This is a genomic window from Streptomyces sp. NPDC005799, from assembly GCF_040630525.1.
Taxonomy (GTDB): Bacteria; Actinomycetota; Actinomycetes; order Streptomycetales; family Streptomycetaceae; genus Streptomyces; species Streptomyces griseorubiginosus_B.
The window spans coordinates 1-56,032 of sequence record NZ_JBEXXQ010000039.1 but is presented as its reverse complement, the minus strand read 5'-3'; the positions used below and the strand labels follow the sequence as shown (position 1 = coordinate 56,032).

Sequence of the window (56,032 nt, the reverse complement as noted above, 5' to 3'; positions counted from 1 at the left end):
TCTCCGGCATGCGCCTGCGCAGCGCGATCGCCAGGCACAGCAGCAGCGCGATCGGAACGATCAGGGCCGGTGACACGGTGCCCCGGGTGTCCTGATGGCCGGCTCCACTCGCCAGGGAGACGCCGAACAGGAAGACGGCCCAGAAGGAGTCGACCCCGGTCGGGTGTCTGCGAAGGAAGTCATAGAGGCGCTGCACGTAACCCAGCGTAGGGAAGCGGGATGCGTGCAGGGGTCAACCGGAGGGGCGATCCGCATCCGTCGCGCGTACTCCGCAAGGTGGAGGTCGCGTTCCTCAGTGCGCTTAGCCTGGCCCGGTGACGGAAGAGACGACGGACCAGTGGCGCGGCTGGCGGGCGGCGACACGGGCGGCCCTGTACGGGCCCGGCGGCTTCTATCGCCGCCCCGAGGGCCCGGCCGGGCACTTCCGTACGTCCGTGCACGCGTCGCCGCTCTTCGCCGAAGCCGTGGCCCGGCTGCTGTGCCGCGTCGACGATGCCCTCGGCCGGCCCGGCCGTCTCGACTTCGTCGACATGGCGGCGGGGCGCGGCGAGCTGGTCACCGGCGTCCTGGCCGCGCTGCCCGCGGACGTGCTCCCACGCGTGCGTGCCTGCGCCGTCGAGCTCGCCGAACGTCCCTTGGGCCTCGACGACCAGGTCGAATGGCTCCCCGAGCCGCCTGGGGGCCTCACCGGGCTGCTCTTCGCCAACGAGTGGCTCGACAACGTTCCGCTGGACGTCGCCGAGGTGGACGAGGACGGCGTACCGCGCACGGTTCTGGTGCGGCGGGACGGCGCGGAGCGTCTCGGCGACCCGGTCGGCGGCGACGAGGCGGACTGGCTCGCGCGCTGGTGGCCGCTGCCTCCCGAGGAAGGCCTGCGGGCCGAGATCGGCCTGCCGCGCGACGAGGCGTGGGCGGGTGCGGTCGCGGCGCTCGACCGGGGGCTCGCGGTCGCCGTGGACTACGCGCACAGCCGGGAGACGCGCCCCCTGTTCGGCACCCTCACGGGCTTCCGCGCGGGACGGGAAACGGCACCCGTACCCGACGGGAAGCGCGACATCACGGCTCACGTGGCGTTGGACGCGTGCGCGGCGCGCTCCGCGGCGCTCGCCGAGCGGCAGGGGCGCGTTCTGCGGCAGCGCGACGCTCTGCGCGCCTTGGGCATCGTCGGCGCACGCCCCCCGCTCGCGCTCGCGTCCGCACAACCCGCCGCCTACGTCCGCGCCCTCGCGAGCGCCGGTGAAGCCGCGGAACTCACCGCGCCCGGCGGCCTCGGCGACTTCGGATGGCTGCTCCAGCCGGTCGGAACGGCGAACCCGCTGGACATCACGGACGCACCCGACGCGCGGGCGTGACCTACTTGTCGATGTCCCCGACCACGAAGAACAGCGACCCGAGGATCGCCACCATGTCCGCCACCAGCGTCCCCGGCAGCAGCTCCACGAGTGCCTGGATGTTGTTGTAGGACGCCGAGCGCAGCTTCAGCCGGTACGGCGTCTTCTCGCCCTTGCTGACGAGGTAGTAGCCGTTGATGCCGAGCGGGTTCTCGGTCCAGGCGTAGGTGTGGCCCTCAGGTGCCTTGAGGACCTTGGGGAGCCGCTGGTTGATCGGGCCGGGCGGCAACTCGGCCAGACGGTCGAGGCAGGCGTCGGCGAGGTCGAGGGCGTTGTGGGTCTGCTCCAGGAGCACCTCGAAGCGGGCGAGACAGTCGCCCTCCTGCCGGGTGACGACCTTCAGGACGTCCTGCAGCTCCGCGTAGGCGAGATAGGGCTCGTCGCGCCGCAGGTCGAAGTCGACGCCCGAGGCACGCGCGATCGGCCCGCTGACGCCGTACGCGTGCACGGTCCCGGGGGCCAGCGCGCCCACGTCCCGCGTGCGCCCCCGGAAGATCTCGTTGCCGAGGACCAGGTCGTCGAACCGGTCCATGCGCGAGCGCACCCCCGCGACGGCGGCACGCGCGCGTGCGGCCCAGCCGGCCGGCAGGTCCTCCTTGAGGCCGCCGACGCGGTTGAACATGTAGTGCATACGGCCGCCGGAGATCTCCTCCATGACGTTCTGGAGGACCTCCCGCTCCCGGAACGCGTAGAAGACCGGGGTGATGCCGCCGAGTTCCAGCGGATAGGAGCCGAGGAACATCAGGTGGTTGAGCACCCGGTTGAGCTCCGCGAGCAGCGTCCGCGTCCACACCGCGCGCGGGGGGACCTCCATGCCGAGCATGCGCTCGACGGCGAGGACGACTCCCAGCTCGTTCGAGAAGGCCGACAGCCAGTCGTGGCGGTTGGCGAGCATGATGATCTGGCGGTAGTCGCGCGCCTCGAAGAGCTTCTCCGCGCCGCGGTGCATGTACCCGATCACCGGCTCGGCGCGCATGATGCGCTCGCCGTCCAGCACCAGCTTCAGCCGCAGCACACCGTGCGTGGACGGGTGCTGCGGTCCGATGTTGAGCACCATGTCGGTGCTCTCCGCGGCGCCGCCGATACCGACCATGGTCTCCGTCGTAGGAGTCATGAACACAGTCTCTCCTACGTACGCTGGCCGTATGGAGACGGGGAGCCCGCGGGGCGCGGGCACAAGGGCGGACGAGGCGGGGGAGCCGGAGTGGACCGGGCTGCCGCCAGGGTTGCTGCGGATGCGGCGTCTGCTGCTGGTGGTGTGGCTGGGGCTGCTCGCCCTGGCGGTCGGTCTGCTGCTCGGCCTGCTCGCCGGGCCCGCCTGGGCTGCCTTCGCGCTGCTGCCGCTCGCGCTGATCGCCTGGGGCTGGGTGCTGCTGGGCCGCAACTGGCGCTCCTGGCGGTACGCCGAGCGCGCCGACGACCTGCTGATCAGCCGGGGCGTGCTGTGGCGCGAGGAGACCGTCGTGCCGTACGGCCGCATGCAGCTGGTGGAGGTGACCTCCGGGCCCGTCGAGCGGCACTTCGGGCTGGCCAGCGTGCAGTTGCACACCGCGGCCGCGGCGACCGACGCCACCATCCCGGGTCTCGACCCGGCCGAGGCGGAACGGCTGCGCGACCGGCTCACCGAGCTCGGCGAGGCCCGATCGGCGGGTCTGTGACGGCGCCGGGCGTCGATGACGCCATACCCGCGCGGGAACCCGTCACCGAGCGGCGGCTGCATCCCGTTACACCCCTCAGGCGAGCGTGGGCGCCGGTGGCGGTGCTCATCGGGTGGGCCGTGCACGACCCGGACCAGGCGCAGCGCCAGCTGACCCGCCTGACCACCACGACCCTGCTGATCGCGCTCGCCGTCCTCGTCCCGGCCGCCGCCCTGTACGGCTTCCTCAGCTGGTGGTTCACGCACTTCGCGGTGACGGACAGCGAACTGCGCGTCCGTACCGGCCTGTTGTTCCGGCGCAGCGCGCACATCCGGCTCGAGCGGATCCAGGCCGTCGACGTAACCCAGCCCCTCCTCGCGCGCGTGGCGGGCGTCGCCAAGCTGAAACTCGACGTCATAGGCACGGCCAAGAAGGACGAACTCGCCTTCCTCGGGGAGCGCGAGGCGCGTGCGCTGCGCGCGGAACTGCTCGCGCGCGCCGCCGGGTTCGCCCCCGAGACGGCGCACGAAGTCGGAGAGGCGCCGGCACGCGAGATCCTGCGCACGCCCCCGCTCCACCTCGCGCTCTCCCTCGTGCTGACGGGCGCCACCTGGGGCGCCCTCGGCGCCGCCCTCGTCGTACCGCCCCTGCTGTGGCTGGCCACTCACAGCGTGTGGACGGTCCTCGCCACCGCGCTCCCCCTGCTGGGCGCGGCCGGAGCGAGCAGTGTGGGCCGGTTCGTCAGCGAGTACGACTGGACGGTGGGCGAGTCTCCGGACGGACTGCGCATCGACCACGGCCTGCTCGACCGCACGCACGAGACGGTGCCGCCCGGGCGCGTGCAGACCGTGCGGATCGTCGAACCGCTGCTGTGGCGGCGGCTGGGCTGGGTGCGGGTGGAGCTGGACGTGGCCGGATCGTCCAACTCCGTTCTGGTGCCGGTCGCTCCGCGCGAGGTCGCCGAGTCCGTCGTCGCGCGCGTGCTGCCCGGGGTGACGGTGCCGGCGTCCGGCGTGCTGTCCCGCCCGCCTCGGCGGGCCGGCCGGTGCCTGCCGCTGTGGTGGCGCGGATACGGACTCGCCGTCACCGACGGGGTGTTCGCCGCCCGGCACGGGCTGCTGCGCCGCCGCCTGGCGCTCGTTCCGCACGCGAAGGTGCAGAGCGTCCGGCTGGTCCAGGGGCCCTGGAAGCGGCTGTGGGGGCTCGCCGACGTGCACGTGGACACGGGAGCCAACAAGACCGTCACGGCCCGGCTGAGGAACGCCCGGGAGGCGGCGGAGCTGCTCCGCGCTCAGGCGGAGCGGTCACGCACGGGCCGCCGGGACGCGCCGCCGGACCGCTGGATGGCACCGTAGGCGGTCCGGACGGCGTCGTGGGACGGTGCCCGGCCTCAGGAGACCGCGCTGCGCAGGCCCTGCAGGTTGATCCGCTCCGTCTCGTCGTGGGCGGTCAGGTCGATCACCTGACCGACACCCCGCGCGCCCTCGTCGGCCGGCTTGAACTGCGCCTCGGCCTCGGCCTTGTGCACGGCGAGCGCCTCCTCGCCGACCACGTCGGCCAGGTCCTCGTTCTGCACCGCGTCCAGGGCGGCGGGCGCCGACTCCTGCTTCGTACCGAAGAAGTCGAACCCGCCCTCGACCGCCGGGCGCCGCGCGGGCGTCGCCGGTACGACGGCCACCGCGGTCGGGGCCACGAAGTGTCCGGAGGGCTGCTGTACGGGCTGGGCGGAGCGGGCGGGCTCCGCCGGCGTGGTGGCGGCCGCGTGCTCATGCTCGTCGACCGCCTCGGGCTGCCCCTGCGCCTCGTCCTCCTGGGCCGCGGCCTCGGTGCCGTCGGCGGGGGCGGCGCCGGTCTCGGCGGATGCGGCAGGGGCGGAAGCCTCGGCCGCCGCGGTCCTCACCTTCGCGGGCTCGCCCTTCGGGGGGCCATCGCCCTTCGACGGGCCGTCGCCTTTGGGAGACCCGCCGCCCTTCGGGGACCCGTCGTCCTCGGGGGAGGCTTCATCCTGCGTGTCGGCCGCGTCCTGCGCGACAACCTCGTCCTGCGAGGCGACCTCGGCATCGGCATTGGCATCGGTCTCGACGTCGGTGTCGGTCTCGTCCACCGGATCGGCTTCGGCGTCGTCGGCGACGTCGTCCTGCTCGGGAGCGTCACCGTCGTCGAACTTCTTCAGCGCCTCCTTGGCCCGCAGGAACAGCTGGGAGCCCTCCGGCGAGAAGACCCCGGCGGTCCGCGCCTTCTCGTCCGTGCCGTCCTCGCCCTGAGCCGAGGCAGCCACAACCTCGGTGTCCTGAGCCGCCACGGGCGACAACGCGTCCGTATCGGGAGCCGCGGCCTCTATCTCGAGCAGACGGCGGCCCTCCAGGGCGCTCGCCCGCTCGGTCTCCGCGGTCGCGTACCGCCGCAGCAGCGCCGCGTGCTCGTTGCGCAGGCCCGCCAGCTCCGCGCGCTTGGCCCGCAGCCGCTGCTCCAGCTTGGCGCGCAGCTCGCGCGACTCCTCGAGGTCCGTCTCCAGCTCGGCGACCCGCTCCTCGTGCCGCCACTCGTCGCTCGCACGCGCGCGCGTGAGGTCGGCGACCTGCTTGCCGGCCTGTGCGTCCCAGCGGCGCATGACGGCCGCCCCTATCACGGCCGTGGCCGCGGCGAACGCGGCTATGACGCGGAGCACGGCGGGCTCCGAGAACACCCAGGGACCGAAGGCGCAGACAAGGGAGACGCCTGCGATAGCCGACGGAGGCAGCAGCCTGTGCAAAGGCGGGGAATGGCGGTGACGTCCACGTGGCATGGCCAGAAACTTACCGCGCGTAGGCGAGCGTTGGCGCCCCGCCCCGTAAAAACACAGCCATAACGAAACGTTCACAGCGCATCAGTAATTGCGGTTCCTCGAATTCGCAAGATCGTTTTCTGTGGGAACCCTGGTCACCGCTCGCTCAGCCGCCCGCTGATCCACTGCAGCGTCGCCGGAATCTCCCGCCGCCAGGTGTTGAAGTTGTGCCCCCCGCTGTCGAGGATGATCGAGGAGATCCGAGTCAGCTTCGTGGCCTGAACTCGATCTATGAACTTCAGCGTCGACTTGTAGTTGGATTCCCCGACCCGGCTGCTGGTGACGAGCAGTGAGGTGTCCGGGGCGGGCAGGTGCCTGAGGCACCACCACAGGTCGGCACGGTTGCGCAGGCCTTTGTCGCCGTGGAAGAGATCGCCCGTGGTCGGGTCGACCGGCGCCTTGTAGTACGGCGAAAGGCCCGCGCCCGCCGCATAGGAGCCGGGGTGGTGCATGGCGAGTTTCAGTGCGCAGTAGCCGCCCGTGGAGTCGCCGATGATGCCCCAGCTCGCGGGCTTCCTGCCCACCCTGTAGTGCGCGAGCAGGGCGTCCGGCAGGTCCTTGGCGAAGAACGTCTCCGTCTGCGGGCCGCCCGGGACGTCCACGCACTCGGTGTCCCGCGGCGGTGCGACGGTGGGCCGCAGCATCACCAGGATCATCGGCTGCATACGGCCGTCCTTGGCGAGCTCCTGTGCCGTGCGCGGGTAGTGCAGCTTGTCCACGAGCGCCTGGGCGGTGCCCGGATATCCGGTCAGGACGACGGCCGCGGGGAACGTACGCGCGCGATAACGGGGCTGGAAGTACTCCGGCGGCAGATAGACGTACGCGGGCGTGGCGATGTGCGTCCTGCGGCCCACGATGTCGACCTTCTGGATCTGTCCGCCGGTCTGCGGCCGGGCGCCGCCCGCGCCACGCACGCGTGCCGTGTCGAGCACCTCCAGGGGGCCGCCGGAGCCGCCGGGCGCGGTGTGGTTGACGACCACGCCCTGTTCCTTCTCCTGGCCGAACAGGTCCGCCCAGCTCGCGTAGAACCCGAAGGCCTGGTTGGCGGCGAGGCCCACCGACGCGAAGAGGACCAGCTGGGTACCGAACAGCAGGCCCACGCGGCCGCTGACGGCCCGCCAGTTCCGCCGCGCCAGCCGCGGCCACAGCCACACCGTGCCGACGAACAGCAGTACGGCGAACACGACCGCGAGCGCCAGCACCTTGTTGCTCGTAAGACCCATGACCTATCTTCCTGCCTGCGGGTTTCCCCCGGAGAACCGCCCCTTCGCGAGGGCTTGTCCGGGACTTTCCCCGTCCTTTGGACCGGCTTTGAGGGGAGGAAGGAACCTCTCCCCCCGAGACACCGTCATAGAGGGCGCAATGTCGCCGGATGCCCAGAACGGCACCGGGTCCAAGGTCTCTCGCAGAACTACGGGATGCGATGTCTGTCAGGACAGATGAGGAAATGTCGGGTGGGGTTCCCTCCGGCGCACGCAACACGCGGCGCGTACTGCGAGGTCCGCGCCCCGAGGCCGTACCGGTGCTCGTCGCCAGGGCGTGCGCTCTGGTGGGCGTTCTGGACATCGCGGCGGGCGTCTTCCCGCGCTTCCGGCACAGCCGTATGCACAGCATCGCCGAGGTGCTGCCCGGGTCGTTCGGTCCCTTCGCGGCGGCCCTCTCCCTGAGCGCGGGCATCCTCCTGCTGCTGCTCGCGCACGGACTCCGGCGCGGCAAGCGGCGTGCGTGGCGCGCGGCGGTGGCGCTGCTGCCGGCGGGCGCCGTGGCGCAGTTCACGTACCGCCACTCCCTGATCGGGGTGGTCATCTCGGCGGCGCTGCTCGCGCCGCTGCTGCGCCACCGCGACCAGTTCGCCGCGCTGCCCGACCCGCGCAGCAGGTGGCGCGCGCTCGCCAACTTCGTCCTCATGAGCGCCGGTTCCCTCGCCCTCGGCCTGGTCATCGTCAGCGTCCACCCCAACCGCATGGTCGGCGACCCGAGCCTGGCCGACCGCATCACCCACGTGCTGTACGGCCTGTTCGGCTTCGAGGGCCCGGTCGACTACCAGGGCAACACCTCCTGGACGGTGGGCTTCTCCCTCGGCGCCCTCGGACTGCTCACCGCGGTCACGACCATTTACCTGGCTTTCCGGCCGGAGCACCCGGCGGCGCGCCTGACGGAGGAGGACGAGGTACGCCTGCGGGCGCTGCTGGACAAGCACGGCCGCCGCGACTCCCTCGGCCACTTCGCGCTGCGGCGCGACAAGGCCGTGGTCTTCTCACCCAGCGGCAAGGCGGCGGTGACCTACCGCGTCGTGTCCGGCGTGATGCTCGCCAGCGGCGACCCCATCGGCGACGTCGAGGCCTGGCCGGGCGCCATCGAGCGCTTCATGGACGAGGCGCGCGCGCACTCCTGGACCCCGGCCGTCATGGGCTGCTCGGAGACGGGAGGCGAGGTGTGGACCCGCGAGACCGGACTGGACGCCCTGGAACTGGGCGACGAGGCGGTGGTGGACGTTGCGGATTTCTCCCTCGCCGGCCGCGCGATGCGCAACGTGCGGCAGATGGTCAAGCGCATCGAGCGCGCCGGTTACGAGACCCGGGTACGACGTGTCCGTGACCTCGGCGAGGCGGAGCTGGAGCGGATCCGGCAGGCCGCCGAGGACTGGCGCGGCACGGACACCGAGCGCGGCTTCTCCATGGCCCTGGGCCGGATAGGCGACGCCTCCGACGGCGACTGCCTGATCGCCACCGCCCACAAGGCCGACGAGCAGCCCGGCCCCTACGGCGACCTGAAGGCGATCCTGCACTTCGTGCCCTGGGGCACGGACGGCGCCTCCCTGGACCTCATGCGCCGCGACCGCTCGGCCGACCCCGGCATGAACGAACTGCTCATCGTCGCCGCCCTCCAGGCGGCCCCGAAGTTCGACATCACGCGTGTCTCGCTGAACTTCGCGATGTTCCGCTCCGCCCTCGCGCGGGGCGAGAAGATCGGCGCGGGCCCTGTGCTGCGCGCCTGGCGCGGACTGCTGGTGTTCCTCTCCCGCTGGTTCCAGATCGAGTCCCTGTACAAGTTCAACGCCAAGTTCCAGCCCCGCTGGGAGCCGCGTTTCGTCGTCTACCGGGCCTCCGCGGACCTGCCGCGCATCGGTCTCGCCGCGATGCAGGCCGAGGGCTTCGTCAACCTGGCCCTGCCGCTGCCGCGCTTCCTGCGCCGCCGTCAGAAGCCGGCACGCGTGTGTGCCCACAGCGTGTCCGAGAGGGACGCCCGCGCCCGAGTCGCGTGACGTCCCGGTTCACGTACGCGATGCGGCCCGGCCGGAGAGCCGCCCCGTCCCCCGGGGCCTCCGGCCGGGCCGCGGCGTCTTCGGGCCCGTTGTGGGGCCTACGCTGAACGTATGAGCAATGAGAGCGGACGCGGGCGCGTCGCGGGCCTTCCGCAGTGGGACCGCTGCGCGGTCATGGGAGTCGTGAACGTCACGCCCGATTCCTTCTCCGACGGCGGCCGCTTCTTCGACACCACGGCGGCCGTCAAGCACGGCCTGGAGCTGGTCGCCGAGGGCGCGGACCTGGTCGACGTCGGCGGCGAGTCCACCCGCCCCGGCGCCACCCGCGTCGACGCCGCCGAGGAACTCAGGCGCGTCGTCCCCGTCGTCCGCGGCCTCGCCTCCGAAGGCGTCACGGTCTCCGTCGACACCATGCGCGCGTCCGTCGCCGAGCAGGCCCTCGCCGCCGGCGCGGCCCTCGTCAACGACGTCAGCGGCGGCCTCGCCGACCCCGCGATGATCCCCGTCGTCGCCTCCTCGGGCGCCCCCTTCGTCGTCATGCACTGGCGCGGCTTCCTGGAGGGCGGCAACGTCAGGGGGGTGTACGACGACGTCGTCGCCGAGGTCGTCGACGAACTCCGCGCGCGCGTGGACACCGTCCTCGCCGGCGGCATCGCCCCCGACCGGATCGTCGTCGACCCCGGTCTCGGCTTCTCCAAGGACGCCGAGCACGACCTCGTCCTGCTGGCCCACCTCGACCGTCTGCTCGGTCTCGGCCGCCCCCTGCTGGTCGCCGCCTCCCGCAAGCGGTTCCTGGGGCGCGTGCTCGCCGGCCCGGAGAGCGCGCCCCCGCCCGCACGCGAGCGCGACGCCGCCACGGCCGCCGTCTCCGCGCTCGCCGCGCAGGCCGGCGCGTGGGCGGTCCGCGTGCACGAGGTCCGCGCGACAGCGGACGCGGTACGGGTCGCGCGCGCCGTGGAAGAAGCGCGCGCGGCCGGAAGCGCGCCGGGCTCCGACACCACACGCGGGGCGCGCGATCCGGAACGCGCGCACGGCTCCCACGGCTCCCACGGCTCAGAAGGAGCCCGGTGAGCGCCCCCCACACCGATGTCGAGCAGGTGGAGGCGGCCAACACCGCGTTCTACGAGGCCCTGGAGCGCGGTGACTTCGAGGAGGTGTCCTCGCTCTGGCTGACCCCCGCCGACCTGGGCGTCGACGAGGAGTACCACGACCCGGCGGACACCGGTGTGGTCTCCTGCGTGCACCCGGGCTGGCCCGTGCTGACCGGTCGCGGCGAGGTCCTGAGGTCGTACGCGCTGATCATGGCGAGCACCGACTACATCCAGTTCTTCCTGACCGACGTGCACGTCTCGGTCACCGGCGACACGGCCCTGGTCACCTGCACCGAGAACATCCTCAGCGGCGGCCCGGCCCCCAAGGGCGACGAGGAGCTGGGACCTCTGGTGGGCCAGCTGGTGGTCGCGACCAATGTGTTCCGCCGCACTCCCGACGGCTGGAAGCTGTGGTCCCACCACGCCTCCCCCGTTCTGGCCGAAAACGACGAGGCCGAGGACGAGGACACCCCGTCCTGACGGGGTAGTCGCCCGGTTAGGACATCCACGGGCCGAGACCGTCCGCCGACACCCGCAACACCCACCGGGAGCAAGAAGTGGTTGGAATCACGACGGCCTGGGTAGGGGCGGCTACCAACCCGTGAGCCACCGGGTTCCCCAGGGGAAACAGCCGATGAAACCTCCTGGCCCCGGCTCGGGCCCGCGGCCCCGTGGCCCGGCCCTGTCAGTGCCCGCAGGTAGATTCGTTCGAGGCCGGTGTGCCGCCCGCACACGGCACCGACCGGCCGTCACCGACGATTGCAGGAGTGATTCGCGTGGATCGTGTCGCGCTGCGCGGCCTGAAGGCCCGCGGGCACCACGGTGTGTTCCCCAAGGAACGCGAGGAGGGCCAGACCTTCCTGGTGGACCTCGTCCTGGGCCTGGACACCCGGCCGGCCGCGGCGGACGACGACCTGGCGAAGACCGTGCACTACGGCATCGTGGCGGAGGAGGTCGTGGCCGTCGTCGAGGGCGAACCCGTCAACCTCATCGAGACGCTCGCCGAGCGCATCGCCCAGGCATGTCTGAAGCACGACGGGGTCCAGGAGGTCGAGGTCTGCGTCCACAAGCCGGACGCGCCGATCACCGTCCCCTTCGACGACGTGACCGTCACCATCACCCGGAGCCGAGTATGACCGCGTTCTTCACCGAGGGGCACAGCGACCCGACCGTACAGCCGGTGCCCGCCTCCGTCGTGCAGCAGGTGGACGCCGCCGACACGACGCTGCACAACCCCCAACGCGCAGTGATCTCCCTCGGCTCCAACCTCGGCAACCGCCTGGAGACCCTCCAGGGCGCCATCGACGCCCTGGAGGACACCCCGGGCGTCCGGATCAAGGCCGTGTCGCCGGTGTACGAGACGGAGCCGTGGGGCGTCGAGCCCGGCAGCCAGCCCTCGTACTTCAACGCCGTGGTCGTGCTGAAGACCACCCTGCCGCCGTCCTCGCTCCTGGAGCGGGCGCACGCGGTCGAGGAGGCCTTCCACCGGGTCCGGGACGAGCGCTGGGGCGCCCGCACCCTGGACGTCGACATCGTCGCGTACGCCGACGTCGTCGACGCCGACCCGCGTCTCACCCTCCCCCACCCGCGCGCCCACGAGCGCGCCTTCGTCCTCGCTCCCTGGCACGATCTGGAGCCCGAGGCGCAGCTGCCCGGCCGCGGCGCCGTCGCCGATCTCCTCGCCGCCGTCACCCGCGATGGCGTGACGCCCCGCAAGGACCTGGAACTCCACCTGCCCGAGTAGTCGTTAAGGTCAGGGCGAGGCCGGGACGACCACAGGCCGCGGGACGATCCCGGGATCCGGGGGAGCTGAAGGGACACCGTGAGAGAGCTGCGCATCAGGGTGCTGGTCGGAGTGTTCGTCGTGGCCGCCATCCTGTCCTGGGCGGGCGCCCGCCTGTGGAACTCGATCGGGACCCTGCCGAGCGTCCCCCTGGCGGCGCCGATCGTCCTGGCCCTGATCGCGGTGGTCCTGACGGCCACGGCGCTCTCGATCCGCGCCCGTCTCAAGGCCCAGCGCGAGCGCCGCCCCGAGGCCAAGGGCGTGGACCCGCTGATGGCGGCCCGTGCGGTCGTCTTCGGCCAGGCCAGCGCCCTGGTGGCCGCCCTGGTCGCCGGGATGTACGGCGGCACTGGCGTCTTCCTGCTGGAACTCCTCGACATCCTGGCCCGCCGCGATCAGGCCATCTACGCCGGCTTCTCGGTCGTTGCGGGCATCGCGGTCATAGTGGCGGCCATCTTCCTCGAGCGGGTCTGCAAGCTCCCGGAGGACGACGAGCACAACAACGGGGCGGCCTCAGCGGCGTAGGGCCGTCAGCGCGCCATGATGAGGCTCATCGCCTCGTTGCGGGTGGCGGAGTCGCGCAGCTGGCCACGGACCGCCGACGTTATGGTCTTCGCCCCCGGCTTGCGGACACCGCGCATCGACATGCACATGTGCTCGCACTCGACGACGACGATCACGCCACGCGGCTCCAGTATCTCCATCAGGGAGTCGGCGATCTGCGTGGTGAGTCGTTCCTGTACCTGCGGACGGCGGGCGTAGACGTCCACCAGCCGGGCCAGCTTCGAAAGGCCCGTGATCTTGCCGTCGGCGGACGGGATGTAGCCGACGTGGGCGACCCCGACGAAGGGCACCAGATGGTGCTCGCACGAGCTGAGCACCTCGATGTCCTTCACCAGCACCATCTCGTCGTGGCCCAGGTCGAACGTCGTCGTCAGCACGTCCTCGGGCTTCTGCCACAGGCCCGCGAAAATCTCCTTGTACGCCCGCGCCACCCGCGCCGGCGTCTCCTTCAGGCCCTCCCGGTCAGGGTCCTCGCCGACCGCGATCAGCAGTTCGCGGATGGCGTTCTCGGCACGCTTCTCGTCGAACTCGCCGATCTCGCCCTCGCTGTCCAGCGTCACAGGGTCGGTCATCTCGTGCCTCGTTCCTCTGGTGTCACCCGCGCGCAGCCATAAACGCCGCGCCCCCCAGGCTAGAACCTGGGGGGCGCGTGCATCCATTCCGGTCTCGGTGGCCGGAAGTGACGTCAGCTCTCGGGACGGTCCTCCGAAGCCGGCTCGACCACCGGAGCGTGCTCCGCCGCTGTCGACTTGGCGGTGGAGATCGCCGGGGTCGCGCCATTGGCGCCGTTCGTCAGGGCGAGCTCCTTCGGGGAGAGCACCGGCGGACGGGTGGACGGCGTGCGGCGGGAGGAGCCGGTCCAGGCCGGACGCGGCGGGCGCTTGACGATGGGAGCGAAGATCTCGGCGATCTGCTCCTTGCCCAGCGTCTCCTTCTCCAGCAGCTGCAGGACGAGGTTGTCGAGGACGTCGCGGTTCTCGACCAGGATCTCCCAGGCCTCGTTGTGCGCGTTCTCGATGAGCTTCTTGACTTCCTCGTCCACCAGCGCGGCGACCTCTTCCGAGTAGTCGCGCTGGTGAGCCATCTCACGTCCGAGGAACGGCTCGGTGTTGTCGCCGCCGAACTTGATGGCGCCCAGACGCTCGGTCATGCCGTACTGGGTGACCATCGCGCGGGCCGTGGCGGTGGCCTTCTCGATGTCGTTCGCCGCGCCCGTGGTCGGGTCGTGGAAGACCAGTTCCTCGGCCGCGCGACCGCCCAGCATGTAGGCGAGCTGGTCGAGCATCTCGTTGCGGGTGGTCGAGTACTTGTCCTCGTCCGGCAGGACCATCGTGTAGCCCAGAGCACGTCCTCGGGAGAGGATCGTGATCTTGTGGACCGGGTCGGAGTTCGGGGAGGCCGCCGCGACAAGGGCGTGTCCGCCCTCGTGGTACGCGGTGATCTTCTTCTCCTTGTCCGACATGATCCGGGTCCGCTTCTGCGGGCCCGCCACCACGCGGTCGATCGCCTCGTCCAGCATGGAGTTGTCGATCAGCTTCCGGTCGCTGCGGGCCGTGAGCAGGGCGGCCTCGTTGAGGACGTTGCTCAGGTCGGCGCCGGTGAAGCCCGGCGTCCGGCGGGCGACGGCCGCGAGGTCGACGTCCGGGGCGACCGGCTTGCCCTTCTGGTGGACCTTGAGGATCTCCAGGCGGCCCTGCAGGTCCGGCGGGTCGACCGCGATCTGGCGGTCGAAGCGGCCGGGCCGCAGAAGAGCCGGGTCGAGGATGTCCGGACGGTTGGTGGCTGCGATGAGAATCACACCACCCTTGACGTCGAAACCGTCCATCTCGACGAGCAGCTGGTTCAGCGTCTGCTCGCGCTCGTCGTGACCACCGCCGAGGCCGGCGCCGCGGTGACGGCCGACCGCGTCGATCTCGTCGACGAAGACGATCGCCGGGGCGTTCGCCTTGGCCTGCTCGAACAGGTCACGGACCCGGGAGGCACCGACACCGACGAACATCTCGACGAAGTCGGAACCGGAGATCGAGTAGAAGGGAACCCCCGCCTCACCGGCGACCGCTCGCGCGAGCAGCGTCTTGCCGGTACCGGGGCGGCCGTAGAGCAGCACACCCTTGGGGATCTTGGCGCCGACGGCCTGGAACTTTGCCGGTTCCTGCAGGAACTCCTTGATCTCGTGGAGTTCCTCGACGGCCTCGTCGCAGCCCGCGACGTCGGAGAACGTCGTCTTCGGGGTGTCCTTGGTGATCAGCTTGGCCTTGGACTTCCCGAAGTTCATCACTCGGGAGCCGCCGCCCTGCATCTGGTTCATCAGGAACAGGAAGACGACCACGATCAGGACGAAGGGGAGCAGGGAGAGCAGAATGCCGAGGAACGGGTTCTGCTTGGACGGCGACACGGTGTAGCCGTCCGGGATCTGCTTGTCCTGGTACTTGGTCTGCAGCTTGTCGGCGAGGGCCACACCCTGGTCGCCGATGTAGCTGGCCTGGATCTTCGAGCTGCCCTCGACCTTGAAACCGTCCTTGAGCTGGGCCTTGACGGTCTGCTCGTCACCGGTGGTGAGCTTGACGCTCTCCACCTTGTTGTCGTTGATCGCCGCCACGACCTGGCCGGTGTCCACCGTCTTGTAGCCGCCGGACGAGCCGACGACTTGCATCAACACGACCACGGCAAGGACGGCCAGCACGATCCACATGACCGGCCCACGGAAGTATCGCTTCACGTCCATCCATACGGAGCGGTGTCGCCCCGTCCCTCCTGCCATAGTGAGTTTGATAAGACAGTTCTTCTGACGGTACCCCAGCATTGTTGCCCGAAGCCGCACTCAGCGGCTCGGACGGCTGGCATTCCCGCCTCTGCATGCTCCAACGGCGCGAAACCCGCCGGGGTTCCCGATCGTCCTACAAAGACGGCTCGCTTGGCCCCAAGGCCGGCTCAGCCGCCGTAGACGTGGGGGGCGAGCGTACCGACGAACGGAAGATTCCGGTACTTCTCCGCGTAGTCCAGACCGTAACCGACGACGAACTCGTTCGGGATGTCGAAGCCGACCCACTCGACGTCGATGGCGACCTTCGCGGCGTCCGGCTTGCGCAGCAGGGTGCAGATCTTCAGCGACTCCGGCTCACGCGAGCCGAGGTTGTTGATCAGCCACGACAGGGTCAGTCCGGAGTCGATGATGTCCTCGACGATCAGGACGTGCCGGCCCTTGATGTCGGTGTCGAGGTCCTTCAGGATCCGCACCACGCCGGAGGACTGGGTGCCCGCGCCGTACGAGGACACGGCCATCCAGTCCATGGTGACGGGGGTGGACAGCGCCCGGGCCAGGTCGGCCATGACCATCACCGCGCCCTTGAGGACGCCGACGATGAGCAGGTCCTTGCCCGCGTACTCCGCGTCGATCTTCGCGGCCAGCTCGACGAGCTTCGCGTCGATCTCTTCCTTGGTGATGAGCACCTGCTTGAGGTCGGCACCCATGTCTTTCGCGTCCACCCGCATCACTTTCGGTCGTCCCACCGGCTGCCCGGCCCCGGAAGCGGGGCCGGATCCCGCACACATCGGGATGAGGTTCAGCCTTGCCGAATCACCAGTCTGCCACCCTGGCGCTGGGCGACGACCTTGCCCGGGAGATTGATGGCTCCCTGGCCGCGCCAGCCGGTGATCAGCCGGTCGACTTCCTCGATGTGGCGGGCGAACAGCGAGCCGGCCGGGGCGCCGGCCTCGATGGCCGCCTGGCGCAGGATGCGGCGGCGCACGGCGGGCGGCAGGGCGTAGAGCTTGGCGCACTCCAGCAGGCCCGCGCTGTCCCGCACGGCGGCCTCGGCCTGGCGGGCCCAGGCGTCGAGGGCGTCGGCGTCGTCGCGGGAGAGCTGCGCGGTACGGGCGAGGGCCTCGACGACGCCTTTGCCGAGCGCCTTCTCCAGGGCGGGCAGGCCCTCGTGGCGCAGCCGCGAGCGGGTGTAGGCGGGGTCGGCGTTGTGCGGGTCGTCCCAGACGGGCAGCGACTGGACCATGCAGGCCTTGCGGGCGGTCTGCCGGTCGAGTTCGAGGAAGGGGCGGCGGTAACGGCCGTCGGCCCCCGAGACCGCGGCCATTCCGGACAGGGAGCGGATGCCGGAGCCGCGGGCGAGGCCGAGCAGAACGGTCTCGGCCTGGTCGTCGCGGGTGTGGCCGAGCAGGATCGCGGTGGCGCCGTGGCGGGCGGCGGCCGCGTCGAGGGCGGCGTACCGGGCGTCGCGGGCGGCGGCTTCCGGGCCGCCTTCGCGGCCGACGGTCACGGCGACGGACTCGACCGGGTCCAGGCCCAACTCGCTTAGCCGCAGGGCGACTTCCTCGGCGCGCAGATCGGAGCCGGGCTGCAGTCCGTGGTCGACGGTGACGCCGCCGCAGCGGATGCCGAGCTTGGGGGCCTCGAAGGCGAGGGCGGAGGCGAGCGCCATGGAGTCGGCGCCGCCGGAGCACGCCACGAGCACGAGCGGCGCGGGCGGGGGCTCGTGTGCGGTCCGCCCGGCGGTGGGCTGGTCGTCGTTGAGGATGTCGTGAAGGACGCGGCGGACCGCCAGGCGTATCGCCGCGACCGCAGGATGGGGACCCATGTCCGGTTCCCTTCATGAAGTTTTCGGGGGGTGAGCCCGAGGTTCGGTCACTCAGAGTGTGTCGATGGTGACAGAACCGGGCCGTTCCCCGAGCATTGCACGCCTACCCATGGCTCACGGTCCCTCGGACGGGTGATTGAAGGGGCGTTCGCCTGCCGTCGGCCGGATTCGGTTCACGACGTCCCTGCGGCGTTCACGACTCGCTCTTGCGGTGCACCCGCGCGACCCAGTCCGCCGGTTTGGCGATCTCCGACTTGGTCGGCAGGGTGTTCGGGGACGTCCACACCCGGTTGAAGCCGTCCATGCCGACCTGGTCGACGACGGCCCGCACGAACCGCTCGCCGTCCCGGTACTGCCTGAGTTTGGCGTCCAGGCCGAGCAGCTTGCGCAGTGCCATGTCCAGCCGGGAGGCGCCCTTCGCGCGGCGCTGCTGGAACTTCTCGCGGATCTCGGCCACGCTCGGCACGACGTCGGGGCCCACTCCGTCCATCACGAAGTCGGCGTGACCCTCGAGGAGGGACATCACTGCGGTGAGACGGCCGAGGATCTCGCGCTGGGCCGGGGTCTGCACGATCTCCACGAAGGAGCGCCCCCCGTCGTCCTCCTCCGCCTCGGGGCGCCCGCCCGCGAGGGACTGGGCGGCCTCCCGGATGCGCTCCAGGACGGTCATCGGGTCGACGTCGGTCTCCCCCAGGAAAGACTGGATTTCGCCCTCGAGGTGGTCGCGCAGCCAGGGCACCGCGCTGAACTGCGTGCGGTGCGTCTCCTCGTGCAGACAGACCCAGAGGCGGAAGTCGTGGGGCTGGACGTCGAGTTCGCGCTCCACGTGCACGATGTTGGGCGCGACGAGGAGCAGCCGGCCGCCGCCGTTCTCGCCGGCCGGCAGCTCGCGGGTGGCGGGGGCGAAGGTCTCGTACTGACCTAGCACGCGGGAGGCCAGGAACGACAGCAGCATGCCCAGTTCGACGCCGGTGACCTTGCCGCCGACCGCGCCGAGGACCGCGCCGCCGGGGCTGCTGCCGCGCCGCTCCTGCATCTTCTCGAGCAGCGGTTTGAGGATCTCCCGGAAGCCGGCGACGTTGGCCCGGACCCAGCCGGGCCGGTCGACGACCAGGATCGGGGTGTCGTGGGTCTCCTCCGTGCCCATCCGGGTGAAGCCGCGGACGTGTTCCTCGGAGGCCTTGGCATGCCGGCGCAGTTCCGCGACGACCGCTCGGGCCTCGTCGCGGCTCACGTCGGGGCCCGGCCGCACGAGCCGGGTCGCGGTCGCGACCGCGAGATTCCAGTCGACCATCTCGGCACCACCGATGCTCGTCATGTGTCAACCGTACGTGAGCGTTCCCGCTGGGGGCAGGGCGCGGCGGCCCGCGGCACCGGGTCCGGCGCCGGAGGGGTCAGCGGCAGCCGCAGGCGGCCAGGGCCGTCGCCGTGCGGTCCAGCGCCGACTGGGCCGCATCCTTGCTTGCCGTGTCGGACGCCAGGAAGGCGAAGGCGAGCAGCCGACCGTCCTGGTCGACCACGGTGCCGGCCAGGGTGTTCACGCCGGTCAGGGTGCCGGTCTTGGCTCGTACGACTCCTGCCGCGCCGTTGGTGTAGCGGCTGGTCAGGGTGCCGGTGAAGCCCGCCACCGGAAGGCCGGTGAGGACGGGACGGAGTTCGGGGTGGTCCGGGGCTCCGGCCTTGACCAGGAGGGCCGTCAGAAGGCCGGCCGTCAGTCTGTCGGCCCGGTTCAGGCCGCTGCCGTCATGGAACTGAGCGCCTTTCACGGGAAGTTGGAGTGTCCTCAGCTGGGCGGCGATCGCCGCCGCGCCGCCGTCGAAGCTTGCCGGCTTCCCCGTCGCCACCGCCGTCTGGCGGGCCAGCGCCTCCGCGATGTCGTTGTCGGAGTTGGTCAGCATGCGCTCGACCAGGTCGGCGAGCGGGGGTGAGGAGACGGAGGCCAGTGTCCTGGCGCGGGCCGTCGCCCTGGACGGGCCCGGGGGCGTCGTCCGGATGCCGTCCGCGGCCAGGAAGCCCGCGAACTTCGCCGTCGCGTCGGCGGCCGGGTCCGCCACCCGGATCGCGGTTCCGCTGGTGGAGTCGTCCGTGCGCCCCTCGTCGGCCATCAGGGCGCTGACCGGCGCGAGGTTGTCGTTGTCGGCGCCGATGGGGTGCACCGCGGGACCGGTGTAGAGGGTGGTGTCGTAGGAGAGCGTGACGCGGTCGATGCCGCGCTTCTTCAGGGCCGTCGCCGTCCTGTCGGCCAGGTCGCGCAGGCTCGCCCAGCCGTCGGTGTCCTTGCGGGCCGTCAGCGTCGGGTCGCCGCCGCCGACGAGGACGAGTTCCTTGGTGTCCGCTTCCAGGGCGGTGCGCGTGGTGAGGCGGTGGTCTGCGCCCATCGCCGACAGCGCGGCGACAGCGGTGGCGATCTTCGTCGTGGAGGCGGGCGTGAGGGGGTCGTCCACGTCGCTGCCGTAGAGGCGCTTGCCGGTGCTGACGTCGACGACCGCGGCGGCGCGGTGGGCGCCGAGGGCCACGGCGCCGAGGAGCGGCCGGAGGACGTCGGTGAGCGCCGGTCCGACCGGCGCGGACCTCACCGTGTTCGCGGAGCCGCCGAGGCCGACGAGGACCGAGGCGGCGCTCGGCGCGGGCTCGGGTGCCCTGGCCTTGTCGGACGTATCGGATGTACGGCCGTGATCTGCGCCACCCGCGCGTTCCAGGGCAACCGCCCGGTCCGCCTCGGCCGTACGCTGACCGGTGGAGTCCCAGGGGCCGGCGGCGGTCACCACGGTGACGGCCAGCGCCACTCCGGCGGTGGCGGCACCCGCGGTGTACTGCCAGGTCCCGGTGGTCTTCGGCCTCGCCGACAGCACCCGCGCGAGCCGCGGTCGCGCGGCCGCCGCGGCTCGTTCGAGGCGGGGACGCGCGGCGTTCGCGGCTCGTTCGAGCTGCGGGCGTACGGTCCCGGCGGCCCGTGCCAGACGCGGTCGTACGGCGTTCGCGGCCCGCACCACGTGCGGTCTCGCGGCTCGCCAAGGCCTCAGTTCAGGCACGACCACCAGCCCCTTTCGCGATCACACACGTGCGTGAGGGACACTTAACCACCAGAACTATGTGTTGATCATGGAGGAGCCACCGGTGGAGTTCGACGTCACGATCGAGATCCCGAAGGGTTCGCGGAACAAGTACGAGGTGGACCACGAGACCGGTCGGATCCGCCTGGACCGTCGACTCTTCACCTCGACCGCCTACCCGACCGACTACGGCTTCGTCGAGAACACCCTCGGCGAGGACGGCGACCCGCTGGACGCGCTGGTCATCCTGGACGAGCCGACCTTCCCGGGCTGTCTGATCCGCTGCCGCGCGATCGGCATGTTCCGCATGACGGACGAGGCGGGCGGTGACGACAAGCTGCTGTGCGTCCCTTCCACGGACCCGCGCGTGGAGCACCTGCGTGACATCCACCACGTCTCCGAGTTCGACCGTCTGGAGATCCAGCACTTCTTCGAGGTCTACAAGGACCTGGAGCCCGGCAAGTCCGTCGAGGGCGCCAACTGGGTCGGCCGCACGGACGCCGAGGCCGAGATCGAGCGCTCCTACAAGCGGTTCAAGGAGCAGGGCGGCCACTGAGCCCCGGACTCCTGTGAAGGGGCCGTACGCATGCGCGTGCGGCCCCTTCGTGTGCCTGTGCGCATACTGAGGGTGGCAGGAGGTGTCGTACAGGGAGCGTTGCGCAGGTGACGGAAGCGGAGTACCGCAAACCGCAGTCGGACGAGGCGAGGGGCACGTTCGATCCCGAGATCACATCGGAGTTCGCCCTTCCGGCCGGGCTCGCAGCCCCCAGAGCGGTCGCCGAGCCGGAGACCACGTCGGAGTTCGCCGTCCCGGACGGGCTGGACGTGCCGCAGCCGTCGAACGCCGAGTCCGAGGGCTCCGCGTTCAGCGCGCCGAGCACCTACAGCAGCAAGCAGGCGCCGGCCGCGTTCACCCCGGCGACCGGCATCCCCGTGGTCAGCCTCACCAAGGACGTGCCCTGGCAGGACCGCATGCGCACCATGCTGCGGATGCCGGTGGCCGAGCGGCCCGCGCCGGAGCCCGGTCCGAAGGCGGAGGAGGGCGGTCCCGCCGTCCCGCGCGTGCTCGACCTGACGCTGCGCATCGGGGAGCTGCTGCTGGCCGGCGGTGAGGGCGCGGAGGACGTGGAGGCCGCGATGTTCGCGGTGTGCCGGTCCTACGGCCTGGACCGCTGCGAGCCGAACGTCACCTTCACGCTGCTGTCGATCTCCTATCAGCCCTCGCTGGTGGAGGACCCGGTGACGGCCTCGCGGACGGTGCGGCGGCGGGCGACGGACTACACGCGGCTGGCGGCCGTCTTCCGGCTCGTGGACGACCTCAGCGACCCGGAGACCAGCATCTCCCTGGAGGAGGCCTACCGGCGGCTCGCGGAGATACGGCGCAACCGGCACCCGTATCCGACCTGGGTGCTGACCGGGGCGAGCGGACTGCTCGCCGGGGCCGCGTCCGTGCTCGTCGGCGGTGATCTGGTCGTGTTCGTCGCGGCCATGCTGGGCGCGATGTTCGGCGACCGGCTGGCGTGGCTGTGCGCGGGGCGCGGGCTGCCGGAGTTCTACCAGTTCACGGTGGCCGCGATGCCGCCGGCGGCGATCGGGGTCGCGCTGACCGTGGCCCATGTGGACGTGAAGGCCTCCGCGGTCATCACCGGTGGGCTGTTCGCGCTGCTTCCCGGGCGGGCGCTGGTGGCGGGCGTGCAGGACGGGCTGACCGGGTTCTACATCACGGCCTCCGCGCGGCTGCTGGAGGTCATCTACCTGTTCGTCGGGATCGTCACCGGCGTGCTGGTCGTCCTGTACTTCGGGGTGAACCTGGGCGCCAAGCTGAACCCGGACGCGGCCCTGCAGATCGCCGAGCGGCCGCTGTGGCAGATCGCCGCCTCGATGCTGTTGTCGCTGACGTTCGCCGTGCTGCTGCAGCAGGAGCGCTCGACCGTGCTGTGGGTGACGCTCAACGGCGGTGTCGCGTGGTGCGTGTACGGCGCGCTGCGCTACCCCGGCGGGCTGTCGCCGGTCGCCTCCACGGCCGTCGCCGCCGGGCTCGTGGGGCTGTTCGGGCAGCTGCTGTCCCGCTACCGGTTCGCTTCCGCGCTGCCGTACACGACGGCGGCCATCGGGCCCCTGCTGCCGGGTTCGTCGACGTACTTCGGGCTGCTGTCGATCGCCCAGAACAACGTCGACAAGGGGCTGGTGTCGCTGGCCACGGCCGCCTCGCTCGCCATGGCCATCGCGATCGGGGTCAACCTGGGATCGGAGATCTCACGGCTGTTCCTGCGGATCGGGTCGGCCGAGAAGCGCCGGGCCGCCAAGCGGACGCGTGGTTTCTAGCAGCCCTGGTGGACCCGGGGCTTTCTAGTAGCCCTGGTTGTAGGGGTACTGGCCGTTCTGCCCGGCGCCGTACGGCTGCTGGGGCTGCCCGCCCCCGTACGGCTGCTGCTGCGGGTACGTCTGCTGGGGGTACTGCGGCGCGTACTGCTGCTGGTTCGGGTCGTACGGCTGCTGGTTCGGGTCGTACGGCTGCTGGTTGGGGTCGTACGGCTGCTGATACGGCTGGTCAGCCGGCGGGATACGGCGCAGCTGGGTCGTCGAGTCGTCCATGACCACCGGGAAGGGCTGGGTCTGCTCCTGGACGGGCTCGGCGGCGGCGCGCTCGGGGTTCTTCTTCGCCTTCGAACGGGCGCGCAGGTATTCGATGGCGATGGGGACCACCGAGACGAGGACGATCAGAATGAGGATCGCCTCGATGTTGTTCCTGACCAAGTCGATCTTGCCGAGCCAGGAGCCGAGCAGGGTGACGCCGGCGCCCCACAGGACACCGCCGATCACGTTGAAGATCACGAACGAGCGGTACTTCATGCCGCTGACGCCGGCGATGATCGGCGTGAAGGTGCGGACCACGGGCACGAAGCGGGCCAGGACCAGGGACTTCGGGCCGTACTTCTCGAAGAACTCGTGCGCCTTGACCACGTTCTCCTGCTTGAAGAGGCGGGAGTCGGGGCGGTTGAAGAGCGAGGGGCCGACCTTCTTGCCGAACATGTAGCCCACCTGGTCGCCGAGGACCGCGGCGACGCAGATCAGGGCGATCGCTCCCCACAGCGGGAAGTTCAGCTGGTTGGTGGTGATCAGCAGGCCCGTGGTGAACAGGAGCGAGTCGCCCGGCAGGAAGAAGCCGATGAGCAGGCCCGACTCCGCGAAGACGATCAGGAGCAGACCCCAGATGCCGAACGTGTCGAGAAGGTGGTTCGGATCGAGCCAGCTCGGGCCGAGGGCAAGCGACGTCACGGTTCCGGGCTCCCTGAGGGCTGGGGGGAAGGTACGGCGACCTTCTACGGGCGCACAAAGCTATCAACGCAAGGTGTCCGCCCCAGGTTCCACCGGTGTCTCCAGGATGCACTGTGCGACTCCTGGGGCAAAGCTGAGAGTCATGGGCATCGATGAGTACGGCGGCGGCCAGGGGCCCCAGCCGGATGTGTTGGTCGTGACGACGAACGACGTTCCCGGGTACCGGGTGCAGCAGGTCCTCGGTGAGGTGTTCGGCCTCACCGTGCGGTCCCGGCACCTCGGCAGCCAGATCGGGGCCGGGCTGAAGTCGATGATCGGCGGTGAGCTCAGGGGCCTCACCAAGACGCTGGTGCAGACCCGGAACCAGGCCATGGAGCGGCTGGTGGAGCAGGCACGCGCGCGTGGGGCGAACGGGGTGCTGATGTTCCGCTTCGACGTGACCGAGGCGGCCGACGTCGGCACCGAGGTGTGTGCCTACGGCACCGCGGTGGTCCTGGCCCGGGAGTGAGCCCCCGGGCCGGGACCGTCACGCGGCGTGCCGGGCCGCGTTGGCGTGGATGGCGTCCCTGAGGTGCTCGGCGAGGCCCGGGTGCATGGCGTCGTAGAACGCCTTGAAGCGCTCGTCGGAGACGTACATGTCGGCCAGACAGCCGTGCATCTCGTAGCCGCACCCGTAGTACCACCGGTGGATGTGCAGGCGGTGTTCCTCCGCGAGGTCCATCGCCGCCTCGGCGGTCGGCGGCTCACCGGCGGACACCAGGGCCGCGTAGCGCGTGCTCCAGTCGTCCACCTCGGCCTGCAGGCGTTTCCAGTCGGCCTTGGTGTAGCCGGCGGCCCGGCGCTGTGACTCGGCGTACGCCTCGGTACCGCCCCAGCGGCGCTCGGCCTCCTCGGCGTACTGCTCGGGGTCCTTGTCCCCGAAGACCTCGAAGCGTTCCTCCGGGGTGAGATTGATGCCCATCTTCCGTGCCTCCATGGCGTGTTCCACGGCCTCGGCCATCTTCCGCAGCTTCTCGATCCGGGCGGTCAGCAGCTCGTGCTGGCGGCGCAGATGCGCGCGCGGGTCCGCGTCCGGGTCGTCGAGCAGGGTCGCGACCTCCTCGAGCGGGAAGCCGAGCTCCCGGTAGAACAGGATCTGCTGCAGCCGGTCGAGGTCGGCCTCGCCGTAGCGCCGGTGCCCCGCGTGGCTGCGCTCGCTCGGGACGAGCAGTCCGATGGCGTCGTAGTGGTGCAGGGTGCGCACCGTGACGCCGGCGTAGCCCGCGACCTGTCCCACGGAGTAGCTCACTTCGTCCGCTCCCTTCTCGGTACGCACTCCACGGTGGGTCCTCACGTCGCGTGAGGTGCAAGTCCGATTCTCCCGGGACGGCTCGCGGACCCGCCCGGCCCGGGATGATTGGAACTCCCTTCCGTCGGCACTCGTTCATCAGCAGACGCGAGGAGACACGTTCATGCCGCTTCACCAGGGTTCCGCACAGTCCGAAGAGCGCCAGGTGTCAGTCAACCCCTTCTTCGGGGAGGCCAATCCGGTCGGCGGCATGACCGCGGCACCGCCCAGACACCGGCTGCCGGACGCTCCGCTGCCGCCGTCGACGGCGTACCAGCTGGTGCACGACGAGCTGATGCTGGACGGCAACTCTCGGCTGAACCTGGCCACGTTCGTGACGACGTGGATGGAGCCGCAGGCCGGTGTCCTGATGGCGGAGTGCCGGGACAAGAACATGATCGACAAGGACGAGTACCCGCGCACGGCCGAGCTGGAGCGGCGCTGTGTGGCGATGCTCGCCGACCTGTGGAACGCGCCGGATCCGGCGGCGGCCGTGGGCTGTTCGACGACCGGCTCCAGCGAGGCGTGCATGCTGGCCGGGATGGCCCTCAAACGGCGCTGGAGCAAGCGGAACCGGACACCGGGAGCCCGCCCCAACCTCGTGATGGGCGTCAACGTCCAGGTGTGCTGGGAGAAGTTCTGCAACTTCTGGGAGGTCGAGCCCCGCCAGGTGCCCATGGAGGGCGACCGGTTCCATCTCGACCCGCAGGCCGCCGCCGAGCTGTGCGACGAGAACACCATCGGGGTCGTCGGCATCCTCGGGTCCACCTTCGACGGCTCCTACGAGCCGATCGCGGACCTGTGCGCGGCGCTGGACGCGTTGCAGGAGCGCACGGGCCTGGACATCCCGGTGCATGTCGACGGCGCGTCCGGCGCGATGGTCGCGCCCTTCCTCGACGAGGACGTGGTGTGGGACTTCCGCCTCCCGCGCGTGGCGTCCATCAACACCTCCGGGCACAAGTACGGGCTGGTCTACCCCGGCGTCGGCTGGGCACTGTGGCGGGACAACGAGGCCCTTCCGGAGGAACTCGTCTTCCGCGTCAACTACCTGGGCGGCGACATGCCGACCTTCGCACTCAACTTCTCCCGCCCCGGCTCCCAGGTCGTCGCGCAGTACTACACGTTTCTGCGGCTGGGCCGGGAGGGCTACAGAGCCGTGCAGCAGGCAACCCGGGACGTGGCCCGGTCCATCGCCGACCGGGTCGAGCAGCTGGGCGACTTCCGGCTGCTGACCCGGGGCGACGAACTGCCGGTCTTCGCCTTCACGACGGCGCCGGGTGTGGAGTCGTACGACGTCTTCGACGTGTCCCGGCGGATGCGGGAGAGCGGCTGGCTGGTGCCCGCGTACGCCTTCCCGCCCAACCGGCAGGACCTGTCCGTGCTGCGGGTCGTGTGCCGCAACGGCTTCTCGTCCGACCTCGCCGACCTGTTCGTCGAGGACCTGACCCGCCTGCTGCCGGAGCTGCGCCGGCAGTCGCATCCGTGGACCCGCGACAAGGAGGCGGCCACCGGTTTCCATCACTAGGGGCTACGTGATCAGCGGTCGTCCTCCGGATGCCGCTCCCCGGTGGCGTACGGGTTCTCCTGGTCGGCGGCGAGGACGCCCACGAACGGCTCGCCCTCTCCCGCGAACGTGTACGCCCCGCCCTCGATCCGTCCGATCAGCCCCTGGATCCACTCGAGCTCGGCGTCGGCCGTGTGGATCCAGAGGTTCATGATCTCGCCGATGTGGCCGAGCTGTTCGGGGCCGTCCTCGGGCACGTAGTGCTCGGTGACGGACGAGCGCCACTGCTCGATGCGCCGGATCCGCTCCTTCAGGAGGGACACCGCCTCGGCCCGCGGCAGGTCCACCATGAAGCCGATCGCGCTGGACTTGACGTCCATCTTCTGGTCGTACGAGGTCAGCGCCTCGCGCAGCAGCCGGAAGTACTCCTCGGTGCCCCGGTCGGTGATCTCGTACTCCGTGCGCGGCGGGCCGCCGGCCGTGGACGGCGCGACCTCGTGCGCGTGCAGCAGCCCCTGCTTGGCCATCTGCTTGAGCGCGTGGTAGATCGAGCCGGGCTTGGCGTTGGACCACTCGTGGGCGCCCCAGTACTCCAGGTCGCTCCGCACCTGGTAGCCGTGGGCCCGCCCGTGCTGGCGGACCGCGCCGAGCACGAGGAGACGGATCGCTGACATGGGGCCAGCGTAGGACCCGGGAGGGTCAGCCCCAGCTGGTGCCCTGCTCCTTCGCCACCAGCTCGAAGGCGGTCGCGCCGTCCAGCGACTCCCTGATGATGTCGGCGTGGCCGGCGTGCCGGGCGGTCTCGCGGATCAGGTGCAGGCAGAGCCAGCGCACGGAGACCCTTCCCTCCGGCGGGAACCAGGGGTCGTTCGGCAGCGGGAAGGAGTCGTCGAGGCTCGGTACGGAGCGGACGTACGCCTCGGTCTCCGCGGCGACCTTCTCCCAGTGGCCCAGCTGGGACTCGACCGTCTCGTCGCCGACGAGCTGGAAGGTCTCGTGCCAGTTGGACTCGTCCCGCTGGATCGCCGGCGGTTCCTGCTTGGCGCGCGCGATCCAGCTCTGCTCGACCTCGGCGACGTGCTTGAGCAGACCGGAGAGCGAGAGGTCACTGGCGCTGGGCTTGCTCGCGGCCTGCTCCTCGGTCAGTCCGAGCAGCGCCCGCCGGATGCCGCCGCGCTGCTCCTCGATGAACGCGAGCAGCGCTCCGCGCTCGTCTCCCCGGGCCTCCGCGGGAACGTGGGTGACCATGACCGGCCGCCTTTCGTCGGGTCCTGTGGGGTTGCCCCCTGACACCCATGAAACTACGGGCCATCGAGGTCAGATCCTGTCCTCGATGGCCCGCGCGACCGGAGGAAATCAGAACGGGAATGCGCTGCGGCCGTGCTGCACCGAGATCCACTTCTGCGTGGTGAAGCACTCGACGGTCCCCTCGCCGTTCAGGCGGCCGATGCCGGAGTTCTTCTCGCCGCCGAAGGGGACGACGGGTTCGTCGTGGACGGTGCCGTCGTTGACGTGGAACATGCCGGTGTCGATCTGCTTGGCGAACTCGACACCCCGCTCGATGTCACCGGTGTGGACGGCGCCGCTCAGACCGTAGGGCGTGTCGTTGACGATGCGCACGGCCTCCTCCTCGCCGTCGAAGGGGATGAGGAAGGCGACCGGGCCGAAGACCTCCTGGCGCAGCAGGGCCGAGTCGGCGGGGACGCCGGTGAGGACGGACGGCTCGACCAGGTTGTCGGTGGTCGTGCCGTGCACCAGGGCCGTCGCGCCCTCGCTGATCGCCTGCTCGACGACGGAGGAGACCGCGTCCGCCTGCGAGGAGTTGATGACCGGGCCGATCACCGTCTGCGGGTCGCTCGGGTCACCGACCTTGAGGGTCCTGACCTTCGCGACGAACTTCTCGGTGAACTCGTCGGCGATCGAGCGGTCCACGAGCACGCGGTTGGCGGCCATGCAGACCTGGCCCTGGTGGACGTAGCGGCTGAAGACCGCCGCGTCGACCGCGTAGTCGATGTCGGCGTCGTCGAGGACCACGATGGCGCTGTTGCCGCCGAGTTCGAGGACCGAGCGCTTGAAGCTCGCGGCGCAGACGGTGGCGACGTGCCGGCCGACCTTGTCGGAGCCGGTGAAGGAGATGACCTTCGGGACCGGATGCTCGATGAAGGCGTCGCCGATCTCCGCGATGTCCGTGATGACCACGTTGAACAGGCCGCCCGGCAGGCCCGCGTCCTCGAAGATCTTGGCGACCAGGGAACCGCCGGTGATCGGGGTGTTCTGGTGCGGCTTCAGGACGACGCCGTTGCCCAGCGCGAGGGCAGGCGCGACGGACTTGATGGACAGCAGGAAGGGGAAGTTGAAGGGGCTGATCACACCCACCACGCCGACCGGGACGCGGTAGAGGCGGTTCTCCTTGCCGTCCACCGGCGAGGGCAGGATCCTGCCCTCGGGGCGCAGCGCCCACTGGATCGACTCGCGCAGGAACTCCTTGGCCAGGTGCAGCTCGAAGCCGGCCTTCAGCCGGGTGCCGCCGAGCTCGGCGATGATCAGATCGGCGATCTCCTGCTCGCGCTCCTCGACCAGTCTGAGTGCCTTCTCCAGGACCGCGCGCCGGGTGTAGGGGTTGGTCTTCGCCCACTGCTTCTGGACACGGGCCGCCGCCCGGTACGCCTCGTCGACCTCTTCGACCGTGGCTATGGTGATCGACGCCAACTTCTCGTTGTCGTACGGGTTGAAGTCGATGATGTCCCAGGAGCCGGTGCCCGGGCGCCACTCACCGTCGATGTACTGCTGGGCCAGGTCGGTGAAGTACGACGACATGTGATCCCCAAATCACTAGCAGACACACGATCAACGTGACGGTCTGATCACACGTCATCGTACGTGCGCGCCACATGAGTTGGGGATGCGGACCGAACTTCTGGGGAGAACCTCAGGAAAGCTGGAGGAGACCCCGCAGAAGGTCACGGCTCTCGTCCGGCCCCGGACTGTCCCGCTGAAGCTCCCCCAGCGCCTTCTCGTACTGGGCGACGTCCTCGGCCTTGTCCAGATAGAGGGCGCTGGTCAGCTGCTCCAGGTAGACGACGTCGGTGAGGTCCGACTCCGTGAAGGACAGGATGGTGAACGCCCCGCTCTCGCCGGCGTGGCCACCGAAGCTGAACGGCATGATCTGCAGCCGTACGTTCGGCTGCTCGGAGATGTCGATCAGGTGCTGGAGCTGACCGCGCATCACCTCCCGGTCGCCGTACGGGCGGCGCAGCGCGGCCTCGTCCAGGACGATGTGGAAGTCTGGGGCGTTCTCCGAGACGAGGTACTTCTGGCGCTCCAGGCGCAGCTCCACCCGCTTCTCGATGTCCGACTCGCTCGCGCCCTTCATGCCGCGCTTGACCACCGCGCGCGCGTACTCCGGCGTCTGCAGCAGTCCGTGCACGAACTGCACCTCGTAGGCGCGGATCAGCGAGGCCGCGCCCTCCAGACCGACATAGGTGGGGAACCAGCTCGGCAGGACGTCCGAGTAACTGTGCCACCAGCCCGCCACGTTGGCCTCACGCGCGAGGGACAGCAGCGAGGTGCGCTCCGTCTCGTCGGTGATGCCGTACAGCGTCAACAGGTCTTCCACGTCCCGTGTCTTGAAGCTCACCCGGCCCAGCTCCATCCGGCTGATCTTCGACTCCGAGGCACGGATCGAGTAACCCGCCGCCTCGCGCGTGATTCCGCGCGCCTCGCGCAGTCGCCTGAGTTGCGAGCCGAGCAGCATGCGCCGCACCACCGATCCGGGCTCTCCCACGCTCACGTTCGCCAGCCTCCCCAACGCCTTCAGGGGCCGAAGTCTGCCACTAAAACACTCCGAGCAGTACTCGTCCGATTACAGAGATGGAAAGAAGTCAAAGATTCTGCGCAGGCCGAAGGAAGGAGTTGGCAAGTAGCGGGAGAGAAGATGGCGGAAAAAATGACCAAGAAGCGGTACGGGAACGTCCAATTCGGTCACCTGCACGTGCATCTGCACCTTGCATCTGCACCGCGCATCCGAAACCATGGTCTCGCGCATCCGCTGCATCGCAACGACCGCGAATTCCCGGGAGTGCCTCGCATGGGGACGAATGGATCGACCATGCTCGAGCCGTTACGGCAGGGCCTTCCGCCGCTTGATCCCGCGGCCGTGTCCAACGCCGCCTCCTGCGCCCTGCCCGCCCGCTACGAAGCGGTGCGCGAGGCAAGGCTGTTCACCCGGAGAACCCTCGACCAGTGGGACGTCGGCGAGCGGTTCGACGACGTGTGCCTGGTCGTCTCGGAACTGGTGACCAACGCCCTGCGGCACGCCCTGCCCGCGGGCGCGGTGTGCTCGGCGGAGCAAGTGCCGCTCGTGCGGCTGCACTTGATGCGGTGGACCGAGCGGCTGGTGTGCGCGGTCCGCGATCCCAGCCAGGACTCTCCCGTCGAGCGGGAGACCGAGGACTTCTCCGCGGAGTCCGGGCGGGGGCTGTTCCTGGTCGACTCCTTCGCCGACAGCTGGGGCTGGCACCCGCTGGCCGGCACGCTGAGCGGCAAGGTCGTGTGGGCCCTGTTCCGGCTGCCGCAGGTACAGCAGGCGTCCGCCGAGTGAGCTTTGTCGACGCAGCGTGACACCGTTGTCTCTACGCGCGTCACTCAGCCGGGTCGCAGGTCGGCGGCCCGGTCCTCAGCCCGCGACCAGGTGGTCGAACTCCCCGTCCTTGACGCCCAGGAGCATCGCCTCTATCTCGGCGCGGGTGTAGACCAGGGCCGGACCGTCGGGAAAGCGGGAGTTGCGGACGGCGACGTCGCCGCCGGGCAGCCGGGCGAACTCCACGCAGGAACCCTGGGAGTTGCTGTGCCGGCTCTTCTGCCAGGCCACCCCGTCCAGCTCCGTGGCCGCCATGCCGTTGTACACGTCGTTGTACACGTCGTGGTCCACAGGTCGCTCCCCGGTGGTGCGGTGGCCTTGGGGCCAGTGATGCAGTGGTCAACTGACCCGGATCATAACCCTGTTCACGTGCAGATGCATGAGCAGATGCACGTGCACGGGGGGTGGTCCTGTGGTTACAGCTTTGACGACTCCTTTACCGGGTCGATCGGCGTCTTCCCCGAAGCCCGGCGGACATCCCCCGTCCACTAGGAACAGACGCACTGGGAGCCGTTCCTGTTCCACCGTTCAGGCGGTCGCGCGGAGCGTATGCGGCGCTCGCGTGGCTCAGCAGGGGGTACGCAAGTCCTGCCACGAAGTCTCACAGGCGCTCCTCATGGCATCGACGGGTGCGGCTGGTAGCTTGCTGCGGCCGGCCGGATGGCCGGCCGGCCACGGTCCGCTAGAGCTTGGGAGCTACCAGTGACTACGGCGACCTTCCCGCGTCCCTCTCGTACGGCGCCGCGTCGGCCGGTGCGGATCGCCGCGGCCGCCGCGGGGCTCGCGGGCGTGCTCGCGCTGACCGCGTGCAGCGGCGGTGGCGGCTCCAAGGACGACTCGTCGGCGAGCCCCTCGTCGGTCGCCTCGTCCTCCGGCGCGGGCACGGGCGGCTCCGGCGGTACGTCGACCACCGCGTCCGGCGGTCTGCAGGGCAGTTGGCTCGCCACCACCGACGGCAAGGCGGTGGCGATGGTGATCACCGGCAAGCAGGCCGCGCTCTTCTCCACCGGCGGCAGCGTGTGCAGCGGGACCGCGGGCAAGGAAGCGGGCATGCAGATGATCCATCTGACCTGCACGAACGGCGACAAGAAGCGGGCCACCGGGATGGTCGACTCCGTTTCGGGGAGCGCGCTGAAGATCACCTGGTCGGGGGCGCTCGGCAAGGAGACGTACACCAAGGCGGAGGGTGGCAAGCTGCCGTCCGGGCTGCCGACGGCCGGTGCGGGGCAGTAGGTTCGGCGGCGTCACGCCCCTGATCACCAGAGGAACCACATGCGCACCACCCCGCTCGCCGTCGCGGCCCTCGCCTCGGCCCTGCTCCTGACCGCCTGCGACAGCAACGGCGGCGGTGACGACGGCGACAAGAACAAGACCGAAGCCGGGTGCACGGTCGGCGTCGCGGTCGCCGCCAGCGCGGCGCCGTCGGCCGGGGACACCGGCGACGTCACCGTCACGGTCACCAACCGCGGCACGAGCTGCACGCTGAACGGCTTCCCGGGCGTCGACCTCGTCGCCGGTGACAGCTCGAAGACGGTCCCCGCCGACAAGAGCGGGAAGCCGGCGAAGCTGACGCTTGCCAAGGACGCGACGGCCTCGTTCACGATCACCTACACGCGCGGTGAGGCCGGCGGCAAGCAGAGCCTCGCGGTGAAGACCGCGAAGTTCACCCTGCCCGGTTCCACCGCCGGCCACAGCTTCGCCTGGTCCTACGGTGATGTCGCCCTCAAGGGTGATGCTCCGGAAGCGTCGGTGACGCCCCTCACGCAGGCGGGCGACTGACGGACCGCCGGCTCACGGCAGCCGCGGCCGGGCCCCCACCTGGGCCCGGTCGGCGGCCTCGGCGCCCTCGCTCCAGCCCGCCGCGTCGGTCACCCCGCGCAGCCGGCTCATGGTCGTCTTCGGGAACATACGGTCCGTCTCGGTCGTGACGGCGACCTCGCGGGAGGCCAGTACCGGCAGCAGGTCGTCGGTGACCTGCATCTCGGCGGCTTTCCCGAGACGGTTGCCTATGCGGTGGGCGTAGGCCGCGAGGAAGGACTGGCGGAAGGTCTTGGTGCGTCTGCGGCCGCCGGCACGCTGGGCCGCCTCGGCCTTCGTCATCGCGTGCGTGGCCTGCACGAGGAGCGAGGTGTAGAGCAGTTCGACCACCTCCAGGTCGGTGGCGAAACCGACGACCGTGGAGAAGCCGAAGGGTTCGTTCCACACCGCACGGCAGTGGTTGGCGGCCGCCACCGCGTCCAGCAGGACCGCCTTCGCCTGTTCGTACGGCGGCTCGACCCCGATCCGCCAGGCACCTGGGGTGTCCCCCGTGGGCGTCCCGGCCGCGAGGAGCGCCTCGTCGATGCTGTGGCGGGCGGTGAGTTCCTGCGCCTTGGCGGTGAGGGCCTCCGCCTCCTCCGGGAAACCGGTCGCCTCCGCCTTGGCCAGCAGCGCGCGGATGCGCGCCAGCATGCGGGACTCGGGGCGGGCGGCCGGCGTGCGGGCGGGCTCGTGCTCGTCGAGCGGCTCCAGGGACGGCAGGCGCAGCAGCAGTCGGTACAGCTCCAGGGCGGTGGTCGCGTGCGTGAAGCGGTCGGTGCCGGCAGGCGGTTCCCCGGTGAGCTCCTCCACCTGGGCCCTCCAGCGGGGGCCGCGGGGGCGGTCGTCCGGCGACTGCGCGCGGATCAGCGCCGACGCCAGCCGCACATGCGCGTCCTCCAGCTCGCGCCGCACGATCCGTACGACATCGGCGGGCTGCCAGCCGCGCTGCCAGGACGAGGCCACGAACTCCCGGCCCCGGCGCGCCAGTTCCTCGTCCGCGGCCGGGTCGGCGGCCAGCAGGGAGGCGCCGGTGTCGAGGGCGGTGTCCGACTCGGCGTAGAGGGCGGCCCGGAAGGCACGGTCGACGGTGCTGGCTGTACTCACCCCTCGATCGTGACACGGGGCACTGACAGCGATGGACTTCCCGGCAACTGTCAACCGACGGTTGACACCCCTCTGCTGTCAACCTAAGGTTGACACATGTCGACGAACCCGACCACGTCATCCGTACGTCTCGACGACCTCATCGCGGCGATCAAGAAGGTGCACTCCGAACCCCTGGACCAGCTCCAGGACGCCGTCATCGCCGCCGACCACCTCGGCGAGGTGGCCGACCACCTGATCGGCCACTTCGTGGACCAGGCCCGCCGCTCGGGCGCGTCCTGGACCGACATCGGCCAGAGCATGGGCGTCACCCGGCAGGCCGCGCAGAAGCGGTTCGTGCCGAAGGAGTCGGCCGACCTCGACCCGAACCAGGGCTTCGGCCGGTACACGCCGCGCGCCCGCAACGTCGTGATGACCTCGCACAACGAGGCCAAGGCCGCGCCCCACACCGAGGTCGTGCCCACCCACCTGGTGCTCGGCCTGCTCGCCGAACCGGACGGGCTGGCCGCCAAGGCGATCACCGCGCAGGGCGTCTCCCTGGACGCGGTGCGGGAGGCCGCGCGGGCCGCGCTGCCGCCCGCCGCCGAGCAGGGCCCGGAACTCGTGCCGTACTCCTCGGACGCCAAGAAGGTCCTGGAGCTCACCTTCCGCGAGGCCCTGCGCCTGGGCCACAACTACATCGGCACCGAGCACATCCTGCTGGCCCTGCTGGAGTTCGAGCACGGCACCGGGGTGCTGTCCGGCCTCGGGATCCGCAAGGAGACGGCGGAGACCGAGCTGGCGAAGCTGCTGGAGGGATACCTGCAGGCCCCGCCCACCGCGGGCTGAGGCCGTTGTCAGACCCTCCTGCCACACTCGCGACCATGACCGACCGCTGGGCGCTCGCTCCGGCCGAGGACGGTGGCGTGGAGATCGCCCCCCTCGGTCCGGACGGGCTGCTCGCCGGACCCGTGCGGCGCGAGCCGGACCTGGCGGCGGCCGTGCGGGGGCGGCCGGAGGTCGCACGATGGGTGTGGCGGTCCACGGCCGAGGTGTATCCGCGCCTGCTCGCCGCGGGGGTGCGAGTCGAGCGGTGCTACGACGTCGAGGACGCCGAGACCCTGCTGCTGGGCCACGAGGGGCGGCACGGCGAGCCACGCTCGGCAGCCGCCGCCCTGGCCCGGCTGCGCGGCGGCCCCGTACCGCCCGACCCGCCCCACCGGTCCGCCGAACCGGGCTCCCAGTCCTCGCTGTTCGAACCCCGGGCCGTCCAGGTGCCGCTCGCCGACCTGGCCGAGGTGTACGCCGAGCAGCAGCGCCGGCACGAGGCCACCGCGCACCCGGAGCGGATGCGGCTGCTCACCGCGGCCGAGTCGGCGGGCATGCTGATCGCCACCGAGATGAACCACGCCGGACTGCCCTGGAGCGCCGAGGTGCACCGGCAGGTGCTGCACGAACTGCTCGGCGAGCGCTACGCGGGCGGGGGCGAACCCCGGCGCCTGGCGGAACTGGCCGACGAGGTGTCCGCCGCCTTCGGGCGCCGCGTCCGCCCCGATCTGCCCGCCGACGTCATCAAGGCCTTCGCGCAGGCCGGGATCAAGGTGCGCTCCACCCGGCGGTGGGAGATCGAGTCCGTCGACCATCCGGCGGTGAAGCCGCTCGTCGAGTACAAGAAGCTCTACCGGATCTGGGTCGCCCACGGCTGGTCCTGGCTGCAGGACTGGGTGCGGGAGGGGCGGTTCCGGCCGGAGTTCCAGGCGGGTGGGACGGTCACCGGCCGATGGGTGACCAACGGCGGCGGGGCGCTGCAGATCCCCAAGGTGATCCGGCGGGCCGTCGTCGCCGACCCGGGCTGGCGGCTGGTCGTGGCCGACGCCGACCAGATGGAGCCGCGGGTGCTGGCGGCCATCTCGCGCGACCGCGGGTTGATGGAGGTGGCCGGGCGGGAGAGCGACCTCTACCAGTCGGTGTCCGACCGGGCCTTCTCCGGCGACCGGGCGCAGGCCAAGCTCGCCGTGCTCGGCGCGGTGTACGGGCAGACCTCCGGCGACGGACTGAAGAACCTCGCCGCGCTCAGACGCCGCTTCCCCAAGGCGGTGGCGTACGTCGACGACGCGGCGCGCGCGGGCGAGGAGGGGCGGCTGGTACGCACCTGGCTGGGGCGGACCTGTCCGCCGGCCGTCGGGGCGGGCGAGGGCGCGGAGGAGGCCGGCATCCCGCAGGACGAACCGGCCGAGTCCGGCGGCGGGTCCGAGTGGGTGCCGGGCTACGCCTCCACCAACGCGCGGGCGCGCGGCCGGTTCACCCGCAACTTCGTCGTCCAGGGCAGTGCGGCGGACTGGGCGCTGCTGTTACTGGCCGCGCTGCGCCAGTCCTGCGCGGGCATGGCGGCCGAGCTGGTCTTCTTCCAGCACGACGAGGTGATCGTGCACTGTCCGGAGGAGGAGTCGCGGGCGGTGGTCGACGCGATCCGGGAGGCGTCCGCGCTGGCGGGGCGGCTGACGTTCGGCGAGACACCGGTGCGGTTTCCGTTCACGACGGCGGTGGTGGAGTGCTATGCCGACGCGAAGTGATCAGCTCCGGTCGGACAGCAGCTCACCGAGTTCGGCCACGGTCTCCTTCTCGTCCGTTCCCTCCAGGGCGTCGAGGGCGGCCCGCCACTGGTCGCGTGCCTCGTCGTCGTGGCCCGACGCGCTGAGAAGCAGACCGTGTTGGTGGCGGGCGAGACCTGCGGTGTAGCGGTCGGCGCGGGAGTCGGCGTGGCGCAGGAGCCGCTCGCACTCCTCGGCGGCCCGCTCGGTACGGCCGAGCAGGCGCAGGGCGCGGACCAGGCCGAGACGGGCCTGGGACTCGCCGTGCCAGTCGCCGTGACCGCCGAGGATGCGCAGGCTCTCCTCGAAGTGCGGCAGGGCGGCGGCCGGTTCGCCGAGCGTGAGGTGGGCGTAGCCGATGTTGCAGTGGGCGGAGTGGCGCACGATCACGGCACCGATCTCGTCGCCGATGGCGAGGGAACGCCGGTGCTGCTCGATGGCGGCACGGGGGTCGGTGTGCTCATAGAGGTTGCCGAGGTGGCTGTGGGTGACGGCCTCGCCGTGCGGGTCGTTCAACTGCCGTGAGTACTGAAGGCTCTGGCGCAGGGCGCTGCCGGACTCCTCGTAGCGGCCGAGGCCTTCGAGGAGCAGACCGCGGTTGTTCAGGCAGCGGCGGATCCAGGAGGGCCGGTTCAGCCGGCGCCAGAGGACGAGCGCCTGGTCGGTGAGGGCCAGGGCCCACTGCTGGCGGCCCGTCAGGAAGTGCAGGCCCGCAAGGTCGCCCAGCGCGTAGGCCTCCGCCGCGGTGTCGCCGAGCCGGCGGGCCACCCGGACGGCCGCACGGCCGAGCACGTCCATCTCGGCGACGCGGCCGCTGCGGTGGACGTAGGGGAAGAGGTGGCGGACGAGGGTGGAGACATACGCGGCCCGGCGTGGGTCGGTGTCCTCGGCGTGGCGCCGTACCAGCGTCACGACGTTCTCCAGCTCCGTGTCGGCCCAGGCGAAGGCCTGTCCGGAGGACTCGAAGACGGGGAGGGTGTCGACGTAGGGGGCGTGGTCCGCGGGCTGGGTGTCCGTCGGTCGGCGGCGGTCGTCCTGGTCCGGGCCCGCGGGGACGATGGCGGTGAGGGCGCGTTCCGCCACGGCGGCGTACCAGCGGAGCGCGAAGTCGGCGGGGTTCTCTCGCGGGGCGCCGCAGGAGAGTTCGCGGGCGAAGTCGCGGACCAGGTCGTGCGGGGCGTAGCGGCCGTACGTCGTCTCCTCGAGGAAGGCCACGTCGACCAGGCGGTCCAGGGCGGCCTCGGCCCGGTGGTCGTCGATGCCGGACAGCCGGGCGAGGATCGGGGCGCCGTAGGTGGGCAGGTCCAGGACGCCGACGCCGCGCAGGAGCAGGGCGGCGTCGCGGTCCGCCTCGCGGTCTGAGGCGGCGAGGGAGTCGTGGGCCACGGAGAGGGAGCGGCGGACACTGAGGTCGTCGTACTCCAGATGGGACAACCTGCTTCCTGTGGCGTCGAGTTGGCCCGCCAGGGTGTCGGGGGTCAGGGCGCGGCGGGCGGCCAGGCGGGCGGCGACGATCCGCAGGGCCAGGGGCAGGCGGCCGGTGAGTTCCACGAGGGGGTGGGTGGCGTCGAGGGTGTCGCGGCCGGAGACGGCTCGCAGGAGGGCGGCGCTTTCCTCCGTGCTCAGGGGTGTGAGGGGGTGGCGGGTGGCGCCGTCCAGGGTGGTGAGGGGTGAGCGGCTGGTGACGATGACCGCGCAGCCCGGGCCGGCGGGGAGGAGGGGGCGTACCTGGGCCGCGGTCGCCGCGTCGTCGAGGAGCAGGAGGGTGCGGGTGGGGGCGAGCAGGGTGCGCAGGAGGGCAGAGGCGGCATCGGGGTGTTCGGGGATGTCCCGGGGAGCCGTGCCGAGGTCGCGAAGAAGGGCGGTGAGGGACTGGGTGGGGGTGAGGGGGGTCATGCCAGGGGTGGCGCCGTGCAGGTTGATGTAGAGCTGGCCGTCAGGGAAACGATTTTTCAGGGCATGGGCGACATGGAGGGCGAGGGCGGTCTTGCCTATGCCGGGCATGCCGGTGATGACGGTCAGTCGGGGGAGTTGGGCGTCGGCGAGGAGGGTTTCGGCTTCAGGGGTTCGGCCGGTGAAGTGAGCTGGGGGTGGGGGGAGTTGGGCCGGTGCGGGTGGGTTGGGGGCGGGGTCTGTGTGCCCACCCGCACCACCGGTGACGTTTTCGTCGTCGGGTGCGGGTGGCCCCTGCGGGGCGGGCTCGACGTCGGTGGGTGCGGGTGCGGGTGGGTTGTGGGTGGGCGCGGCTTCGGTGGCGGCGGGTGAGGACACGTGCGGGGAGCGGGGGGCTTCCGTGGCCGCGGGGGCGGACACGTGCGGGGTGGGAGTGCTTTCGACGGCAGTCCCTGTCGGTGGGTGCTCTGTGATGTGGTCGCTGTCCGTGGCCGCGGCTATCCGGGTGGCGCGCAGGATGCGTACGTGGGCCTGTCTCACCGCCTGACCCGGTTCCACACCGATGTCGTTTCTCAGGCGGGTGCGCAGGGCCCGGTGGACTTCCAGGGCCTCCGCTTGGCGGCCCATGTGGTGCAGGGCCAGCATCAGTTGGCGGTGGAAGGACTCGCGGAGGGGGTGGGCCGCAGTCAGGGCGGTCAGTTCGGGGACCAGGGTGTCCGGGCGGGCGTCGGGGACGGCGAGTTCGGCGTCGTAACGCCATTCCAGGAGCAGGAGTCGGGATTCCTGGAGCCGTTGGGTGAAGGAGTAGCCACCGAGTTCGGCGGGGAGCCCGCTGAGCGGGGTGCCGCGCCAGAGGGAGAGGGCGGCCGCGCACTCGCGCACGACCCGCTCCCAGTTTCGGGCGGCATGCGCGCCCCGTGCCGTGGCGAAGTGGCGTTCGAAGACATGGACGTCCAACTCACCCTGCTCGACCCGGAGTACGTATCCGGGCGGCACCGACCGCAGCCGCTCGGGGTCGTCGAGCAGCCGACGCAGACGGGCCACGTGGTTGTGCAGCGAGGCCTGTGCGGAGGCGGGCGGGGCTCCACCCCACAACGCGTCCTTGAGCGACTCGACGGAGACGACCCGGCCGGCCTCCAGCAGCAACGCGGCCAGCAGGGCACGGAGCTTGGGGCTGCCGACGGACAGCATCTCGGCGGACGCCTCGCCCCGGGCCTCGTACAGAACCGGCGAGCCGAGCAGTCCGAACCTCAGTTCGCGCCACTCCCCCATGGCCACCCACTACCCACCGTTCTTGGCGGAATTCCGCCCTCCGCCCGGCGGTTTCCCGCCACCCTTTCCTTGACCGGTTCCCTCCGGGATCCGCTGCCGTTCGGCCCGATCGTGGCCGCCCTGCGGCGACTTCGCGCCAGGTGGCGGACGGTGCCGCGGAGGACCGTTGGCCACATGTTAGCGATCTGTTGGCGCGACCTGATGTGATCACTTCATCGGAGCCGGCCCGGGGGTGCGCGCGTTAGAACGCGATGCTCGGGGGAGTGACGCCGCCGCGGCCGGATCCGGGGGACGTGGGAGGGTCCCGGTCGGCGGAGGTGAGCGACCGGGGTCCTCGTCCCCGTTCGCGTCCTCGACCGGAAGCGAGCCGTAGCTCGTACTCATCCGGGACCGGACCGCCGCTCAGACGACCGGCGGACACCCCAGGCACGCGAGGCCGTGAGGCCCGTGAGGCGCTCAGACGACCGGCGGACACCCCAGGCGCGCGAGGCGCTCACACGACGGCCGGACCCTCCAGGCACGCGAGGCGCTCACACGACCGGCGGACGCCCCAGGCGCGTCAGGCGCCATACCGTGCTCCAGCGCATCGGGCGGCGTTCACCCGCCGGTTCCCGCAGGCCTTCCGCGAAACCGCCGAACCAGGCGCGCAGCGCGGCGGGCCGGGAGCGGTTGCGCAGAACGGTCACCGCCATCCAGACGCCGAGGTGGAGCGGGATGAGCGGCAGGGGGAGACGGCGGCGGACCAGCCAGACGCGGTTGCGGGCGTTCACGCGGTAGTAGATCGCGTGCCGGGCCGGTGAGGTCTTGGGGTGCTGGAGCAGGAGTTCGGGCGCGTAGAGGATGCGCCAGCCCGCGTCGACCGCCCGCCACGCCATGTCGATCTCCTCGTGGGCGAAGAAGAACTCCGCGGGCCAGTCACCGATCTGGTCCAGCATCGAGGTACGGAAGGCGTGCCCGCCCCCGAGGAAGCCGGTGACGTGACCACCGCGCAGCGGGTCGGCCGCGCCGAGCCTGGGCACGTGCCGACGCTGGGTCTCGCCGTGCTCGTCCGCGATGCGGAAGCCGACGATGCCGAGCCGGGGGTCGGCGGCGAAGTGGTGGGCGACGCGGCTGAGCACGTCGGCGTCGACGAGGAGGCCGTCGTCGTCCAGTTCGACCACGATGTCCACGTCCCCGAACTCCCGCAGCCGGGCGAGCGCCACGTTGCGGCCTCCGGGGCAGCCGAGGTTCTCGTCGACCTCGAGCAGCGTGACCTCGCCGGGCAGGGCCAGCCGGGCCGCGTAGTCGGGCAGCGGGCAGCCGTTGCCGACGATCACGATCCTGGTGGGGGCGAGGTCCTGCTTGGCGACGGACTCCAGCAGGGCGTCCATCTCGTCGGGGCGGTTGCCCATCGTCACCACGGCGACGGCGATCCTCGGCGCGTCCCTGTCCCCCATTGCGCTCACCCCATCCGCCGTCGGCAACGTCGGCCGCGATGCTAGCCGTTCACGGTAAGGACTTCCTGAGTACGCCGTTTCGTATGCCAAGTCTTGATCGGTCGTACGGCAGGCTCACCCGTTTGCCGTCACGGCGGAGGCAGGGGGTGTACGACGGCCACTCACCGCGGTCGGCGGGTCCCCCGTTCAGCCGTGTGCCTGCTGGGCGTGCCTGGGCAGAAGGCCGACCAGGAGCAGGGTGAGGAGATTCAGCCCGGCCGCGATGCCGAAGACGAGTTCCGCGGCGGCGAGGTAGGAGCCGGCGGACGGGTGTCCGACCCGGGCGAAGAACACCGTGCCGAGAGCGGCCACGCCGATCGCGCCGGCGAACTGCTGCACCGCGTTGAGCAGGCCCGCCCCGGTGCCGACCTCCTCGGCGGTGGCGTCGCCGATGATGAAGTCGACCAGTGGTACGAACACCAGGCCCGAGCCGAGACCGGTGAGCAGCAGCGCGGGCGCCAGCTTCCAGACGGTGACGCCGATGCCCCAGTGGGCGACGGACCACCACAGGGACAACAGGCCCACGACGGCGACGGACAGCCCGAGGTGCAGGGTGGCGCGCCCGAGCTTCTCGGCGAGCACGGCGCCCGCGAGCAGGACGGCGACGGCGGTGCCGAGGGCCCAGGGGATCAGGGTGAGGCCGGTGCGCAGCGGCGTCCAGTGCATGCCTTGCTGGAGCAGCAGGTTGACGACGAGTACGAAGGCACTGAGGGACGCATAGAACCCGGCCACGATCACCAGGCCGACGACGAAACTGCGCTTGCGGAACAGCGACGGCGTGATGACGGGATGCCGGCTGCGCCGCTGGGAGACGACGAAGAGGGCGAGCAGGCCGACGGCGGCGGCCATCATGACGTACGTCCAGACGGGCCAGCCGAGTTCGCGCCCCTGGATGAGCGGGACGATCAGCAGGGCCGAGGCCGCGGTGAGCAGGCCGACGCCGGTGAGGTCGAGACGGGCGGTCGGGTCCTCGCCGCCGCGCCGGGGCAGTACGCGCAGCCCGAGGGCGAGGGCGACGACGCCGAACGGGACGTTGATCAGGAAGATCGACCGCCAGCCGCTGCCGAACGGGTCCAGGTGGAGCAGCCAGCCGGCCAGGATGGGCCCGCCCACCATGGTCAGGCCCATCAGCGGGCCGACCGGCGTCAGGGCCTTGCGCAGGTGCTGGGGCGGGAACACGATCTTCACCAGGGCGAGTCCCTGCGGGATCATGACCGATCCGCACAGGCCCTGCATTGTGCGGGCGACGATGAGGAAGACGGGGCCGGGGGCGAGACCGCAGGCCAGCGAGGTCAGGGTGAAGCCGGTCATGCCGAGCAGGAACAGCCGTCGGCGCCCGAGCAGGTCGCCGAGCCGCCCGGAGGTGACCAGGCCCAGGGCGAAGGCCGCGGTGTAGGCGCTGAGCACCCACTGGACCGTGACCTGACCGCCGCCGAGATCGGCGCGGATGGAGGGGCCGGCGAGGTTGGCGACGCTGGAATCGACCAGATCCATGATGTCGGCCAGAACCACGACGACCAGGACGAGCCACGCGGTGCGCAGCGGCAGGGTACTGACAGGGGGCGCGAGGGATTCGCGCTGGTTGATGGACACGAACACTGTTCTACTCGCGATCGATGTTCTGAACAATACGAACACTGTTCTTAGTGACACAGAACACTGTTCGTCGATGCGCTAGGCTGCCCGTATGTCACCGACTCCGCAGGAACGGCGCGCGGCACGGCACCAGCTCGGCACGGGGTCCGGGGCACCCGCGGGCCGACGCGGGCCGTCCGGCGGACGCAAGAAGCCGATCACGGTCGACGCCATCGTCAGTACCGCGTTCGGCATCGTGGAGAGGGAGGGCTACGAAGCCCTGACGATGCGGCGCGTGGCGAGCGCGCTGGAGACCGGGCCGTCCTCGCTCTACGCCCACGTGGTCAACAAGGAGGACCTGGACGAGTTGCTCATCGGCCGGCTGTGCGCCGAGATCGACCTGCCCGAGCCGGACCCCGCCACTTGGAGGCAGCAGATCACCAGCGTCTGCGCCCGACTGCGCGACCAGTATCTGCGCTACCCGGGCATCTCCCGGGCGGCCTTCGCCGCCGCCCCGTCCAACCTGGACACGCTCCGCCTCAGCGAGGGGATGCTCGCCATCCTGCTCGCCGGGGGCATCGCCCCGAGGACCGCGGCATGGGCGATCGACTCCCTGATGCTCTACGTCAACGCCTACAGCCTCGAGGTCTCCCTGGCCGGCAGCCGACTCGACCGCGCCGACGACGGCTGGGTGGTCAGCCGCGACGAACTCCTGCGCCGCTTCGCCGCGCTCCCCGACACCTTCCCCCACACCAAGCGCTACGCCACCGAGCTCACGGCCGGGACGGTCCACGACCGCTTCGACTTCACGATCGCCCTGATGATCGACGGTCTGCAGAACCGGGAGGCGGACTGAGGGTCCGCCGAGGAGCCAAGTCCGCACCCCCAGCCACTCACCGCAAGCACGGCACCACAGTTCCCGACCACCTGACCGACCAGAGCGACCGCGGCCCGCCGGTACCACCGGTACCACCGGTACCACCGGTACCACCGGTCCAGCGTGTTGCCGTAGTTGCCCATGTAGCCCTCGTACCAACAGCACGAGGACCCCGAGACCCCATAAAAGCGGCCAATAGACTCAGAGCCGCCATTCCCGGCGCATCACATCAGCGCAGAAGCTAGCTCCAGAGCGTGACATGGATGGCCGGCCGGAAGCGGCCCGGGGTGACGCCCGCGCCGCGCAGCATGGCCTGGGTGGCGCGAGGCGTGGTGACAAAGCGGCGCAGCTCGGCGGCGGCGGGCAGGGCCTCACGGTCACCGAGGGCAAGGAGGCTCCAAGAGCCGCGGACGAGTAGCTGAGGCCCGTTCAGCTCACGGAGGTCGCCGTCGGCCAGATCTTTCGCGACGGCGAACGCGACAGCGAGCGCGATGCCCTTGCCGTGCTTGGCCTCGTCGATGGCGGCAGCGTGGCTCTGGAAAATGCGTTGATTGTGCTCGGGTACCCCGAGCCGGCGGATTACCAAGGGCACCAGACCCGCCCGGCCCACCGCAGACGGCCCGAGAAGCCACGTCTGGTCGCGCATGTCGGCGACCCCGGCCGGCCCGGACCTGGAGGCGAGTGGATGGTCGGCGCCGACGACGGCGATGAGCTGGTAGTTGAGGAAGGGGGTACAGATCATCGCGTTGTCGACGGTGGCGGGCCGGGGCCCGATGGCGACATCGACGGCCCGCTCGGCGAGCAGGAGTCCGAAACGCTGCGGATCGTGCAGGCTCAACTCGACGTCGAGATCGTCGGCGCGCCCCGCGAACAGCTCGATGAGGCCGGGCGCGGCGTACTCGGCGAACAGGCTCGACGCGGCGACCCGCAGCAGCCGCCGCCCGGACCCGGCCTGTTTCACCTCCAGGATGGTCTGGTCCTGCAGTCCCAGCATCTCGGCGGCACGGCTGGCGAGTCGCAGCCCACCGGGCGTGAAGGCGAGTCCGTTGGCCGTCCGACTGAACAGCTTGTCGCCGAGTTCCCTGCGCAGATGCGCGATATGCATCGAGACCGCAGCCTCGGTCACGGCTAGATCCGCCGCTGCGGCCTTCACAGAGCCGAGGCGGACGGTCACCGAGAACGCACGCAGTTGTGCCGGGGTCATGGCTCACCTCCCGCGCTCGCCACGGATACCCAATCACCTGTGACCTGGGCTTCAAGCTAGCGCACAGATCCATCAAGGGCCGTGGAAACGACGAATCCCCTGGACGCCGCGAGTACGCGCACGAGCAAGGAGCCGGCGGCGATGGGCGAGCCCACCCGCGAGCAACGGATGCAGGCCCGGATCGAGGCTCCGCGCACGGGGACCGGCTACAGCCGGTGCAGCGGGCTTGAGGGGCGAGGTTCGGCACGGCCCGTGAGGTGCGCGATCTCACCCGGCACCCGCAGCAGAGCCGCGAACGTGTCCGCCGGGAGGAGCAGGTCGACATGAGGGAGTGCAGCCGTCATCGTCGTCGTGCGCGGGGTGAACCCAGGGGCGCCCGCACGGGGGTTGAGCCAGACCACCGTGTGCGCGCGGCGGCCCACCCGGGCCATGGCCGTGGCGAGACGGTCGGGTGGGTCACCGTCCCAGCCGTCCGAAGCGATCAGGACGACCGCGCCGCGCAGCGTGCCCCCGTGGTGCGAGGCCAGCAGTGCCTCCAGGCAGTGCGCGATCCGGGTTCCGCCGAACCGGTCGACGACCCGCTCCGTCGCCTCCTCGAACGCGGTCTCGGCCGAGCGGTGCGCCAGCACCGGGGTGAGCCTCGTCAACGATGTCGCGAAAGCGAACACCTCGGCGTGCGTCGTCAGTGCGAGCGCCCGCATCAGATGCAGGTACGCCACAGCCTGCGCCTGCATCGACCGGCTCACGTCGCACAGCACGACGACCCGTCGCGGTCGGTCCACGGGTCCCGTGCGCACCAGCCGCACCGGTTCCCAGCCGGTGCGGCGGGCCCGCGCAACCGTCTCGCGGATCGCCACCCGGTGTCCGCCCGGCCGCACCGCATACCGCCGGGAACGGCGTGTTGGCCACCGCCTCAGCGCCGTCTCCAGCCATTGTCCGAGCAGTTCGGCCTCCCGTTCACCGAGCTGCTCGAAGGGTGTGTCCACGGCACCGGCCGCATCGGTCGGCAGCCGTTCCGGCACGGTCAGGACGTACGCGTCGTCGTGCGTGGCGGCCGAGACCAGCGGCGGCAGCGTCACCCACGGCAGCCCGGCGCCCTCGATCGGGTCGCCGGGTGCTCCGGGCGGTGAATCGTGGGCGCCGTCACCGCGCGGGAACGAGCCGGCGTGGCCGTCACGGCGTGCGTGCGGGTCCACCGCCAGTACGGCTTCGCCGAAGACGGTGTCGAAGACCTCGTCGAACCGGGCCAGGTGCGGCTGGTCGCGGATGAGCGTGACGCGCGCCGACCAGTACAGCGCCGCGCGCGTGGTCGACGGCGACACGGCCAGCGCGGCCACGAAGTCCTGCACGGCAGTCAGGCCCACGGGCACGCCCCGCAGTCGTAGCCGGTCCGCCAGCGCCACGGCGAACGCGGCCCGGTCGACGGCGGGCAGGAACGGCTCGGTCCGTGTCATCGCGTCGGCTCCGCCCTCAGCGGACCAGCAGATAGATCACCACACCGATGACGACAGCTCCCACGGCCACCGGGATCAGCCGCTTGTACACCGACCTGCCGGCCAGCGCCATCAGGTCCAGGGGCTCGCTCTCCTCCTCGGCCCGCACCCGCGGTGTGGCCGGCACGGATTCCGGCCGCCCTTCGGCCGACGCCGACGTGGATGCGGTCTCGGACGGCGCGTTCGAGGCCGGCGCCGGCTCCGGATCGATCGCCGTCCGAGGGGCGGGGGAAGGCTGTACGACCGCCGCGGCCTGTGCCGCCTCCGCTCGCGCGGTCGACGACGGGACCGGCTCCGGTGCCGGGGTGTCCGGCTCGGCCGGGGCCAGCAGCTGTTCCTCCACGTTCGCGACGAACTGGGCGAACAGCTTCTCCGAGATCTCCTTGATCATCCCGCTGCCGAACTGGGCGAGCTTGCCGCTGATGTTGAGGTCCGTGCTGACCGACACGACCGTGCGTGTGCCCTCGGCGCGCAACCGCGCGTGGACGGTCGCCGACGCGTTGCCCTGCCCCCGCGTGTCCTTGCCCGTGGCGCTGATCACGGCGGTGTGCGTGGCCTCGTCCCTCTCCACGAACCGGGCCGTGCCCTGGAACTGGCTGATCACCGGCCCCACCTTGATCCGGACCTTGCCGCGATGGACGTCACCGTCGACTCCGGTGAGCTGGGCACCCGGCATGCACGGGGCGAGGGCCGCCAGATCGGTGAGCGCCGCCCACGCCCGCTCAACGGGTACGTCGACGCCGAACTCGTTGTCTATCCTCATGCCTTACGGTCTCCTCGCCTCTTCAGGATGGCCGAGTTCATCGAGGGCCCCCGTGATGGTGGTGCGGTCGTCGGGGCTCTTGGCGACCGCGCTCAGAGTGCTGACGATGTCGCGGCGGGCCAGCCGGGACACCCGCAGCGCGGCGAGGGCGGAGACCCAGTCGATGGCCTCCGCCATGCCGGGTGCCTTGTCCAGATCCAGGGCGCGCACCCGGCCGACGAACTCGGTGGCGGACGCGATCAGCGGTTCACTCGCGGCCGGCACCGCCCGGCGCAGGATCTCCACCGCGCGCTCGGGGGTGGGGAACTCGATCCAGTGGTAGAGGCAGCGGCGGCGCAGCGCGTCGTGCAGTTCGCGGCTGCGGTTGGAGGTGAGCACCACGAGCGGCGGTCGTACGGCGGCGAACGTGCCCAGCTCCGGGATGGTGATCGCCCATTCGCCGAGGAACTCGAAGAGCAGCGCCTCGAATTCGTCGTCGGCCCGGTCGATCTCGTCGATGAGCAGCACCGGAGGTACCGGCCCCTGATGCCGTACGGCCCGCAGCAGGGGCCGGTCGAGCAAGAACTCCTCGCTGAACAGGTCCGCGTCGGCCAGGTGCTCGCCGCGTACCTCGGTGAGCCGTACGGTGAGCAGCTGACGCTGGTAGTTCCACTCGTACAGCGCCTCGCCCGCCCTCAGGCCCTCGTAGCACTGCAGCCGGATCAGCGGGGTGCCCAGCGCCTCGGCGAGCGCCTTGGCCGCGCTGGTCTTGCCCACACCTGGCTCGCCCTCCAGGAGCAGCGGCCGGTCAAGGACCGTGGCCAGGTGGAGAGCGGTCGCGGTACCCTCGTCGACCAGGTGGCCGACCTCGGCGAGACGCCGCCGTACGTCTTCGGCGTCCGGGAACAGTTCTCTCACCCTCCAGCCACCACTCCCGCCGCCCAGCGGTCCCGGCAGCCGGTCGCGCAGAACCAGAACTCCTCGTCCCCGGCGGCCAGACGAGGAGTGTCCGGGCCCACGGTCACGGTCATCCCGCACACCGGGTCCACCGCCTCGGCCGGGCGGTCGGCGGCGGCCGGCGGAGCCGGGCGCGTCGACACCAGGGCCTTGACGGCCTCCGCCAGGATCGACAGCGCGACCTCCGGTGCCGTACGGGCGCCGATGTCCAGTCCGGCCGGTGCGTGGATCCGGGCGCGTTCCTCCTCCGTGAGGCCGAGTTCGTCGAACAGGGCGGAGCCCCGGCGACGGCTGGCGACCAGCGCGATGTGCGGCACGCCCGCGTCGAGCGCGGCACGCAGCGCCTCGGCGTCACCGCGGCCCTGCCCGGCCACGATGACCGCGCCCGCCTGCTCGGCCGGCGGGCCGTCGGGCAGCGAGCGAGCCGTGGCGTAGCCGAGGACGTCGGCGAGGGCGACGAACGCCTCGGCGATCGGGGTGTGTCCGACGACCTCGATCAGCGGCGGTGGCAGCACGGGCTCCAGAAAGATCTCCAACGCCCCTCCGGACAGACAGGGATTGATTACCACCTGCGCTCCCGGCATGTCCGGGAACACGGCCTCACCCTGCGGCAGCACGCGCAGCAGCAGCGGACGGCCGCCGTGCAGGGCGCCAAGGGCCGCCGTACGCACCGAGCCCTCGGCGCACACCCCGCCGACGAACCCGTCGATCGTGCCGTCGCCGAACACGATCGCCTCGTCGCCCGGGTGCGCGGACGCGGGCGCCTGCGCACGTACCACGCGGGCGTGTACGAACGGCACGCGCTGCTCGGTCAGTTCGAGCGCTCGTTCGCTCACCGTCTTGGGCATTCGGTCACCTCCACGGACCTCTCCTCGCCTGTGTCCCGGCCCGTTGCTCAGATCGGCGGCATCGGACGGCCCTGCATCGCCTCCCACACCCGCGAGGGCGTCAGCGGCATGTCCGCGTGCCGGATACCGAACGGCGCCAGCGCGTCCACCACCGCGTTGACGATCGCCGGCGGCGATCCGACCGTCGCCGACTCTCCGATGCCCTTGGCGCCGATGGGATGGTGCGGCGAGGGGGTGACCGTGAACCCGGTCTCCCAGTCGGGGACTTCGAGGGCGGTCGGGATGAGGTAGTCCATCAGCGAACCGCTCAGGCAGTTGCCGTCCTCGTCGAAGGCGATCATCTCCATCAGCGCCATGCCGACACCGTCGGTGAGCCCGCCGTGCACCTGCCCCTCGATGATCATCGGGTTGATGCGGGTGCCGCAGTCGTCGACCGCCACGAACCGCCGTACCGTCACCTTCGCCGTGCCCGGATCGATGTCGACCACGCAGATGTAGGCGCCGTGCGGATAGGTGAGGTTCTCCGGGTTGTAGCAGATCTGCGCCTCCAGGCCGCCCTCGACGCCCTCGGGCAGATCGCCGGCGCCGTGCGCCCGCATCGCGATGTCCTGGATGGTCACCGACGCGTTCGGGTCGCCCGCCACCCGGAAGGAACCCTTCTCCCACTCCAGGTCCGCGACCGACACCTCCAGCATCCCGGAGGCGATCAGCTTCGCCTTGTCCCGCACCTTGCGCGCGACCAGCGCCGCCGCCGCGCCCGAGACGGGCGTGGACCGGCTGCCGTAGGTGCCGAGCCCGAACGGTGTCTGGTCGGTGTCGCCGTGTACGACCTCGATGTCCTGCGGCGGGATGCCCAGTTCCTCGGCGACGATCTGCGCGAACGTCGTCTCGTGGCCCTGCCCCTGCGACTGCACCGACAGTCGCACGACCGCCTTGCCGGTGGGATGGACCCGCAGTTCGCAGCCGTCGGCCATGCCCAGGCCGAGGATGTCCATGTCCTTGCGGGGGCCCGCGCCGACCGCCTCGGTGAAGAACGACACGCCGATGCCCATGAGTTCACTCCGGGCCCGCTTCTCGGCCTGCTCGGCGCGCAAGGTGTCGTAGCCCACGAGCTCCTTGGCGAGTTCCATGGTCGGGGCGTAGTTCCCGGAGTCGTACACCCAGCCCGTCTTCGTGCGGTAGGGGAACTGCTCGGGCCGGATGAAGTTCTTCATGCGCAGCTCGACCGGGTCCGCCCCCAGCTCGAACGCCAGGCAGTCAACCATCCGTTCGATCAGATACACCGCCTCGGTGATGCGGAACGAGCAGGCATACGCCACCCCGCCCGGCGCCTTGTTGGTGTAGACGGCCGTCATCTTGCAGTACGCGGCCTGAAGGTCGTAACTGCCCGTGAAGACACCGAAGAAGCCCGCCGGGTACTTCACCGGTGCCGCCGTGCCGTTGAACGCGCCGTGGTCGGCCAGCACGTTGGTGCGAACGGCGAGGATCTTCCCGTCCCGCGTCGCCGCGATCTCGCCGCGCATCACGTAGTCGCGGGCGAAGCCCGTGCTGATCAGGTTCTCCGCGCGGTCCTCCATCCACTTCACCGGCTTGCTGGTGAGCAGTGAGCCGACGATCGCGCACACGTAACCCGGGTAGATCGGCACCTTGTTGCCGAAGCCGCCGCCGATGTCCGGCGAGACGACCCGGATCTTGTGCTCGGGCAGCCCCGCCACGATCGCGTACAGCGTGCGGTGGGCGTGCGGGGCCTGCGTGGTGGACCACAGGGTGAGCTTGCCGTCCACCGTGTCGTAGTCGGCGACCGCGCCGCACGTCTCCATCGGCGCCGGGTGGACGCGCGGGTAGACGATGTCCTCGGTGACCACCACGTCCGCGCGGGCGAACACCGCGTCGGTCTCGGCCTCGTCGCCGGTCTCCCAGTCGAAAACGTGGTTGTCGGCCTTGCCCTCCAGGTCGTCGCGGATGACGGGCGCGTCGGGGGAGAGGGCGGTGCGGACGTCGATCACCGGGTCGAGTGCCTCGTACTCGACGTCGATCAGCTCCAGTGCGTCGCGCGCCGCGTAGCGGTCCTCCGCGACGACGAACGCGACCTCCTGGCCCTGGAAGCGGACCTTGTCGGTAGCGAGCACCGCCTGCACGTCGTTGGACAGGGTCGGCATCCAGGCCAGGCCCTTCTCGGCGAGCATGGCACCGGTCACCACGAGGCGGACCTTCGGATGCGCCTCGGCCAGGCTGGTGTCCACGGACACGATGCGGGCGTGCGCCATCGGGGAACGCAGGATGGCGAGGTGCAGCATGCCGGGCAGCTGGAGGTCGTCGACGTAGCGGCCCTTGCCGCGGACGAAGCGCGGGTCCTCCTTGCGGAGCATCCGGCCGTGCCCGGTGGGCTTCTGGTCGTTGTCGACGAACGCGGTGCGGTGGCCGTTCGACGCGACGGTGGTCATCACGCGCTCCCCGAGGTGGTCGTGACGGTGTGCTCGGTGTCCGGGGCCGTCGTCCGGGTGCCGGCCTCCTCCGCCGCCGCCCAGCGGATCGAGCGGACGATGGTCGCGTAGCCCGTGCAGCGGCAGATCTGTCCCGAGATCGCCTCGCGGATCTCCTCTTCCGAGGGGTCCGGGTTGGCGTCGAGCAGGGCGCGCGCGGTCATCATCATGCCCGGGGTGCAGAACCCGCACTGCAGCCCGTGGCACTCCACGAAACCGCGCTGGACCGGGTCCAGTTCGCCGTTCTGCTCCAGGCCCTCGACGGTGCGCACGTCGTGGCCGCCCGCCATCGCGGCCAGCACCGTGCACGATTTGACGGGCTCGCCGTCCAACCACACCACACACGTACCGCAGTTGCTGGTGTCGCAGCCCCAGTGGGTGCCGGTCAGCTGGAGGTGGTCGCGCAGGAAGTGCACCAGCAGCAGCCGCCCCTCGATCTCCCGGGTGACCTCTTCACCGTTGACGGTCATGCTGACCTGCACGATCACACCTCCTGTCCGTTGATCCGGGCCACGGCCCGGCGCAGCACGCGTACGGTCAGTTCGCGCGCGAGATGCCGTTTGTACTCGGCGCTGCCGCGCCGGTCGGTGACCGGGTCGCAGGCCTCGGCGGCGATGTCGCCGGCCCGTGCCCACAGCTCCTCGGCGGGCGGCTGCCCGCGCAGGGCGTCCGCGATCCCCGGAATCCCGGCGGTGTTCGGCCCGACCGCCGCGAGCCCGACCCGGGCGTCCGCGATCAGTCCGCTCTCGTCCAGCCAGACCGCCGCGCCCGCCGAGACGACAGCCCAGTCACCGGCCCTCCGCTCGACCTTCTCGTAGGCGCTCGATCCGCGCGGCCGGAGCGGGAAGCGGACCTCGGTGAGGATCTCGGCGTCGCCGACGGCCGTCTCGTACGGCCCCTGGTGGAAGTCCTCCATCGACACCACCCGCTCGCCGTCCATCCCCTGGATCACGCAGGACGCGTCGAGCGTCGTGCACACCGCCGACAGGTCCTCCGAGGGGTCCGCCTGGCACAGGGAGCCGCCGAGCGTGCCCCGGTTACGGACGACGGGGTCGGCGATCACGCGTTCCGCGTCGCGGAAGATCGGGAACGCGGCCGCCAGCTCGGCGGACTCCAGCAACTCACGGTGCCGGGTCATCGCGCCGATGCGGATCTCGCCGCGCTCGACGCGGATGTAGCCGAGCTCGTCGTGCAGCTCGTTGATGTCGATCAGGTACTCGAAGTTGGCCAGCCGGAGCTTCATCATCGGGATGAGGCTGTGCCCGCCGGCCACCAGACGTGCCGTGTCGCCCAGCCGGTCCAGGAGCGTGACCGCCTCGCCCACCGTGCTCACCCGCTGGTACTCGAACGGAGCGGGAACCTGCATGCCGAATTCCCCCTGTCTTGCCCGGCGTACGGCCGGGCGCCTCGGGCGCCGTTTGCGCCCTCATTTGGCACCCGACCGGAGGGGGTGTCAACGGCTACTTAATCGATCGCTTAACTCGCTCACGGTGATCCGCGCACCGACTTAAGCGAATACTTAATCGGCTGTTGACTTGGGCCGGACCGTGTTCGCATGCTCCGTTCGCCGGGCCCACGGCAGGGTGCACGGTGGTGGTTGCCGGCGAAGGAGGCATACGGGTGCGGGACATCGCGGAGGGCCTGGCTTCCTGGAGCGCGGCGGGCAGGCGGTTCGCCGTGGCGACTGTCGTACGGACCTGGAAGTCGGCACCCCGCAGGCCCGGCGCATCCCTCGCGGTCGCGGAGGACGGCGAGGTGATCGGCAGCGTCTCGGGCGGCTGTGTGGAGGGGGCGGTGTACGAAGTGGCCCGTGAGGTGCTGCAGACGGGCGAGCCGGTCCTGATCACCTACGGCGTCAGCGACGACGACGCGCTGGCGGTGGGGCTGACCTGCGGCGGGATCATCGAGATCCTGGTCCGCCCGGCGGGCGCGGGGCACTTTCCGGAACTGCCGAACGTACTGGATGACATCGCGGCGGGACGTGGCGTGGCGGTGGCGACGCCCTTGCCGAAGGAAGGCGCCGCAGAGGAAGGCGCCGCAGTGGCGACCGGAGAACTGGCCGTCACCTCTACCTCCGTCCTCGGCACGCTCGGCGACTCCCGACTGGACAGCGCCGTGGCCGAGCGGACCCGGGGTCTGCTCGCGCAGGGTGGCACCGAGATCGTGCACGTCGGCCGGGAGGGGCAGGACCGGTGTGACGATCTCGCCGTGTTCGTACAGTCCTTCGCGCCGCCGCCGCGGATGCTGGTGTTCGGCGCCATCGACTTCGCCTCCTCGGTCGCCCGCATCGGCAAGTTTCTCGGTTATCACGTCACCGTCTGCGACGCCCGCCCCGTCTTCGCCACCCGCCGACGCTTCCCCGACGCCGACGAACTGGTCGTCTCCTGGCCACACCGCTACCTCGACGAGACCACGGTGGACGAGAACACGGTGATCTGCGTCCTCACCCACGACCCCAAGTTCGACGTCCCCCTCCTCCAGCGCGCCCTGCGCACCCCCGCCCGCTACATCGGCGCCATGGGCAGCCGCCGCACCCACGAGGACCGGTTGCGCCGGCTGCGCGAGGTGGGACTCGACGAGTCGGAGCTGACCCGGCTCGCCTCACCCATCGGCCTCGACCTCGGCGCCCGCACCCCGGAAGAGACCGCTGTCGCGATCATGGCCGAGATCATCGCCCTGCGCTGGGGCGGTACGGGGCGCCGTCTCGTCGAGACGGCGCCCCTCCCCATTCACCGCTGACCACATCGGGAGTGACGATGAATCACCCGGCCTGGTGATGCGACGTGTTGGCACGTGTGCAGGTTCCGCCGGGTCGGTCTCAGCGGCAGATCTCCAGGTGCCGGCCTTTGCTGGAAAGTTGATCGGTTGGTTTGGTGGGCGGAATGGAAGGGATTGCCGTAGGGATCGGTGCAATCGATACCAGTCCTGGGAGATCTGAATTCGCCGAGTGCGCGCAGGAGATTCCTCTCCGCTCCAGATCGGCTTGGCCGGGGGCGGATGCGACGACATGCCCCTTGAAAATTTCTGAGACAGGGAAAGCGGCGATCTTGATGCCAGGCGCCGCGAGTTCACCCGGTACCAGCAGCAGGAACGCGAAGTGTTGGTCGCGGCAAGGCAGGCCAGGCGCCCCAACGTGACACATCCCGTTGCCGCCGGTTGCCTGTGCAGGCGACAAATGCGCCGCCTGCTACCTCGCATACGAAGGGAAACATCCATGACCGCAACCGTCTCCAACTTCTATTACGGTTCCGCGACTCTCATCGCCGCATATCTGATGGCCTGTCTGGGGGCCGCGCTCGGGCTGCGGTGCACCACCCGGTCACTGCGGCGCCCGCACCACAGAGCTCGGTGGCTGACACTGGGGGCCGTATCCATCGGTTGCGGAATATGGACGATGCACTTCATCGCCATGATCGGCTTCAGTGTGCAGGGCGCCCTGGTCAGCTACGACAACACCAGAACGCTCCTCAGTCTCGTGGTCGCGATCGCCGTCGTCGCCGTCGGTGTGTTCCTCGTCGGCTACCGGGGCGGCTCGCCGCTGAACCTTGCCATGGCGGGCTCTGTCACCGGACTCGGGGTTGCGGCCATGCACTACCTCGGGATGGCCGCCATTCAGACCAGCGGCACCCTCCACTACAACCTGCAGACGGTGGCACTGTCCGTCGCGATCGCCATCGCCGCCGCCGTGGCCGCGCTGTGGGCCGCGGTCACCATTCACGCGCTGTGGTCAACCCTGGGGGCGAGTCTGGTCATGGGAGTGGCCGTGACCGGCATGCACTACACCGGCATGGCCGCAGTCTCCGTCCACCTCACAGCCCAGGCCGCAATCTCACAGTCCTCGGCCGACCTGGTGTCCTTCCTCCTGTTCATGCTCGCCGGCCCCCTCATCGTGATGCTGATCTCCGCTGTGATCGTCATGTTCGACCCCGACCTGCTGCTCGGCCACGAATCCTCGGACAAGCCGACGCACGCCGTACACGGCAACGGCTCACCGACGCCGTATCAGTCGCCGGAGTTCCACAGCTTCCGGTGATCCAGAACTCTCACGGGGCCAGACCGGCCTCGCGCAGCGCGAGCCACCAGTCGTCGCTGATGGAGGTCGATCAGGTCGCGGGGGTGCTCCGCGGTCGGCATGGGCACGGACCTTGGCCGGCTTCGACGAGTGCCAAGTCATCTTCGAGCACGAGAAGTACGGCGCCGAGCTGGAGTCCATCTGCACAGACATCGCCAAGCGTGGCACCGCGCCGGGCATCATCGGCATCTTCGCCACCCAGCGCCCCGACGCGAAGTCCCTGCCGCCCGGCGACAGCGCGAACGCCATCCTGCGGTTCTGCCGGTAGGTGATGAACCACCAGGCCAACGACATGGGGGGCCTCCCTCTGCGTGGTGGACACGCTGATACTGGATCTGCTTGATCCGGAGGAAGCGAGAAGACCGCCGATGGCGATGAAGGACCACTCCGACGAGTTCAAGGCCGATGCCGTGGCCCTGTACGAGTCCACACCCGGGACGACACACAAGAGCATCGCTGCCGACCTGGGCATCAACCGGGCCACCCTGCGTGAGTTGGTGCTGCGTGACCGCGAACGCCGCGGAGTCGCCGCCGCTGCCTCGCCCAGGGTGACCCCGAACGCGCCACCCGCCGCGCGATCAACACGCTCAACCAGCTTGGCTACACCGTCACCCTCAACCCGCTGCTATTTACGCGTCAGTAATCCAGGCCGCTGCGCTGGCCGCCGTGGTGGCGGGAAAATAGGGCCGGTGTCCGTCCGGGACGCCGACGAATCTGTGAT

The 56,032-nt window shown here is 70.8% G+C and carries 51 protein-coding genes and 1 pseudogene (1 of these 52 cut by a window edge); 23 read left to right on the top strand and 29 right to left on the bottom strand.

The features are described from left to right. Positions 1 to 196, bottom strand: partial view of a sensor histidine kinase gene (locus ABZ453_RS32980; protein WP_359020692.1) — the beginning only. Its footprint begins 1,007 nt before the window's first position; 196 of the gene's 1,203 nt are visible here — the first part of the coding sequence; it begins with the start codon at positions 194 to 196; its stop codon lies off the left edge, out of view. A gap of 118 nt (positions 197 to 314) precedes the next feature. Here ABZ453_RS32980 and ABZ453_RS32975 point away from each other — a divergent pair, with 118 nt between their 5' ends. Then, positions 315 to 1,352, top strand: coding sequence for an SAM-dependent methyltransferase (locus ABZ453_RS32975; protein ID WP_359020690.1), 1,038 nt, complete (start codon positions 315 to 317; stop codon positions 1,350 to 1,352). Between the two features lies 1 nt (position 1,353). Here ABZ453_RS32975 and ABZ453_RS32970 read toward each other — a convergent pair whose 3' ends face one another. Next, on the bottom strand, positions 1,354 to 2,505 hold the full coding sequence (locus ABZ453_RS32970; protein ID WP_359020688.1) for an NADH-quinone oxidoreductase subunit D: 1,152 nt from the start codon (positions 2,503 to 2,505) through the stop codon (positions 1,354 to 1,356). A 31-nt stretch (positions 2,506 to 2,536) separates the two neighbouring features. On the opposite strand from ABZ453_RS32970, the gene ABZ453_RS32965 reads away from it, so the two are divergent. Continuing rightward, positions 2,537 to 3,049: a PH domain-containing protein gene (locus ABZ453_RS32965; protein WP_359020686.1), complete on the top strand. Its 513-nt coding sequence runs from the start codon at positions 2,537 to 2,539 to the stop codon at positions 3,047 to 3,049. Continuing rightward, on the top strand, positions 3,046 to 4,383 hold the full coding sequence (locus ABZ453_RS32960; RefSeq protein WP_359020684.1) for a PH domain-containing protein: 1,338 nt from the start codon (positions 3,046 to 3,048) through the stop codon (positions 4,381 to 4,383). Before ABZ453_RS32965 ends, ABZ453_RS32960 begins: the two co-directional genes overlap by 4 nt. Positions 4,384 to 4,418: 35 nt before the next feature. On the opposite strand, the gene ABZ453_RS32955 is transcribed toward ABZ453_RS32960, so the two are convergent. Next, entirely contained in the window at positions 4,419 to 5,813 is a 1,395-nt protein-coding gene (locus tag ABZ453_RS32955; protein ID WP_359020682.1) for a hypothetical protein, read from the bottom strand. Between the two features lie 134 nt (positions 5,814 to 5,947). Then, positions 5,948 to 7,075 (bottom strand): alpha/beta hydrolase-fold protein, encoded by a 1,128-nt coding sequence (locus ABZ453_RS32950; RefSeq protein WP_359020680.1) that lies wholly within the window; start codon positions 7,073 to 7,075, stop codon positions 5,948 to 5,950. A 224-nt stretch (positions 7,076 to 7,299) separates the two neighbouring features. Between ABZ453_RS32950 and ABZ453_RS32945 the strand changes: the two genes are divergently transcribed. The 6 genes from ABZ453_RS32945 (at position 7,300) to ABZ453_RS32920 (ending at position 12,516) form a co-directional block, all read left to right on the top strand. After that, entirely contained in the window at positions 7,300 to 9,117 is a 1,818-nt protein-coding gene (locus tag ABZ453_RS32945) for a phosphatidylglycerol lysyltransferase domain-containing protein (RefSeq protein WP_359020678.1), read from the top strand. 111 nt (positions 9,118 to 9,228) lie between these two features. Next, positions 9,229 to 10,188: a dihydropteroate synthase gene (folP, locus tag ABZ453_RS32940; protein ID WP_359020676.1), complete on the top strand. Its 960-nt coding sequence runs from the start codon at positions 9,229 to 9,231 to the stop codon at positions 10,186 to 10,188. Next, the gene (locus ABZ453_RS32935; RefSeq protein ID WP_356767499.1) at positions 10,185 to 10,688 is read left to right on the top strand and encodes a nuclear transport factor 2 family protein; all 504 of its coding nucleotides are present in this window, start codon (positions 10,185 to 10,187) and stop codon (positions 10,686 to 10,688) included. Before folP ends, ABZ453_RS32935 begins: the two co-directional genes overlap by 4 nt. A gap of 296 nt (positions 10,689 to 10,984) precedes the next feature. Further along, positions 10,985 to 11,344 (top strand): dihydroneopterin aldolase, encoded by a 360-nt coding sequence (gene folB / locus ABZ453_RS32930; RefSeq protein WP_133044282.1) that lies wholly within the window; start codon positions 10,985 to 10,987, stop codon positions 11,342 to 11,344. Continuing rightward, on the top strand, positions 11,341 to 11,952 hold the full coding sequence (gene folK / locus ABZ453_RS32925; RefSeq protein ID WP_359020674.1) for a 2-amino-4-hydroxy-6-hydroxymethyldihydropteridine diphosphokinase: 612 nt from the start codon (positions 11,341 to 11,343) through the stop codon (positions 11,950 to 11,952). The genes folB and folK overlap by 4 nt, the downstream gene beginning before the upstream one ends. Positions 11,953 to 12,030: 78 nt before the next feature. After that, positions 12,031 to 12,516 carry a DUF3180 domain-containing protein gene (locus tag ABZ453_RS32920; protein WP_359020672.1) on the top strand — a complete coding sequence of 162 codons (486 nt, stop codon included), beginning with the start codon at positions 12,031 to 12,033 and terminating at the stop codon, positions 12,514 to 12,516. Positions 12,517 to 12,521: 5 nt separating this feature from the next. Here the strand turns inward: ABZ453_RS32920 and folE are convergent, their stop codons facing one another. The 6 genes from folE to dacB form a co-directional block, all read right to left on the bottom strand. After that, the gene (gene folE / locus ABZ453_RS32915) at positions 12,522 to 13,127 is read right to left on the bottom strand and encodes a GTP cyclohydrolase I FolE (protein WP_356767504.1); all 606 of its coding nucleotides are present in this window, start codon (positions 13,125 to 13,127) and stop codon (positions 12,522 to 12,524) included. A gap of 113 nt (positions 13,128 to 13,240) precedes the next feature. After that, entirely contained in the window at positions 13,241 to 15,280 is a 2,040-nt protein-coding gene (ftsH, locus tag ABZ453_RS32910; protein ID WP_359020669.1) for an ATP-dependent zinc metalloprotease FtsH, read from the bottom strand. A 206-nt stretch (positions 15,281 to 15,486) separates the two neighbouring features. Then, positions 15,487 to 16,047, bottom strand: coding sequence for a hypoxanthine phosphoribosyltransferase (gene hpt / locus ABZ453_RS32905; protein WP_133044376.1), 561 nt, complete (start codon positions 16,045 to 16,047; stop codon positions 15,487 to 15,489). 71 nt (positions 16,048 to 16,118) lie between these two features. Then, on the bottom strand, positions 16,119 to 17,144 hold the full coding sequence (gene tilS, locus ABZ453_RS32900; RefSeq protein ID WP_359020667.1) for a tRNA lysidine(34) synthetase TilS: 1,026 nt from the start codon (positions 17,142 to 17,144) through the stop codon (positions 16,119 to 16,121). 193 nt (positions 17,145 to 17,337) lie between these two features. Then, complete coding sequence (locus ABZ453_RS32895) at positions 17,338 to 18,462, bottom strand: zinc-dependent metalloprotease (RefSeq protein WP_359020665.1); 1,125 nt, start codon at positions 18,460 to 18,462, stop codon at positions 17,338 to 17,340. 76 nt (positions 18,463 to 18,538) lie between these two features. Further along, on the bottom strand, positions 18,539 to 20,182 hold the full coding sequence (gene dacB, locus ABZ453_RS32890) for a D-alanyl-D-alanine carboxypeptidase/D-alanyl-D-alanine-endopeptidase (protein WP_359020663.1): 1,644 nt from the start codon (positions 20,180 to 20,182) through the stop codon (positions 18,539 to 18,541). A gap of 79 nt (positions 20,183 to 20,261) precedes the next feature. Here dacB and ABZ453_RS32885 point away from each other — a divergent pair, with 79 nt between their 5' ends. Beyond that, positions 20,262 to 20,753 (top strand): inorganic diphosphatase, encoded by a 492-nt coding sequence (locus tag ABZ453_RS32885; protein ID WP_029394330.1) that lies wholly within the window; start codon positions 20,262 to 20,264, stop codon positions 20,751 to 20,753. Positions 20,754 to 20,860: 107 nt separating this feature from the next. Beyond that, a complete protein-coding gene (locus tag ABZ453_RS32880; protein WP_359020661.1) occupies positions 20,861 to 22,522 on the top strand; it encodes a threonine/serine exporter family protein in 1,662 nt (553 codons plus the stop codon). Positions 22,523 to 22,546: 24 nt separating this feature from the next. Here ABZ453_RS32880 and ABZ453_RS32875 read toward each other — a convergent pair whose 3' ends face one another. Beyond that, a complete protein-coding gene (locus ABZ453_RS32875) occupies positions 22,547 to 23,476 on the bottom strand; it encodes a VTT domain-containing protein (protein WP_359020659.1) in 930 nt (309 codons plus the stop codon). 142 nt (positions 23,477 to 23,618) lie between these two features. Between ABZ453_RS32875 and ABZ453_RS32870 the strand changes: the two genes are divergently transcribed. Then, positions 23,619 to 23,984, top strand: a complete 366-nt coding sequence (locus ABZ453_RS32870) for a YbjQ family protein (RefSeq protein WP_133044272.1) — start codon at positions 23,619 to 23,621, stop codon at positions 23,982 to 23,984. Between the two features lie 18 nt (positions 23,985 to 24,002). Here the strand turns inward: ABZ453_RS32870 and ABZ453_RS32865 are convergent, their stop codons facing one another. After that, the gene (locus tag ABZ453_RS32865) at positions 24,003 to 24,764 is read right to left on the bottom strand and encodes a MerR family transcriptional regulator (protein WP_359020657.1); all 762 of its coding nucleotides are present in this window, start codon (positions 24,762 to 24,764) and stop codon (positions 24,003 to 24,005) included. Positions 24,765 to 24,927: 163 nt separating this feature from the next. On the opposite strand from ABZ453_RS32865, the gene ABZ453_RS32860 reads away from it, so the two are divergent. Next, positions 24,928 to 26,328, top strand: coding sequence for a glutamate decarboxylase (locus ABZ453_RS32860; RefSeq protein ID WP_359020655.1), 1,401 nt, complete (start codon positions 24,928 to 24,930; stop codon positions 26,326 to 26,328). Between the two features lie 11 nt (positions 26,329 to 26,339). Here the strand turns inward: ABZ453_RS32860 and ABZ453_RS32855 are convergent, their stop codons facing one another. The 4 genes from ABZ453_RS32855 to ABZ453_RS32840 all read right to left on the bottom strand — a co-directional run bounded on the left by ABZ453_RS32855 (position 26,340) and on the right by ABZ453_RS32840 (position 30,061). After that, positions 26,340 to 26,981: a PadR family transcriptional regulator gene (locus ABZ453_RS32855; protein WP_359020653.1), complete on the bottom strand. Its 642-nt coding sequence runs from the start codon at positions 26,979 to 26,981 to the stop codon at positions 26,340 to 26,342. Positions 26,982 to 27,006: 25 nt separating this feature from the next. Next, positions 27,007 to 27,555, bottom strand: coding sequence for a DinB family protein (locus ABZ453_RS32850; protein ID WP_359020651.1), 549 nt, complete (start codon positions 27,553 to 27,555; stop codon positions 27,007 to 27,009). A 108-nt stretch (positions 27,556 to 27,663) separates the two neighbouring features. Beyond that, positions 27,664 to 29,124, bottom strand: a complete 1,461-nt coding sequence (locus tag ABZ453_RS32845; RefSeq protein ID WP_359020649.1) for an aldehyde dehydrogenase family protein — start codon at positions 29,122 to 29,124, stop codon at positions 27,664 to 27,666. 112 nt (positions 29,125 to 29,236) lie between these two features. Next, complete coding sequence (locus ABZ453_RS32840) at positions 29,237 to 30,061, bottom strand: helix-turn-helix transcriptional regulator (protein ID WP_359020763.1); 825 nt, start codon at positions 30,059 to 30,061, stop codon at positions 29,237 to 29,239. Positions 30,062 to 30,415: 354 nt separating this feature from the next. Between ABZ453_RS32840 and ABZ453_RS32835 the strand changes: the two genes are divergently transcribed. Then, positions 30,416 to 30,907: an ATP-binding protein gene (locus ABZ453_RS32835; RefSeq protein WP_358602307.1), complete on the top strand. Its 492-nt coding sequence runs from the start codon at positions 30,416 to 30,418 to the stop codon at positions 30,905 to 30,907. A gap of 75 nt (positions 30,908 to 30,982) precedes the next feature. On the opposite strand, the gene ABZ453_RS32830 is transcribed toward ABZ453_RS32835, so the two are convergent. Further along, the gene (locus tag ABZ453_RS32830) at positions 30,983 to 31,201 is read right to left on the bottom strand and encodes a DUF397 domain-containing protein (protein WP_240865671.1); all 219 of its coding nucleotides are present in this window, start codon (positions 31,199 to 31,201) and stop codon (positions 30,983 to 30,985) included. 447 nt (positions 31,202 to 31,648) lie between these two features. Between ABZ453_RS32830 and ABZ453_RS32825 the strand changes: the two genes are divergently transcribed. Both ABZ453_RS32825 and ABZ453_RS32820 read left to right on the top strand, forming a co-directional pair. Next, on the top strand, positions 31,649 to 32,179 hold the full coding sequence (locus ABZ453_RS32825; RefSeq protein ID WP_359020647.1) for a hypothetical protein: 531 nt from the start codon (positions 31,649 to 31,651) through the stop codon (positions 32,177 to 32,179). A gap of 39 nt (positions 32,180 to 32,218) precedes the next feature. Next, entirely contained in the window at positions 32,219 to 32,725 is a 507-nt protein-coding gene (locus tag ABZ453_RS32820; RefSeq protein ID WP_359020645.1) for a DUF4232 domain-containing protein, read from the top strand. A gap of 12 nt (positions 32,726 to 32,737) precedes the next feature. Here ABZ453_RS32820 and ABZ453_RS32815 read toward each other — a convergent pair whose 3' ends face one another. After that, positions 32,738 to 33,850: a DUF2786 domain-containing protein gene (locus ABZ453_RS32815; RefSeq protein ID WP_359020643.1), complete on the bottom strand. Its 1,113-nt coding sequence runs from the start codon at positions 33,848 to 33,850 to the stop codon at positions 32,738 to 32,740. Between the two features lie 96 nt (positions 33,851 to 33,946). Between ABZ453_RS32815 and ABZ453_RS32810 the strand changes: the two genes are divergently transcribed. Together ABZ453_RS32810 and ABZ453_RS32805 are read left to right on the top strand one after the other, a co-directional pair. Then, the gene (locus ABZ453_RS32810) at positions 33,947 to 34,678 is read left to right on the top strand and encodes a Clp protease N-terminal domain-containing protein (protein WP_359020641.1); all 732 of its coding nucleotides are present in this window, start codon (positions 33,947 to 33,949) and stop codon (positions 34,676 to 34,678) included. A 35-nt stretch (positions 34,679 to 34,713) separates the two neighbouring features. Continuing rightward, the gene (locus ABZ453_RS32805) at positions 34,714 to 36,402 is read left to right on the top strand and encodes a bifunctional 3'-5' exonuclease/DNA polymerase (protein ID WP_359020639.1); all 1,689 of its coding nucleotides are present in this window, start codon (positions 34,714 to 34,716) and stop codon (positions 36,400 to 36,402) included. Here the strand turns inward: ABZ453_RS32805 and ABZ453_RS32800 are convergent, their stop codons facing one another. From ABZ453_RS32800 to ABZ453_RS32790, 3 genes are all read right to left on the bottom strand, one after another. Next, positions 36,403 to 39,585 (bottom strand): BTAD domain-containing putative transcriptional regulator, encoded by a 3,183-nt coding sequence (locus ABZ453_RS32800; protein ID WP_359020761.1) that lies wholly within the window; start codon positions 39,583 to 39,585, stop codon positions 36,403 to 36,405. It abuts the gene before it with no gap. A gap of 530 nt (positions 39,586 to 40,115) precedes the next feature. Continuing rightward, positions 40,116 to 41,021 carry a glycosyltransferase gene (locus tag ABZ453_RS32795; RefSeq protein WP_359020637.1) on the bottom strand — a complete coding sequence of 302 codons (906 nt, stop codon included), beginning with the start codon at positions 41,019 to 41,021 and terminating at the stop codon, positions 40,116 to 40,118. A 186-nt stretch (positions 41,022 to 41,207) separates the two neighbouring features. After that, the gene (locus tag ABZ453_RS32790; RefSeq protein WP_359020635.1) at positions 41,208 to 42,653 is read right to left on the bottom strand and encodes a DHA2 family efflux MFS transporter permease subunit; all 1,446 of its coding nucleotides are present in this window, start codon (positions 42,651 to 42,653) and stop codon (positions 41,208 to 41,210) included. A 94-nt stretch (positions 42,654 to 42,747) separates the two neighbouring features. Here ABZ453_RS32790 and ABZ453_RS32785 point away from each other — a divergent pair, with 94 nt between their 5' ends. After that, the gene (locus tag ABZ453_RS32785; protein WP_359020633.1) at positions 42,748 to 43,491 is read left to right on the top strand and encodes a TetR/AcrR family transcriptional regulator; all 744 of its coding nucleotides are present in this window, start codon (positions 42,748 to 42,750) and stop codon (positions 43,489 to 43,491) included. A 262-nt stretch (positions 43,492 to 43,753) separates the two neighbouring features. Here the strand turns inward: ABZ453_RS32785 and ABZ453_RS32780 are convergent, their stop codons facing one another. From ABZ453_RS32780 to ABZ453_RS32745, 8 genes are all read right to left on the bottom strand, one after another. Beyond that, a complete protein-coding gene (locus tag ABZ453_RS32780; protein ID WP_359020631.1) occupies positions 43,754 to 44,716 on the bottom strand; it encodes a LysR family transcriptional regulator in 963 nt (320 codons plus the stop codon). Between the two features lie 206 nt (positions 44,717 to 44,922). After that, positions 44,923 to 46,170 carry a VWA domain-containing protein gene (locus tag ABZ453_RS32775; protein WP_359020629.1) on the bottom strand — a complete coding sequence of 416 codons (1,248 nt, stop codon included), beginning with the start codon at positions 46,168 to 46,170 and terminating at the stop codon, positions 44,923 to 44,925. A 16-nt stretch (positions 46,171 to 46,186) separates the two neighbouring features. Next, a complete protein-coding gene (locus ABZ453_RS32770) occupies positions 46,187 to 46,972 on the bottom strand; it encodes an SRPBCC domain-containing protein (protein WP_359020627.1) in 786 nt (261 codons plus the stop codon). A 3-nt stretch (positions 46,973 to 46,975) separates the two neighbouring features. Next, positions 46,976 to 47,869 (bottom strand): MoxR family ATPase, encoded by an 894-nt coding sequence (locus ABZ453_RS32765; RefSeq protein WP_359020625.1) that lies wholly within the window; start codon positions 47,867 to 47,869, stop codon positions 46,976 to 46,978. After that, positions 47,866 to 48,756: an XdhC family protein gene (locus ABZ453_RS32760; RefSeq protein WP_359020623.1), complete on the bottom strand. Its 891-nt coding sequence runs from the start codon at positions 48,754 to 48,756 to the stop codon at positions 47,866 to 47,868. The genes ABZ453_RS32765 and ABZ453_RS32760 overlap by 4 nt, the downstream gene beginning before the upstream one ends. 47 nt (positions 48,757 to 48,803) lie before the next feature. Beyond that, entirely contained in the window at positions 48,804 to 51,200 is a 2,397-nt protein-coding gene (locus tag ABZ453_RS32755; RefSeq protein WP_359020621.1) for an aerobic carbon-monoxide dehydrogenase large subunit, read from the bottom strand. After that, a complete protein-coding gene (locus ABZ453_RS32750; RefSeq protein WP_359020619.1) occupies positions 51,200 to 51,727 on the bottom strand; it encodes a (2Fe-2S)-binding protein in 528 nt (175 codons plus the stop codon). Before ABZ453_RS32750 ends, ABZ453_RS32755 begins: the two co-directional genes overlap by 1 nt. Continuing rightward, positions 51,724 to 52,605 (bottom strand): xanthine dehydrogenase family protein subunit M, encoded by an 882-nt coding sequence (locus tag ABZ453_RS32745; RefSeq protein ID WP_359020617.1) that lies wholly within the window; start codon positions 52,603 to 52,605, stop codon positions 51,724 to 51,726. Before ABZ453_RS32745 ends, ABZ453_RS32750 begins: the two co-directional genes overlap by 4 nt. A gap of 254 nt (positions 52,606 to 52,859) precedes the next feature. Here ABZ453_RS32745 and ABZ453_RS32740 point away from each other — a divergent pair, with 254 nt between their 5' ends. The 4 genes and pseudogenes from ABZ453_RS32740 to ABZ453_RS32725 form a co-directional block, all read left to right on the top strand. Further along, positions 52,860 to 53,978 carry an XdhC family protein gene (locus tag ABZ453_RS32740; protein ID WP_359020615.1) on the top strand — a complete coding sequence of 373 codons (1,119 nt, stop codon included), beginning with the start codon at positions 52,860 to 52,862 and terminating at the stop codon, positions 53,976 to 53,978. A 475-nt stretch (positions 53,979 to 54,453) separates the two neighbouring features. Further along, entirely contained in the window at positions 54,454 to 55,272 is an 819-nt protein-coding gene (locus ABZ453_RS32735; protein WP_359020613.1) for an MHYT domain-containing protein, read from the top strand. 112 nt (positions 55,273 to 55,384) lie between these two features. Then, positions 55,385 to 55,576, top strand: a pseudogene (locus ABZ453_RS32730) (hypothetical protein); the annotation flags it as partial. A 103-nt stretch (positions 55,577 to 55,679) separates the two neighbouring features. Next, on the top strand, positions 55,680 to 56,032 hold a 353-nt coding region (locus tag ABZ453_RS32725; protein WP_359020759.1), incomplete at its 3' end, for a transposase.

Excerpts from the sequence above, each read along its gene's own strand:
- ABZ453_RS32970 (WP_359020688.1), bottom strand. The coding sequence starts at position 2,505 with ATGACTCCTACGACGGAGACCATGGTCGGTATCGGCGGCGCCGCGGAG.
- ABZ453_RS32965 (WP_359020686.1), top strand. The coding sequence starts at position 2,537 with ATGGAGACGGGGAGCCCGCGGGGCGCGGGCACAAGGGCGGACGAGGCG.
- ABZ453_RS32955 (WP_359020682.1), bottom strand. The coding sequence starts at position 5,813 with ATGCCACGTGGACGTCACCGCCATTCCCCGCCTTTGCACAGGCTGCTG.
- ABZ453_RS32950 (WP_359020680.1), bottom strand. The coding sequence starts at position 7,075 with ATGGGTCTTACGAGCAACAAGGTGCTGGCGCTCGCGGTCGTGTTCGCC.
- ABZ453_RS32945 (WP_359020678.1), top strand. The coding sequence starts at position 7,300 with ATGTCGGGTGGGGTTCCCTCCGGCGCACGCAACACGCGGCGCGTACTG.
- folP (WP_359020676.1), top strand. The coding sequence starts at position 9,229 with ATGAGCAATGAGAGCGGACGCGGGCGCGTCGCGGGCCTTCCGCAGTGG.
- folK (WP_359020674.1), top strand. The coding sequence starts at position 11,341 with ATGACCGCGTTCTTCACCGAGGGGCACAGCGACCCGACCGTACAGCCG.
- folE (WP_356767504.1), bottom strand. The coding sequence starts at position 13,127 with ATGACCGACCCTGTGACGCTGGACAGCGAGGGCGAGATCGGCGAGTTC.
- ftsH (WP_359020669.1), bottom strand. The coding sequence starts at position 15,280 with ATGGACGTGAAGCGATACTTCCGTGGGCCGGTCATGTGGATCGTGCTG.
- hpt (WP_133044376.1), bottom strand. The coding sequence starts at position 16,047 with ATGCGGGTGGACGCGAAAGACATGGGTGCCGACCTCAAGCAGGTGCTC.
- tilS (WP_359020667.1), bottom strand. The coding sequence starts at position 17,144 with ATGGGTCCCCATCCTGCGGTCGCGGCGATACGCCTGGCGGTCCGCCGC.
- ABZ453_RS32895 (WP_359020665.1), bottom strand. The coding sequence starts at position 18,462 with ATGACGAGCATCGGTGGTGCCGAGATGGTCGACTGGAATCTCGCGGTC.
- ABZ453_RS32870 (WP_133044272.1), top strand. The coding sequence starts at position 23,619 with ATGGGCATCGATGAGTACGGCGGCGGCCAGGGGCCCCAGCCGGATGTG.
- ABZ453_RS32860 (WP_359020655.1), top strand. The coding sequence starts at position 24,928 with ATGCCGCTTCACCAGGGTTCCGCACAGTCCGAAGAGCGCCAGGTGTCA.
- ABZ453_RS32855 (WP_359020653.1), bottom strand. The coding sequence starts at position 26,981 with ATGTCAGCGATCCGTCTCCTCGTGCTCGGCGCGGTCCGCCAGCACGGG.
- ABZ453_RS32850 (WP_359020651.1), bottom strand. The coding sequence starts at position 27,555 with ATGGTCACCCACGTTCCCGCGGAGGCCCGGGGAGACGAGCGCGGAGCG.
- ABZ453_RS32845 (WP_359020649.1), bottom strand. The coding sequence starts at position 29,124 with ATGTCGTCGTACTTCACCGACCTGGCCCAGCAGTACATCGACGGTGAG.
- ABZ453_RS32840 (WP_359020763.1), bottom strand. The coding sequence starts at position 30,061 with ATGCTGCTCGGCTCGCAACTCAGGCGACTGCGCGAGGCGCGCGGAATC.
- ABZ453_RS32835 (WP_358602307.1), top strand. The coding sequence starts at position 30,416 with ATGCTCGAGCCGTTACGGCAGGGCCTTCCGCCGCTTGATCCCGCGGCC.
- ABZ453_RS32830 (WP_240865671.1), bottom strand. The coding sequence starts at position 31,201 with ATGGCGGCCACGGAGCTGGACGGGGTGGCCTGGCAGAAGAGCCGGCAC.
- ABZ453_RS32820 (WP_359020645.1), top strand. The coding sequence starts at position 32,219 with ATGCGCACCACCCCGCTCGCCGTCGCGGCCCTCGCCTCGGCCCTGCTC.
- ABZ453_RS32810 (WP_359020641.1), top strand. The coding sequence starts at position 33,947 with ATGTCGACGAACCCGACCACGTCATCCGTACGTCTCGACGACCTCATC.
- ABZ453_RS32805 (WP_359020639.1), top strand. The coding sequence starts at position 34,714 with ATGACCGACCGCTGGGCGCTCGCTCCGGCCGAGGACGGTGGCGTGGAG.
- ABZ453_RS32800 (WP_359020761.1), bottom strand. The coding sequence starts at position 39,585 with ATGGGGGAGTGGCGCGAACTGAGGTTCGGACTGCTCGGCTCGCCGGTT.
- ABZ453_RS32795 (WP_359020637.1), bottom strand. The coding sequence starts at position 41,021 with ATGGGGGACAGGGACGCGCCGAGGATCGCCGTCGCCGTGGTGACGATG.
- ABZ453_RS32785 (WP_359020633.1), top strand. The coding sequence starts at position 42,748 with ATGTCACCGACTCCGCAGGAACGGCGCGCGGCACGGCACCAGCTCGGC.
- ABZ453_RS32780 (WP_359020631.1), bottom strand. The coding sequence starts at position 44,716 with ATGACCCCGGCACAACTGCGTGCGTTCTCGGTGACCGTCCGCCTCGGC.
- ABZ453_RS32775 (WP_359020629.1), bottom strand. The coding sequence starts at position 46,170 with ATGACACGGACCGAGCCGTTCCTGCCCGCCGTCGACCGGGCCGCGTTC.
- ABZ453_RS32770 (WP_359020627.1), bottom strand. The coding sequence starts at position 46,972 with ATGAGGATAGACAACGAGTTCGGCGTCGACGTACCCGTTGAGCGGGCG.
- ABZ453_RS32760 (WP_359020623.1), bottom strand. The coding sequence starts at position 48,756 with ATGCCCAAGACGGTGAGCGAACGAGCGCTCGAACTGACCGAGCAGCGC.
- ABZ453_RS32755 (WP_359020621.1), bottom strand. The coding sequence starts at position 51,200 with ATGACCACCGTCGCGTCGAACGGCCACCGCACCGCGTTCGTCGACAAC.
- ABZ453_RS32745 (WP_359020617.1), bottom strand. The coding sequence starts at position 52,605 with ATGCAGGTTCCCGCTCCGTTCGAGTACCAGCGGGTGAGCACGGTGGGC.
- ABZ453_RS32735 (WP_359020613.1), top strand. The coding sequence starts at position 54,454 with ATGACCGCAACCGTCTCCAACTTCTATTACGGTTCCGCGACTCTCATC.